The organism is Kribbella sp. CWNU-51, assembly GCF_054073265.1.
Genome location: NZ_JBSXMZ010000011.1, coordinates 87,107 through 141,608, shown reverse-complemented (window position 1 = coordinate 141,608; position 54,502 = coordinate 87,107). Strand labels below are relative to the sequence as shown.

Genomic DNA, 54,502 nt, shown 5'->3' with positions numbered 1-54,502 from the left:
GGGTCGAGCGCAGGCAGGAACGCGACCCACGGCTCCGTCGGAACCTCCGGCGCCTCGTCACCCGGCAGCACATAGCCGACCTGTCCGTCCAGGTCGACCGGGACCGCCTCGACCGCGGTCAGGGCCTTCTTCGTCTGACCGGCCGTCCAGCCGGCCCACCACTGCAGGTCCGCCGCCGTACCCGGGCCGAACGACGACAACCACGCCCGCGCCAGCGTCATCCGTGCCTCGTCCGCCGTCGGCCTGTCAACCAGCCTGTCCGGCAGCCAGTCCTCGGCCGGCGACCAGTGGTGCTGACCACTCAGCCACGTCCCCAGCGGGCGCCCACGCACGATCCGTCCCTCGGCCGACAGCTGGAACAACACCCGGCTCGTCACGTACGGCTGAGCGGCGTACGCCTTGCCCTCGGCCATGCTCAGCCGGGTCCGCAGCCGCGGCTCGTCCGCGGCCAGCTCCTGTGCGGTCGCCGATCCACGCAACGCCAGCGCGGTCGCCGTCGACTCCTCGACCGCCCGCAGCCACTTCCCGGACGCCTCCGGATCGCCCCCCACCCCGGCCTCGGTGAGGTGTTTCACCAGCAACTTCCGCTGCTTGACCGCGATGTCGTCCGTGCACGCCGCCTGCACGATCGGCGCGAACGGAGTCGGTACGACGAACACCGTCCGGCGCATGCCGAGCATCCGGATCAACACCCGGTCGTCGTAGAGCGCGCGCTCCGTGCCCGCGACGTCACTCCCCGGAACCCGCGCCGCCACACTCAGGTGGACCGTCGCCGGGTCGGTGGCGTGCAAAGCGACCAGCGCCGCGGCCGCCTCGACCGGATCCGCCGCCCGGCAGTCCGGCCCGAGCCGGTGCCGCCGCCCGAGCCGCGCCCGCCGCTCGTCCACCCCGATCCGAAACATCCGCAACCCCTCGCTCACCGAATACCTACCGACCCCAAGCCACGCGGCGTACTCCGCAGACACACGGTTTTACCATCACGTTCCGACACCGTTGTCCGCTCAGACTCCCCGCAGGGCGTGGGCGATGGACGACGACCGGCTAGGCTCCTGGGTATGTACTGGTTCCTGCTCTTCCTCGCGGTGCTGGCGGTGTGGCTTCTGGTCCTCGCCTTGCTGGCGAGGAAGGTATGGGGCCAGGCCAAGGCGCTGACGCGTGAGTTGGTCGCCGCCCAGTCCAAGCTGGACGCCGCACAGTCCGCGGCCGGGTCTGGACAGACCCGCCAGGATGAGCACGCTCCGGCGTAGTATCGGCCCACGTTCTCACGCTTGAGCCACGAGAAGAAGTTTGTGAAAGGGAGATCGACATGGCACCGCTCCTCGGTATGCCCCAAGGCGCAGAGTGGCTCGTCATCCTCGCGATCGTCGTGCTGCTGTTCGGTTCGGCCAAGCTGCCGGCCCTGGTGAAGCAGCTCGGCAAGTCGAAGAAGATCTGGGAGGAAGAGGTCGGCCCCAAGAAGAAGGAGCCGGAGCTCACCGAAGGCACCCAGCAGGTCCAGGCGCCGACCCAGCAGGCGGCCCCGCAGGCCCAGCCAGCCCAGCAGCCGAACCAGGTGAACGGTCAGGGCGACGGCCTGCCGCCCACCCACACGGCCAACTGAGCCGAGCACCCGCCGGTGTCAATGGTGAGGATCGGACGGCGTAAAGAGAAGAAAGAGCGCCGCCCGAAGGACGACGAGGGTCGGATGACCCTGCGCGAGCACATTGTCGAGCTTCGCAACCGGTTGCTCATCAGCGTGCTCGCGATCGTGGTGTGCACTGTGCTCGGCTGGATCTTCTACGACGAAGCGTTCAGGTTCCTGACCCAGCCCTTCCACACCAGCGTCGGCGACCTGGCCCGGGAGCAGGGCAAGGAGCCGATCCTCACGTTCCCCGGCGTCGGCGACGCGCTGACGTTCCGGATCAAGATCTCCGCGCTGTTCGGCCTGGTGCTCGCCAGTCCGGTCTGGCTGTACCAGCTCTGGGCGTTCGTCGCGCCGGGCTTGCACCGCAACGAGCGCAAGTGGGCCTACATCTTCTCCGGGATCGCGGCGCCACTGTTCGCCACCGGTATGGCGGTGGCCTACTGGACGCTGCCGAAGGGCATCGCGATCCTGATCAGCTTCACACCGCTGGACATCCAGAACCTGATCGAGCTGCCGACGTACCTGGACTTCGTCATCCGGACGATGCTGGTGTTCGGCGTCGCGTTCCTGATCCCGCTGGTCGTCGTGCTGCTGAACATGGTCGGCGTGGTGCCGGCCAAGGCGCTCAGCAAGTTCCGGCCGTACATCATCCTGGTGATCTTCGTGTTCGCCGCTGTCGCGACGCCGTCCGGTGACCCGTTCACGATGTGCCTGCTGGCGATCCCGATGTGCCTGCTGTTCTTCGCCGCCGAGGTGATCTCGCGCTTCAACGACAAGCGCCGCGCGAGGCACTCAGAGGAACTCCTGGCCGACTGATGAGTAGGCGTATCGCGCTGGTGGTGAATCCGACCGCCGGCAGGGGCCTTGGTGCCCGGGTCGCTCCGGTCGTTCGCGAACGGCTCGCCGCGGCCGGCCTGAGCGTCGACGTGTTCGCCACCAGTTGCGCCGAGGACGTGGGCCGGATCTCCGCTGAGGTGGTCGCGTCCGGCGCGGACGGGGTCGCGCTGATCGGTGGCGACGGCACGATCCACCTCGGCGCCCAGGTGCTGGCCAAGTCCGGGATGCCGTTCGGCGTGATCCCGGCCGGCACCGGGAACGACTTCGCCCGCGGGATCGGCGTACCGCTGAAGGATCCGGCCGCGGCGGCCGACCTGATCGTGGCCGGCAAGACCCGGACGATCGACCTCGCGGTGGCGAAGGACGAGTACATCACCACGGTCGTGGCCGGCGGCTTCGACTCCCTGGTGAACCGGCGAGCCAACGCGATGAGCTGGCCGAAGGGCAACTCGCGCTACACGGTCGCGACCCTGGCCGAGTTGCGCACGTTCAAGCCACTCGAGTACGTCGTGACCGTCGACGGCGAGGTGATCGAGACCAAGGCCATGCTGGTCGCGGTCGGCACCGGACCGACGTACGGCGGGGGACTGCAGATCTGCGCCGGCGCCGAGATCGACGACGGCCTGCTCGACGTCACGATCATCCAGCCGGTGTCGCGGTTCACACTGCTGCAGATGTTCCCGAAGCTGTCCAAGGGCACCCACGTCGGCCACCCGATGCTGCGGACCTTCCGCGGCCGCTCGGTCCGGCTCGAGTCGCCCGGCATCACGGCGTACGGCGACGGCGAGGTGCTCGGGCCGCTCCCGGTCGACATCACCATCGCCCCCGGCGCCCTCACCGTGTTCGCCTGAGACAGAACCTTCACACTCCGAATCTCCCTCACCTCTGGTCGTGCTGAGATTGCTCTGATAGGAAAGCTTCCTAACAGTTCATCTCTCGGACGCCCACCGGAGGAGATCGTGCCGAACCGCCCCACTCGCAGGACCACACTCCTGCTCGGACTGACCCTCGCGGCCGCCCCGGCGACCGCCCTCGCCGCCACCCGCTACGCGCCGCACGCCGACGCCGCGACCGGTGGTGTCACCGCGACCGGCCTCGACGATCCCGCGAAGAAGGAGATCGCGATGCAGATCGTCTGCAGCGCGGAGAACTCCTCGCTGGACTGGAAGGCGCAGTACAAGTACATCGAGGACATCGACGACGGCCGCGGCTACACAGCCGGCATCATCGGCTTCTGCTCCGGGACCGGAGACATGCTCGAGCTGGTCCAGTTGTACGCCGACCGCAAGTCGGGCAACGTGTTGCAGAAGTATCTGCCGGCCCTGCGCCGGGTGAACGGCAGTGACTCGCACTCCGGCCTGGACCCGAACTACACCAGGGACTGGAAGACCGCCGCCAAGGACACCGTCTTCCAGCAGTGCCAGAACGATGAGCGTGACCGCGTCTACTTCAACCCGGCGGTGTCGCAGGGGAAGTCCGACGGCCTACGCACTCTCGGCCAGTTCTGCTACTACGACGCGATCGTCATGCACGGGCCCGGCAGTGACGCCACCAGCTTCGGCGGAATCCGGAGTCGTGCCCTGAGGACGGCCAAGCCGCCGTCGCAGGGTGGAAACGAGACGACCTACCTCAACGCCTTCCTTGACGCGCGTGTCTGGGCTATGAAGCAGGAAGAGGCACACAGCGACACCAGTCGCGTCGACACCGCACAGCGCGTCTTCCTCCGCAACGGCAACTTCGACCTGAACACTCCGCTCGACTGGAAGGTCTACGGCGACCCGTACCACATCAGTTGATCCCTCCGGACCCGCAGCCGGACTCCCACCGACCACCAGGGGAGGGAGTTCGGCTGTGTCACGTCCGCGGCTGTTTCCCGTACGCGGCCAGGAAAATCCGTACGCCGGCCCGCACCAGGTGCTCGACCGATCCGAGTGAGGGTCAGCGCTCGGGTGCCGTCGTGGGCTCGGTGCGGTCGGTCCGGTGGTCGGCCTCGGCGCGTTGCCGGAGCATCGACAGGGAGGTAGCCAGCTCGGTCAGGACCTTGGCAGGCAGGACCGAGCCCAGCCAGATGTTGAGCTCTGCCTCGACAGTCGGTGCCGCTGCGGCGAGCAGCCGCTCGCCTTCCGGGGTCAGCTCGACCAGGGAGGAGCGGCGGTCGTGCGGGTTCGCCGTACGGCGGCAGCGGCCGGCGGACTCGAGTCGGTCGACGGCCTTGCTGGTCGCGCCGACCGTGATCGCGATGTCGTGCGCCAGGTCGTAGACCCGGGCGTTCCCGCGGGCCGCGATGACACGGAGGAACTCGAACTGGCCGAGCGGGAGACCGTGCTCGGCCTTCAGCCGGGCGTCGAGCACGTTGTAGAGCCGCGTTTCCAGCCGGACCAGGTCCGTGAACAACGACGTGAGATCAGTCACAGCCAGATCCTGACGATCACGGAATTGGATTCCTCGGAATGTAGTTAGGGGGAACTATATTCCTCGGAATCTATCAGGAGGCGGACGATGAGTCAGGACCAACGAGCCACCGCACGCGGCATGATCTCCAAGGGCGACCCGTCCCGGTCGCCGGCCCAGCAGCGGGATGACTTCGACGCGGTGTTCGGGGCTCTCCCGCTCGGTGACGACGTCACGCTCGAGCCGCGCTCGCTCGGCGGTGTCCCGGCGCTGGACGTGAAGGTCGCCGGGGCCGACGGGGACGGCGTGATCCTGTACCTGCACGGCGGGGGCTACGTGATCGGGTCGGCGCGGACCGGGGCCAATCTCGCCGCTCCGCTGGCCCGTCGCACCGGCCTGCAGGCGGTGTCGCTGGACTATCGCCTGGCGCCGGAGGCCGCCTTCCCGGCGGCGGTCGACGATGCGCTGGCGGCGTACAAGGAACTTCTCGAGGGCGGCCGCGAGATCTTCGTCGCGGGCGACTCCGCGGGCGGTGGGCTGGCGCTCGCCCTGGTACTGGCGGCACGCCAGGAGGGCCTGCCGTTGCCGGCCGCGGTCGTCGTGTTCTCGCCCTGGGCCGACCTGACGCTGTCCGGTGCGAGCATGGACACCCGGGGTGACTTCGACCCACTGTTCAGCCGTGCGCACATGGAGGCGTACGCCGACCACTACCTCGCCGGCCACGACCCGAAGGACGAGTTGGCGAGTCCGCTGCTCGCGGACCTGACCGGACTGCCGCCGCTGCTGATCCAGGTCGGTACGGCGGAGGTCCTGCTGGACGACTCGCTAGGGCTCGCGGCCCGCGCCGCGGAGCACGAGGTCGACGTCAGCCTGGACGTCGTAGCGGGCGCGCCGCACGTGTATCAGTACAACGTCGGCCTCATGGACGAGGCCGACGGCGCGCTCACCCGGGCCGCCGCATGGCTGACCCAGCGTGGCTTTGGGGGTGGCGTCGCATAGATTGGGGCCTGTGAGCGAGCGGAGCGAGGTCACCATCCAGCACAGCGCATCTCGTGTCTCATCCGCGCCCGGAGCGAAGCGAGGACGTGGATGAGCAATCCGTCCGAGAAGTACGCCGTGTTTCGCTCGGACCAGGAGCATCCCGCCGTGAAGGAGTTCCGGGCGCTCTATGACTTCGAACTGGACGAGTTCCAGCTCCGCGCCTGCGCCGCCCTCGAGGACGGTCACCAGGTGCTCGTGGCCGCGCCCACCGGCTCCGGGAAGACGCTGGTCGGCGAGTTCGCCGTCCACCTGGCACTGCAGCGCGGGCAGAAGTGCTTCTACACCACCCCGATCAAGGCTCTGAGCAACCAGAAGTACGCCGACCTGGTCAGCCGCTACGGCAGCGACAAGGTCGGCCTGCTCACCGGAGACAACTCGGTCAACTCCGAGGCCCCGATCGTCGTGATGACGACCGAGGTCCTGCGGAACATGCTGTACGCCGGTTCCAGCACCCTGCTCGGTCTCTCGTACGTCGTGATGGACGAAGTGCACTACCTGGCCGACCGCGCTCGTGGCGCGGTGTGGGAGGAGGTGCTGATCCACCTGCAGGAATCGGTCTCGGTGGTGTCGTTGTCGGCGACCGTGAGCAATGCCGAGGAGTTCGGCGACTGGCTGGAGACCGTCCGCGGCAACACCGTCGTCGTCCTGGAGGAGAAGCGGCCGGTGCCGCTGTTCCAGCACGTGATGGTGGGCAAGCGGCTGCACGACCTGTTCGCTGGTGAGGCGCCGACCGCAAGGGTCGGCGCACCCGCGAAGGCCAAGTCCGGCAACCCGGCGAAGGCCAACCAGGTCGACCTGAAGGACCTGGTCAACCCGCAGCTGGTCCGGATCGCCCGCGACGACAACCGGATCTTCCGCGACGACTCGCGCAAACCCCGCCGGCGCCGGGATCTCCCGAAGGGCCGCCCGCAGCGGTCCCATTTCACGCCGTACCGGTCCGATGTGGTCGAGGAGCTGGACGGCGGCGCGCTGCTGCCGGCGATCTACTTCATCTTCTCCCGCAAGGGCTGTGAGGACGCGATGATCCAGTGCCTGCGGTCGGGCCTGCGGCTGACCAAGCCGTCCGAGCGGGACGAGATCAAGCGGGTCCTGGCCGAGCGCACCGCGGACCTGCCGGACGAGGACCTCGGCGTGCTCGGTTACCACGACTTCGCCGAGGCGCTCAGCCGCGGCATCGCGGCCCACCACGCGGGCATGCTCGCCGCGTTCAAGGAGGTCGTCGAGGAGCTGTTCGCGCGCGGCCTGATCAAGGTCGTGTTCGCCACCGAGACGCTTGCCCTGGGCATCAACATGCCGGCGCGCACCGTCGTACTCGAGAAGCTGAGCAAGTGGAACGGCGAGGCGCACGTCGACATCACCCCGGGGGAGTACACCCAGCTGACCGGCCGGGCCGGACGCCGTGGCATCGACGTCGAGGGTCACGCGGTCGTGCTGTGGCAACCAGGCTTCGACCCACGCGCCGTCGCCGGTCTGGCGAGCACCCGTACGTATCCGCTCCGCTCGTCGTTCTCCCCGTCGTACAACATGGCCGTCAACCTGGTCCGCCAGGTCGGGCGGACCAGGGCCCGCGACATGCTGGAGCTGTCGTTCGCGCAGTTCCAGTCCGACCAGGCCGTGGTCGGGCTGGCCCGGCAGGTGCAGCGCAACACCGAGGCGCTCGAGGGCTACAAGGAGTCCATCGACTGCCACCTCGGCGACTTCCTCGAGTACGCCGAACTACGCCGGCGGATCGGTGAGCGGGAGGCGTCGGGCTCGAAGCGGCGCAAGCTCGATCGCCGGGTCGAGGCGCAGGAGTCGATCGAGAAGCTGCGGATCGGCGACGTCATCCGGATCCCGGCCGGCCGCAGTGCGGGCTGGGCGCTCGTCCTCGATCCGGGGATGCGCTCGGAGCGCGAAGGTCCGCGGCCGACCGTGCTGACGCTGGACCGGCAGGTCCGGAAGCTGTCGATGATCGACTTCCCGACGCCGGTCGAGGCGATCAGCAGCCTGCGGATCCCGAAGAAGTTCAACCCACGCAACCCGCAGCAGCGGCGTGAGCTCGCGCAGGTACTGCGGAACCACACGGACATGCTCGGCGAGGACGGGCCGCCGTCGCGCACCCGCGGCCGGGACGTGGTCAGTCACGCCGACGACCCGGAGTTGCAGGAGATGCGGGCACAGTTGCGCGCGCATCCGTGCCACGGCTGCTCGGATCGCGAGGACCACGCCCGCTGGGCCGAGCGGTACTTCCGGCTCGACCGGGAGAACCGCGAGGTGCAGCGCAAGATCGAGCAGCGGACGAACACCATCGCCCGCCAGTTCGACCGGGTCTGCCAGGTCCTCGACGCGCTGCACTATTTGGACGGCGACAAGACCACCGAGGCCGGCGACCGGCTGTCGCGGATCTACACCGAGCTCGACCTGGTCGCGGCTGAGTGCCTGCGGCAAGGAGTTTTCGACGACCTCACCGTGCCCGAGCTCGCGGCGTGTCTTGCCGCGCTGGTGTACGAGGCGCGGTCGAAGGACGAGCCGACGTCACCACGGTTGCCGCGTGGCGACGTACGCGTGGCGTTGGAGAAGATGGGTGGGATCTGGCGCGACCTGTCCGCGCTGGAGCGGGACATGCGGGTGGACTTCCTGCGGTCGATGGACCTCGGCTTCTGCTGGCCGGCGTTCCGGTGGGCGTCGGGTGCCTCGCTGGCCGAGGTGCTCTACGAGTCCGACCTGGCTGCCGGCGATTTCGTTCGTTGGGTGAAGCAACTGATCGACCTGACCGAGCAGGTTGCGGACGCGGCCGGACCGACCCCGTTGCGATCCACCGCGCGAGCCGTGGTCGACGAGATCCGTCGTGGTGTCATCTCGTACGCATCGATGATCGATTAGACCCCTGCGGTGAGAGACTCCTTCAGCAGTACCCCCCTGCCCTGAAGACCTGAAGGAGAACACGTCCGTGGAGTTGTCGCGCCGGAATCTCGGCAAGCTAGCCATCGCCACCGGCGCGGTCGCCGCCGTCGGCACCGGAGCAGGAACGGCCCTGAGTCGCTCCGCCGATGCCGCCGCGACCTGGAAGACCACCGGGACCGCTGTATCGGCCTTGGCCGGTTTCGACAGTCAGATGAAGACGTTCATGCAGGCGCGCGGCGTGACGGCCGGCCAGCTTGCGGTGACCTACAAGGGCCGCCTGGTGCTTGCCCGCGGCTACAGCACGTCGACCGCGCTGACCGTCAACCCGACCTCGCTGTTCCGGATCGCGAGCCTGACGAAGTCGTTCACCGCGGCCGCGATCGTGAAGCTCGTGCAGGACGGCAAGCTGAGCCTGTCGACGCCTGTCGGCAACATCATCTCGATCACGCCGCCGACCGGTCAGACCAAGGACACCCGCTGGTCCGCGGTCACGATCAAGCGGCTGCTGCAGCACCTCGGCGGCTGGGACCGCGATATCTCGGGCGACCCGGAGTGGGAGGATGCGGTGATCTCCCGGGCTCTGGGTGTCCCGATGGAACTGCACCCCGCCGACGTGATCAAGTACGAGGCCGGCCGGAAGCTCGACTACGCCCCGGGCACCAAGTACGCGTACTCCAACTTCGGGTACACGCTCGCCGGCCGGGTGATCGAGAAGGGGAGCGGCCTGAGCTACCCCGCCTATGTGCAGCAGAAGTTGCTCACCCCGTTGAAGATCACGCGGATGGCGCAGGGCTACTCGATCGCGAAGCACTCCGGTGAGGTGCCGTACGAGTCGCAGTACACCGGGAAGACCGTGCTGAACATGTCGGGTGCCACCGTGCCCGCGCCGTACGGGTCCTTCAGCATGCGCATCCAGGATGCCAACGGCGGCTGGATCGCGAGCGCTCCGGACCTGGTCCGGTGGGCGAAGATGTTCGACACGTCGTCGAGCGTGCTGAACACGGCGTCGCTGAACAGCATTTGGGCGAAGCCCGAGACCGGCCTGAACTCCGACGGTTCGTACTACGGCCTCGGCTGGCAGGTGCGCCCGACGACGGGCGGCACCGGGCGCAACACCTGGCACACCGGCAGCATGCCGGGGACCTTCACCATCATGGTCCGGACCTACAACGGGATGAGCTGGGCGGCGCTGTTCAACCGCCGCGACGACGCCAGCGGCAAGTCGTACGGCGACATCGACGCGGCGCTGTGGACCGCCGCCAACGGCGTGAAGAGCTGGCCGACGAACGACCAGTTCCCGAAGTACTTCGCTTAGAACATCAACGCGCGGAAGTGCGGCGTACTGATCTGGGCCTCGCCGGCCATCTCGGTCAGTACGCCGCGCACCGTGTCGATCGCCTCGTCGCCGAAGCGCCTGCGGAGCTTGCGTTCGTAGGCCTGGTGGAACTTCCGGGCCGCCTGGAGTGCTGCCTCACCTCGTGCGGTGAGCTGCAGCAGCCGGGCCCGGGCGTCGGTGGGGTCGGGCCGGCGCTCTACGTACCCCCGGCGCTCCATGTCGTCGACGATCTGGCTCGCGCCCTGCTTGGTGATCTCCAGCCGCTCGGCCAGTCCGCTGATCGTGGTCGGCCCGGCGCTCAGCGTGCGCAGCACGAACCCGTCCGACCGGCCCTGGTCGTCGTACCCCTGCTCGGCCGTCGCCTGGCGGAGTGAACGGACGAACTCCTGGTCCGCCAGCAGCAACAAGATCCCGAAATCCGGCTTGCCCGATCGCGTCATGCACGCCATGATAGTCAAGCTGGCTTGGTCAAGTCAGCTTGACTATCTGGAGTGGGGGAAACACATGCACGTCATTCGCGCGGCCGAGGCGCCGCGGTTCGAGTTGCACGGCGTCGAGTTCACCGGGCTGGCAGCACCTAGCCGTGGCTCCGCCGGTCTGTGCACCTGGAAGCTCACGGTCGATCCCGGGCACGGCGGCGGTGAGCCGCACACGCTCGACCGGGACGAGGTGTTCATGGTGCTGACCGGCACGGTGCAGATCACGGCCGACGGCGACAAGCTCGGTCCCGGCGACGCTGTCGTCGTACCCGCCGGCCAGCCGATCGCGCTCACCAACCTGGGCGAGGGCAAGGCCGAGCTGTACGTCGCCATCACCGCGGGCTTCACCGGCACGATGGCAGACGGCACGCAGATCCAGCCGCCCTGGGCTCAGTGACTCAGCAGCGGCGGATCGGCGCGGTGTAGGTCGTGTTGCTCGCTGTGGCGACGTAGTAGTCGGTGACGTACGAGCCGTCGCTCAGACGGTTCCAGACCGAGGTCGTGCCGACCTTGGTTCCGGGCAGCTGGCAGGTGATCCAGGCCAGTGACCCGGCAGGCAACAGGCCTGGGTAGGTTGCGAACGACGTACCCGGGCCGTGTCGCCGGCTCAGGCCGTTGATGGTGGTCTGGAAGGGGAAGGTGCAGCCGGGGAGGGGTGCGCTGTAGCCGGGCTTGCTCGGTGTCCTGGTGTAGTAGTCCGTGATGTAGGTGCCGTCGATCAGCTTGTTCCAGACGATGGTGGTGCCGATCTTCGGGCCGAAGGTCTGGCACACGATGCGGACCTTGGCGTTCGCGGGGATCGTCGTCCTGACCGGGTAGGCGGTCGAGGGGCCGCTGTAGCCGTGGATGGTCGTCCTGACGGTGTAGCTGTACGAGACGCTCGCGACCGGCGCGTCGAACCGGTCGTTGTCGATGTTGAGCGTCACACCGCCGTACGTCTCGGTGTGGTCGCCCCGGTACTGCTTGCCGCGCTGTCCGACCGCCCAAAAGGTGTTGGGGACAGTCGGCCAGCCGGTGAGCGAGCTGCTGAGGTCCCAGCGTGCGATCCACAGTGCATCCGGTCGCGCGTACGACGTGGAGTTGTAAGCGGCGGCCAGGTCCGGTGCACCCGAGTTCTGATGCCCGTAGACGCCGGACAGGTATCGCTGTAGGTGCAGTTCCTTGGTCCACGCGGACAGGTAGTGCAGTACGGCGGAACGGCAGACGGCGTTCGTGTTGTCGTAGTGCTCCATGTCGTTGTAGATCGCACTGCCCGGCAGGATGCCCAATGCCCTGGCCTTGGCGACCGCGTCGTCTGCGTCCCGCACCGCTTCTCGGTTGGAGGATGCCGTCGACATCTTGTATCTCCGGGTACCGCAGGGTGCCTGAAGACCCAGATAGATCGGGACCAGCCGCCACCCCATCGCCGTGACGGCTGTGACCCAGCCGGCGGTGAGCTGTGGCTGGGCACAGCTGCGGTTGACTCCGCCGATGTAGATGCCGACCGCCTTGTACGGCGATGCCTTCCATGCGGTCATCTGCGCGAGGGTGGGCGCCGTACACGTGTCGAACGCCAGCCCGGTGAACCGCGTCGCGGTAGTCCCGGCGTTGTAGGTGAGCGGTGTGGTCGGCTCGGCCAGAGCAGGCGTCGACGGACCTAGCACCAACGTGGCAACAGCAACTACGGCAACCTTGACCTTGAACATGGCGGCCACCCCCCTGTCTCAGTAGACCCTCAGTCACCCACCTCGGCAAGCCTGTGCCATCCAGCAGGCGTTAGGTTGAGTCCATTGCCGAGTTGGGAGGATCGCATGCCGGAGATCGTGGAAGTGGGGGAGCGGCCGTACGTCGCGCTGCGGGGCAAGGTCGCGATGGACGGGATCGCGGCGTTCGCGGACCGGATGCGCGAGGTCATCGACTGGCTCGCCGCGCACGAGATCGCGCCGAACGACGCGCCGTTCTTCAAGTACGACGTGGTCGACATGGAGGCCGGGCTGGTGATGGAGATCGGGTTCCCGGTCGACGACCTGCACCATGGCGAGGGTGAGATCGTCACCGGCGTACTCCCGGCCGGCCGCTACGCGAGCGTGAACTACCACGGCCACCCGGACGGCCTGCTCGACGCCACTCGCGATCTGCTCGCCTGGGCCTCCGCTGAGGGGCTGGAGTGGGACGCTGTCGGTGACAACTGGACCGCCCGCTTGGAGATCTACAAGTCCGACCCGCGCGAAGTCCCTGACATGGCCGATTGGGACACCGAACTCCAGTTCAAGCTGAAGGACTAGGTGCCGACAGTTCTCGCGGGGCTGAGCCGGCTCGACCCCGAGCGGATCCGGCACGTCGCGTCGCCATTGATCGAGCTGGGCTGCGCGTTGCATGTGCTGGCCGAGCCCCGGCATCACGGGCGGGTTGAGTGGGCGGCTGCGGTGCGGATGCCCGCCGTACTGCGGTCGGAGTTGTCGCAGTGGACGTGGACTGTGCGGGCTGTGCGGGCTCGGTTCTTTGCGACCACTGCTGCGACTGGAGTGCCTTCTTGGGAGGACGAGCTACGTGCTCTGCGTGCGCGTTCTCCAGCGGAGTTGGCTGCTGAGCTGGTGCGGCCGCTGCGGGGGCGTCCATTGAGCTCTCGGACCACTGATACGGACGCCGTACTGCATTGGGCTCGCAGCCGGGGCCGATCCGTCGCTGGTCTGGTTGAGGCGTTGCTGACTGATCCTGCTGAGCCGGTACGTCGGTTCGTTGATCTGCTGGATGCTTGTTGGGTCGAGTGGTTCGCTCCGGTGTGGGAGGAATCGCAGGAGGCGCTGGCGGCGCGGGGCCGGCAGGACCGGGATCTGGCGGTGCGGGACGGCGTGGGGGCGATGCTGCGGTCGCTCGACGGCTCGATCGACGTACGCGACGCGGACAGCGTGGTGGTGCAGAAGGTGCAGAGCAAGCGCGTCGATGTGGCTGCGCGATCCGTTTTGCTTGTCCCGAGCAACTACATTGCGCCGCATCTCTTCCTGGGTGAGATTCCCGGTGAACCGCTCACGATCATCTATCCCGTCGGCGGTCGTGGGATCGTCGTACCTACCGCTCATCAAGTCCGCGCCCGGTTGGAAGCGCTCGCCGCCCCCGACCGCCTGCAGGTCTGCCGGGCCGTCGCCAGCGAACCCCGCACTGCCGGCGAGATCGCCGCCTTGTGGGGCCTCCACCCCACCCAAGTCACCCGCCATCTCCGAGCCCTCACCCGAGCCGGCCTGGTAACCGCCGAACGCCAAGGCCGCTTCGTCGCCTACCGCCTGGACGAAACCGCCCTCACCACCCTCGGCACCGACCTCCTCACCCTCATCATGCGGTGATCCCCCTCCCGTGAGACCCGGTGGCCCCTGGATCCGGGAGCCGGGCGTGGCGTCGGCCCGTGTGGTGATCCGGTCCCAGGTCAATTTCAGGGGAGAACCTCGCAGCTGCACCCTTCTACCCACCGCATTCCGGGGGTGAAGGGACCAGATCAGGGGTGAACCCCGCACCTGGCCCCCGGGCCGGCTTCGGGGTGGTGGTCGCTCCCGAGTTCCCGCAACCTGGTCGGAGCCTGGAGTGGCGGCGGAGCAGCGGTGTTGTGTTGGATGCAATGGTGATGGACGACCTGCACCTCTGCGCGGCCGCATACCGTAATGTCGAGGATGCGGTCGAGCACTTCGCTCGATACGGCGACGGCGCGCTCTCGAGTCGGCGCTCTGGCACTCTTCTTGTCGCTTCTGCGACCAACTTCGTCGGAGCGTTCCACAACGCAGCATTGCGCGTGGCACCCGACACCGACCCTCGTCGGGTCCTGGACGAGGCGCGTGCCTTCGGTAGGGCGCAGGGTCGGGACATCGTGCTGTGGGCAGGCATCCATCGCGACCATGACTTAGCCACGCAAGCCTGTGCCGAGGGGCTTCAGCTTCAATCGACCGCACTCGGCATGGTGCTGCACACACCGCCACCGGCACCCGCCGTACCGCCTGATACCGAGCTGGTTCAGGTCAGCGACCGCGACGGCGTGGACGAGTTCGCCGCGGTGCATCGCAGTGTGTTCCGTGATGGCGGCCGGGATGTCGGGGCGGTCGACCACTTCGCGTCGCCGGGCGGGTTGTTGGCGCCGAACGTGGCGGCCGTTGTCGCCCGGGTGCACGGCACACCGGTGTCCTGCGCGATGGTCATCCACCGCGGGCCTGCCGCCGGGGTCTACTGGGTGGCGACCACGGCCGCGGCACGCAATCAGGGGCTCGGGACGCTCGTGACCGGCGCTGTCGTACGAATGGGCTTCGAGTACGGGCCGACGTCGTCGTGCTCCAGGCCACCGAGCTTGGTGCTCCGGTCTACCGACGGATGGGCTTCGTCTCCTTCACCGACTATCAACGGTTCCTCGTGCCCTTGGCATGACATCGGAGACTGTCGGAGGTGCGTGTTAGCTTGCGGCAACTGGGTGCTCGAGGAGGAGAAGTCATGGCAACTTTCGGCCGGTCTGATGACTTGAAGGCAGCGGAGTTCGTCGGTGTCGATCTGAGTGGTGCCCGGTTTGTCGAGAGTGATCTGTCCGGGGTGGTGATGCGCGGGGTCGAGGTGGCGCGGACGGATATCGATGCGCCGTGGCTCGGCGAGGGTGAGTTCCTCCGGATCAATGGTGTCGACGTGATCTCGTTCGTCGAGGCTGAGCTGAACCGGCGCTTTCCCGGTCGCGCGGACCGACAGGCCGGGGATCCGGATGGTCTGCGTGCGGCCTGGAGTTCGCTCCAGTCCACCTGGGCGGTGACGCTCGAGCGTGCCGCGGGGATGCCGGCCGGGACGGTTGACGTGTCGGTGGACGGGGAGTGGTCGTTCGCGCAGACGCTGCGGCACCTGGTGCATGCGACGGACATGTGGCTGGGCAAGGCGGTTCTGGAGATCGAGCAGCCGTTCCATCCCATCGGTCAACCGGACAGAGACATCGAGGACGACGGCGCGGACGGGTCGGAGTCCACAACGGACAGACCGTCGTACGGCGAGGTGCTCGAGGTCCGGGCGGGGCGGGTCGCGATGGCGAGCGACTTCATTGCCACGGTCACGCCGGAGGTGCTGGCCGAGACGCGCCGGAATCCGCACGCCCCCGACCACGCCGAGACAGTCCTCTCGTGCCTGCACGTGATCCTCGAGGAGGAGTGGGAGCACCACCGCTTCGCCGTCCGCGACCTCGACGCGATCGAAGCGAAGTCCGACGCCTGATTCAGTCGGCCGCGGGGACCCAGCACAGGCAGAACGGGTGGCCGGCCGGGTCGGCGTAGACCTAGATACCGCGGGGCGCCGTGCGATCGTCGGTGGCCTTCAGCAGGCGAGCACCGACGGCGGGCTGGCGGATTGACGGGATCTGTCAGTCCGACGGCCGAATCAGGTGGGTGGGCGTTGGGTGAGGGGGTGACTGGATCTCTCCCGCCGGCCGTGCGCCGGTTGATTGCGGCAACGTTGGTCAACACGCTGGGGAACGGTGTGTACGCGGCTGTCGGCGCGCTCTACCTGACCAGGGCCGCCGGGCTCTCGGTCGGGCAGGTCGGCGTCGGTCTCACAGTGGCCGGGTTGGTCGGGCTGGTGACCAGCGCCCCGCTCGGTGTCGTCGCCGATCGGCTCGGGCCTAACCGCGCGTACGTCGGCTTCCTCATCCTCCAGGCGATCACGATGAGTGCGCTGACGCAGGTCCATTCGTTCCTTCCGTACGTCGTGGTCGCGGGCGTCACCGCGATCGCGGACTCCGGCCAGCGGGGCGCGAAGGGCGCGCTGATCGCCGGCCTGTCCCCGGCCGACCAGCGGGTGCGGACCCGGGCGATCCTGCGCGTGACGACCAACATCGGGATGGGCGCGGGGATGGCGCTGGCCGGGATCGTGCTCGCGGTCGACCGGCGGGAGGTGTACGTCGTCGCCCTGCTGGCGAACGCGGTGACGTACCTGGCCACCGCCGCGCTGGTCCGGTTCGGCCTGCCGGCGGTGGAAAGGGTGCCCTCGGCAACTGGTCCGGCCGCGTCGACCGCCTTGAAGGACCGTCCGTTCCTGGTCTTCGTCGCGTTGGACGGCGTACTCAGCATGCACAACGCGATGGTGCAGATCGCGATCCCGCTGTGGGTGGCGACCGCGACGGACGCGCCACGGTGGTTGATCTCGGTGCTGCTGGTGATCAACTCCGTCGCCGTGGTCCTGCTCCAGATCCGGGTCGCCCGCGGAACCGAAAGCCTTCCCGGCGCCGCCCGCGCCGGGCGCCGGGCCGGCCTTCTGCTGGCCGCCGCCTGTGTGGTCCTGGCCCTCACCGACATCACGTCCGGAGCGATCACCGTCGGCCTGCTGATCGCAGCCGCTCTGGTGCACGTTCTCGGCGAGATGCTGCAGTCCGCCGGGGGTTGGGGGATCAGCTTCGAGCTGGCCCCGCCCGGCGCCCAGGGCCAGTACCAAGGCGCCTACGCGATGGGTCACCAAGTCGGCGATCTCATGGCCCCGCTCATTCTCACGACCATCGCCGTCACCTGGGGCTGGCCCGGATGGTTGCTCACAGCCACCATCTTTCTCACCGCCGGCACGCTTCTCCCGATCGCTGTCCGACGGCACCCGCACTGGTCCGAACCGACCGACGCCCGGGATCAGGTAGCTGCCGCGTGAGCGACGATTACACGCTGCGGAGGGAGGTGGTGGTTTTGCCGGTGCGTTGGCGAAGGAGGGTGCGGAGGGTGTTGGCCTGCTCGTAGCCGACTTTGCGGGAGATCGTCTCCAGGGACAGGTCGGTGGTGCGCAGCAGGTGGATGGCGCGTTCGATTCTGAGGTCCTGGACGAAGCGGATGGGGGATGTGCCCATGGTCCGTTGGACGGTGCGCTGAAGGGTTCGCTCGCTGACCCCCAGACTCCGGGCGGCTTCGGGGATGCTGATCGCCTCGCCGAGGCGGTCGCGGGCCCAGCGTTCGAACGCGGCGACGACGGGGTCGTTCTGGGCCAGTTCGCTGGGCATGATGTACGGCGCCTGTGAGGGGCGTTCGTCGACGACGAGGTAGTGAGCCACGAGGTCGGCGACGGCGGGACTGCCGGCGCGAACGAGCGCGAGCGCCAGGTCGAGATGGCCGAACGCGGCTCCGGCGGTGGTGATCGTGTCCTCGTGGACCACCATGCTGCCCTGCTCGAGCTGAATCTGGGGATAGCGGGCGCGGAACGCCGGTGCCAGCCACCAGGTGGTCGTCGCGCGCAGCCCGTCGAGGACACCGGCTTCGGCCAGCAGGAACGTGCCGGCGCAGGCCGAGGCGACCGCCGCGCCGCGGGCGTGCGTCTTGGCGATCAGCTCCCGTGTAGGCAGGGACCGTTCGCCGGCAACCAACTCGACCAGTGCTTCAGGCCGGCGTTCGTTGATGGCGGGTACGACGAGCAGGTCCGCCGAGTCGGCCCGGGTGACGGGCTCGCAGTCGACGAGGTGCCCGGCCGAAGTACGGACTTGCGGGTCGAAGCCGATCGTCGTGACGTGCCAGCGCGGGGGTTCAGCCAGTTGCTCAGCCATGGCGTTCGCGGTGTCCAGCACGTCGAGGATCGACGCCAACCCGGAGTCGAACACGCCCGCACTGACCAGAACCGCGATCTCCACGTCGGAAACTCTATCAATCGTGTCGTTTCCGCCACTGACCGGGCAGGGGGTCAGCGACGTACGTTGTGCGAGGCGCCAGGAAAACCCAGCAGTTGGACAACCAGAAAGAGAGTGGACATGAGCTCCACGCGCAACGATGCGGGCGTCGGCGATGGCGAGCTGCACCTCGAGAACGACGTCATTCCGGTCTCCGACGTCGATCGATCCAAGCAGTTCTACGAACGCTTGGGATGGCGGCTCGACGACGACGTCGCCCCGCTGGACGGCCTGCGGATCGTCCAGTTCACCCCACCGGGCTCCCCCTGCTCGATCACGTTCGGCACTGGACTCACCGCGGCCGCGCCCGGCTCGGCGCAGGCGGTGCTGGTCGTCTCCGACATCGAAGCGACCCACAAGGATCTCGTCAGCCGTGGCATCGACGTTGTCGATGTCTGGCACGGCCCACCGTTCCCGGTCGAGGCACGGCAGCCCGGCCCTGACCCGGAGCGCACCAGCTACGGCTCGTTCTGCTCGTTCACCGATCCGGACGGCAACACGTGGCTGGTCCAGGAGATCACGACGCGACTGCCCGGTCGGGTCTGACCTCCGGTTTGGGGAGGTCGCGGAGGTCGCGGGCGGCGGTGAAGCCGGCTCGGTTGGCGCCGATGGTGCTGGCGGACGGACCGTAGCCGACCAGGTGGATGCGGGGGTCGAGGACGGTGGCGGTGCCGTTCATCCGGATGCCGCCGGAGGTCTCGCGGAGGTGGAGGGGAGCGAGGTGGGCCAGGTCGGCGCGGAAGCCGGTGGCCCAGAGGATCGCGTCGACGTGCTCCGAACGCCCGTCGGCCCACTCGACGCCGTCGAGCGTGATGCGGGCGAACATCGGGAGCCGGGTGTAGACGCCGCGCTCCAACGCCGCCTGCTCCTGCTCGCGGAGGTGCAGGCCCGTCACGCTCACCACGCTCCTCGGTGGCAGGCCCGCCCGGACGCGTTCCTCGACCTTCGCGACCACCTTGCGGCCGTACTCGGGGTTGAAATCCTCACCGGTCCGCCACTCCGGCGGCTGTCGCGTCACCCAGGTGATCGTCGCGACCTCGGAGATCTCCGCGAGCAATTGGACCGCCGACGCACCACCGCCGACGACAAGCACGTGCTGTCCGGCGAATTCCGCGGCCCCGTTGTAGTCGGCCGTGTGTAGCTGCCGCCCACGGAAGGTCTCGATCCCCGGATACCAGGGAATGAACGGCCGGTTCCATGTCCCTGTCGCGTTCACCAGAGCCGCCGTACGGTAGCTGCCGGCAGATGTCCGCACCTCGAACCCACCCTCCACGGCATGCACGCTCGACACCGTCACTGGCCGCACCACAGGCAACTCGAACCGCTTCTCGTAGTCCGCGAAGTACGACGGCACGAAAACGTTCGCCCGCTCCGGCCCAGCGATCGACGGCACCGGCACGCCCGGCAGGTTCGCGATCCCGTGCACGTCGTGCATGGTCAGCGAGTCCCACCGATGCTGCCATGCCCCACCCGGCTCCGGGTTGCGATCCAGTACGACGACCTCGTCGTACGGCGTGAAGCCCAGCCGCACCAAGTGGTACGCAGCCGACAAGCCGGCCTGGCCGGCGCCGATCACCACTACCTCGAGCACATCAGAGGTCAACGTCCGGATCGGCGGCGGTCTTCCCGGCTAGCGTGATGCCATGGATCTCACCGCGGCGTACGGGTTCCGGATGGACTGGATCGTCAGCTTCGTCGCCGTCGCCCGCCACGGCGGGTTCTCGGCCGCGGCCAAGGCGACCTTCCGCTCCCAGTCGCGCATCAGCGAACACATCGCCGAGCTGGAGAAGGCCCTCGACGTGCGGCTCTTCGACCGCACCACCCACCCGGCCAGACTTACTCCGGAAGGACGTGCACTCGTCCCGCATGCCGAGGAGATCCTCAATCGCCTCAACGATCTGGCGTCTGCCGGGGGAGAGGTCCGCTTCGGCACCTACCCGAGCGCCGCGGCCTGGCTCTTCCCGCAAGTGGTACGACGCCTGCCCGCCGAGATCAGGCTGCATCTGGTCGAGGGGCCGAGCATCGACCTCGAAGGCGCCCTCGGGCGGGGTGACGTCGACCTCGCGATCCGGCCGGTCCATCCGCTGGTGGCGTCGGAGTCGCTGCACCACGAGATCCTCTGGACCGAGCCGCTGGTCGCCGTGTTCCAGGACGGCCACCCGCTGGCCGCGGCGCCGGAGGTCAGCCTCGGGGAGTTGGCCGAGTTGCCGCTGATCTCGATCGGAGAGACCTCCGGCGTACGCCAGTTCGAGTCACACCTTGCGTTCGCCTCCGCTGGACTCAACCCGGAGAGTGTCTTCCGCACCAACCAGCCGCAAACCCTGCTCTCGCTGGTCCGTCACGGCCTGGGCACGGGCGTCACCAACGCACTCGCGGTCACCACCGCCAACCTCACCGGCGTACGCCTGGTCCCGATCAGCGACTCAGGAGTGGAGCGGCAGGTGGCGCTCTTCGTCCACCGCGACCGGCCTCGCACCCCGGCGCTGGACCAGGTGATCACCGCGGTCCGCGCCGTACCGCCGCCGACCTGGCCCTAGCGGTCTAGCGGATGAACTGGTCGACGTAGTCCGCTCCGAGCCCGTTCGACCCGTAGTGGTCGCGGCAGAGCTGGATCTTGGTGAACGTGTCCTCGTATCCGGTCTGGTTGCCCTCGTCGTCGACATAGATCATCGCGCCGGAGATGTTGAAGAACGTGATCATCTCGGTGCAGTCCTCGGGCACCCGCAGCGTGTGGATCTCGCCCGGCGGTTCGTACACGAACGATCCCGTCTCCGCGACCCACCCGTGTTCGTCGTACTGCCACTTGCCCTTGATCACATAGCCGAAGACCGCGCTCGGGTGCCGGTGCCGGGACACGATGCCGGACCGGGTGACCTTGAGCAGGTTGCACCACTGACCGGTGACCGTGTTCAGCATCAACGGCCGGAACCACACGTCCGGCGCCTGCGGCACCCACAGCCGCTCGTCCTCGGGCACCGCCGGTACGGCGATCTCCGCGGGCACACCTGCTGAAACCGGGATCATCGACTGCTCCTTCACATGCTCTGGTATCCGCCGTCGACGGGTACGACGGTGCCGGTGACGAACCCCGCGTCCGGCCCGGCGAGGAACGCGATCACACCGGCGACCTCGGCGGGCGTGCCCCAGCGGGCCATCGGCGTCCGGGAAAGGATCCGGTCGGAGGCGACCGGATCGGCTTGCAGCGCGGCGGTCAGGTCGGTGGCGATCCAGCCGGGCGCGACCGCGTTCACCCGGATGCCGTCCGCGGCCCACGCGACCGCGAGCGACTTGGTCAGCTGGACGATCCCACCCTTGCTGGCGCTGTACGCCGGGACGAGCGGACCACCGAAGTAGCTCAGCATCGACGCGACGTTGACGACACAGCCCCGGCTCGCGGAGAGCAGGTCGTGCGCCGCCTCGGCCGCTCGCATCGCGCCGGTCAGGTTGATCTCGACGACCTCGCGGAACACCTCCGGCCGGTGCTCGTCACCTCGCCGGATGATGCCGGCCGCGTTCACCAGGACGTCGAGATCGTCGAGCGACTCGATCAGGTCCTCGAGGGCGTGCGGCTCGCGCAGATCGAGCTCGCGAACGTCGGCGACTCTCCCCAGTTCCGGCGGGGCCGCCGAGCTGCCCAGGCCGGCGGCGATCACGGTCGCGCCGTCGGCGCCGAACCGCAGCGCGGTGGCCGCGCCGATCCCACTCGTGCCTCCGACGACGAGCGCAGTACGGGCTGACATGTCCGGCATCCTGCACGGCGCCGGCACCTCGGGCAAGGAAGACCCGGACGGCGGATGGGAGCTATCCGCCGTCCGGGTCTGGTCCCTGCTGTCAGTCGCCGCTGAGGTCGATGCGGCGGTGGTAGCGCTGCCCGGCCTTGCCGCCGACCAGCGCGGCCAGCAGCGTGACCACGACGGCCGCCGCGAGGGCGACCAGTCCGCCCGTGGTCAGCGTGTGGATCGCGATCGGCAGTGACGGCAGATCCACCCGGTTCAGGACGTCGTACTGCGAGCCGGCCAGCGCGGCGATGCCCGCGACGACGACCGTCACGAGTACGCCGATCAGCCAGACGCCGAAGCCCTGCCGGGCACCGTCGAACCTGGCCAGCCGGCCGGCGACGTACCCGCCGTTGTAGTAGGCGATCGCCAGGATCACGACCAAGACCGCGCCGGACACGACGCCGATCGTGCCCGCGTCGGCCTTGGCCGCGGTCCAGTCGATCGGGGTCGCGTAGTCCACGCCGGCCGCGATGGCGCCGACGATGCCGGTCAGCAGGGCGATCAGTCCGATCGCGACCAGCCAGCCGAAGAACGCGGAACCGCCTTTGAACCCCCGGTACGCCGGGTCCACTTCAGTGGCGGCCGAAGTCCGGATGTCCGCTCGGTGCGACGGCTGGGTCTCTTGCTCGTGCTCAGCGCGGCGCAGCGTGCGGGTCTCGTCGAGCTGCTGTGTTTCCGTGTCGTCACGGTAGTGCTGGATCATCGTCAGTTCTCCTCACCGGCAGGCCCCGTGCACGTATCCGGTACCCGCGAAACCGCTGGCCATGCGTGGTGAGGTGGTAGCTGACCGCTAGTCGAGCAAACGATCGATCTTGTCGTGGTACCGCTTGCCGGCCTTCCCACCGAGGATCGCGAACATCAGCGTCAGCAGGACCAGCGTCGCCGCCGCGATGATCCCGCCCATGGTGAGTGTGTCGTTGGTCAGCGCCACGTCCGGCCGGTTGATGTCGGCGATGAAGTCGTACTGGTTGTTCAGTAGCGCGCCTCCGCCGGCCGCCAGGACAGAGACCAGCAGCGCGATCATCCAGACGCCGAAGCCCTGTCGTCCGCCGTCGAAGCGAGCGAGTCGGCCGGCGACGTACCCGCCGGTGTAGAAGGCCAGGCACAGCATGAAGATGGCGACAGCCGCAGCGGTGATGGTCGCCGCGCCGGGGTCTGCCTTGGCGTCGCTGCTGGTGTAGTCCAGGATCTGCGCGGTGCCGAGGGCCGCCGCGGAGACCGCGGCCAGCAGCAGCACCGACATGGCGATCGCGATCAGCCACCCGAAGAACGCCGCACCGAACTTGAAGCCGCGGTAGGACAGCAGTTCGGGGTCGACGTCAGGCTCAACGGCTGCCGCCGGGAGTGTCCCCGTCGTCGTCGATGGTGAGTCCACGGGAATCGAAATGGTGCTCATCGCCCGATTGGCGGCCGCCCGTACCTCCTCGTAGCGCTGCGTGCTGGTCGTTTCTGGGTCGGGCGATGTGATCGTGGCAGTCTCGCCGTACTGCTGAGCCATGTCCGCTGTTCTCCTCACTGGTCAGCCTCGCGCGGTCTCTACCCTCTGGCAGCGCGTCTGACACAGGCGGAGGGCGGATTTTAACCGGCCCCTGGCGTGTGCTCACTCACCGTCGCTGGATAGCGGCGCGGAGTGAAGACCAGGGGTCCGGCCGGGCGGGGCACGGTGCGGGTCTGCGACGAGCCGACCAGCAGCAGGCAGCGCATGTCAACCGCCTGCGGGTCGAGCTCAGCCAGGGTTGTGACGGTGATCGCCTCTTGGGGACCGCCCACGTCGCGGCCGATGACGACCGGAGTGTCCGCGGAACGGTGTTCGAGCAGCAGGTCACGGGTCGCGGCCACCTGCCAGGTGCGGGACTTCGAGGCGGGGTTGTAGATCGCGATCGCGAGGTCCGCTCGAGCTGCCGCCGTCAGCCGCTGGGCGATAACTTCCCAGGGCTTGAGCCGATCCGACAGCGACAGCACGCAGTAGTCGTGCCCGAGCGGTGCTCCGACCCGGCTGGCGACGGCCTGCGCCGCGGTCATGCCGGGCAGCACGCGTACGGCGATATCGGCGTACTCGGGCGCCGACGCGACCTCCGTGACCGCACTGGCCATCGCGAACACCCCGGGGTCTCCGGACGAGACCACGACCACGGTGGAGCCCTTGCGCGCCAGGTCCAGGGCGAACGCGGCCCGCTCGGACTCGACCCGGTTGTCCGACCCGTGCTTGCGCTGACGGGCGCGGTCGGGCAGGCGGTCGACGTACGGGCCGTAGCCGATCAGGTCGTCGGCCGCCGCGATCGCGGCGCGCACCTCGGGGGTCATCCACTCCGGCCCGGCCGGTCCGAGGCCGACCACGGTGACCGAACCGTCCGTGGCGGTTTTGGGCGCCGGGGGAGCGAAGGTGTTGTTGATCGGGCTCGGGAGCAGGGCGAGGGAGAAGTACGGCACGTCGTCCGGGTCCACCTCGTTGAGGGGAGCCGTGCGCTGCGCGTCGGTCGTCGCGCGTTCGACGTACCAGGCCTCGTCGGCGCGTCCGGCCAGCTCGAACGCCTCGCGGACGTTGTGGAACGTCCGGCCGAGCTTCATCACCGCTGCCGCGTCGGTGCTGCGGAGGCGGTCGGCGAGGACGTCGGGCGGCAGGGTCCCGGGCAGGACGGTGAGGATCTCGTCCCGCTCGCACAACGGCCGTCCGAGTACGGCGGCCGCCGCGCTCACCGAGGTCACGCCGGGGACGACCTCACACGGGTAGCGGTCGGCCAGCCGCTTGTGCATGTGCATGTAGGAGCCGTAGAAGAGTGGATCGCCCTCGGCCAGTACGACGACGTCGCGGCCGGCGTCGAGATGCGCGGCGAGCCGCGCGGCACAGTCGGCGTAGAAGTCGTCCATCGCGCCTCGGTAGCCGCCGGGATGATCAGTGGTCTCGGTCGTCAGCGGGTAGACCAGGTGCTCCTCGAGTTGGCCTTCCCTCAGGTACGGCGCTGCGACACTTCGCGCGATGCTCCGGCCGTGACGCGCACTGTGAAACGCGATCACATCGGCGGCACCGATCAGCCGGGCCGCCTTCACCGTCACGAGCTCAGGATCGCCCGGTCCCAACCCGACACCCCACAACCGTCCCGTGCGCTCGCCCATCACTCTTCCTCGCTTGCGATCGCGTTGACGGCCGCAGCGGTGATCGCACTCCCACCGCGACGTCCGCGCACCACCAGGTACTCCAGGCCGAGCCCGTTCGCCACCAGCGCGTCCTTGGACTCCGCCGCGCCGATGAACCCGACCGGGATCCCGAGGATCACGGCCGGCCGCGGCGCGCCGTCCTTCAGCAGCTCGAGCAGGCGGAACAGGGTCGTCGGAGCGTTGCCAATAGCAACAACCGAGCCGCTGAGGTGCTCATGCCAGAGATCGACTGCCGCGGCGCTCCGGGTGGTCTGCAACTCGTGCGCCAGCTCGACGGTCCTCGGATCCTGCAGTGTGCAGATCACCTGGTTGTCCGCGGGCAGCCGGCGCCGGGTGATGCCGGCCGCCACCATCTGCGCGTCACACAGGATCGGCGCGCCACCCTGCAGCGCAGCCCGCGCGTTCTTGACGACATTGGGCGACCAGGCGAGGTCCGCGACCAGATCGGTCATCCCACACGCATGGATCATCCGTACGGCGACCTGCGCCACGTCGGCCGGAAGCTCGCCAAGTGCCGCCTCACGCCGGATCGTCGCGAACGACCGCCGGTAGATCTCCGCGCCGTCCCGCACGTACTCGAACCCGCTCACATCCGCTCCCCGTCCACCAGATACCCATTGCCCACAGCAACCACATCCACAAAGTCCCCGGCCGGCTTCCCGCACCGCCGCTCACACCCCGACCAATGCACCCGCCGCCCGTCCCGCTCCATCCCCGGCACCACCCGCCAGGCGTCCCCCCGAACATCCGCCAAGGCTTTCCCACACCCCGGCCGCCCCGCACACGCCGTCACACCCTCCCAGACCGAGTCTGCGGTGGTAACCAACCCGACCCGCTCCAGCTCTTCGGTCGACACCACAGGCACCACAACCGACCGCCATGGCGTGAGCCGGATCTCGTCAGCAACCTCGGTGAGCACACCAGCCTGTTCCTGGGTGAGGCTTCCCAGTGGGACGGTCACCACGAGTGCAGACCCGTGCCGACCGGCCGCGACCGTGGTGCTCTTCGTCGGGAGGTCCTCGGTCGCTTGCAGCTCGAGCCGGCTGAGGATGCGGTTCTCGCCGTCGTCCAGCTCGGCGATCCGCCACTCCTGCGCGTCACGCTCGGCCAGGAACGCCTCGGCAGCTGCAACCATCAAGCCGGCCGCATCACCCCACCGCACCCGGACACCGCGGGTGCCGACGCTCAGGAGGGCCTCGCGGTCATCTATCGCTCGGACAGAGACGTCAGCCCGCACGCCGGCCAGGTCACCGCGACCGTCGTCCAGGGCGAAGAGGAAGCGGCCTGGCAGCTCGGCCAGCGCGGGGCGGGCGCAGAGCTCTCGGTCGACCGCGGCCGCCACCGGGAGTACGTCGTACCGGGACTCCTGGTCCAGACCGGAGAGTGGGGACGCGAGGATGTTGCGGACTCGCTCATGCGTGAGCGACGGCAGCAGTCCGGCCGCGAAGAGCCGGTCCGACAGTTCGCGCGGCCCGTCGGGTCTCAGCGCGCGGATCTGCACGTTCCCGCGCGAGGTCAGCTCCAGTCGCCCGTCACCCAGCTCTCGAGTGGCCGACCGCAGCACCTCGAGCTGCTGAACGCTGAGCACCCCACCCGGCACCCGCACCCGCGCGAGACCGCCGTCGGCTGCCTGATGTACCGCCAGCACACCCGGGCACCGATCGGTCTGAGTCCTCGCCACAACCGCGATGCTACGTGCCCGGCACCTCCTGTGTTCTGGACCACAGCAGCACGCCGACCGTGAGCACCGCGCCCACCCCGCCGCACACCATCGCCACCGACACCGACGACGCGTCGACCACCAGTCCGCCCAGCAACGCTCCCGCCGTAGTGCGACCCACCACAGGCATCAGCAGCGTCGCCGTCGCGATCAGAGCAGCGCAGCCGGCGAAGGCGAGGGTGAGGTTGCGGGCGGCCGCAGTACCGGCCACGAGGTTCCCCACAGGTACGCCGAGCACCGAGCCGAGCGGGACCGCGGAGAAGATGACTGCGGTCGCGCGTGCGGTCCACTGCTCAGGGACCAGCCGCCCGGCCAGGCCGGCGCCGATCGACCAGAAGCCGCCGATGGTCAGGCCGACCAGGAAGCGGGCGAACAGTTCGAGCGTGTAGACCGGAGCGGCCGCGGCGAGGAAGCCGGCCGCTGGCGCCGGGGCGAATGATCCGCAGCGGATCATCTTTCAGTAGATAATCCGCGCTATGCTCGGATCATGGCGAAGACACCACCGCGGACGGTTCCCGACCTCACCGGCTACCTCACGCATGCCGGTCACGTCCTCGAGACCCGGCTGTCCGCGGCGCTGGCGGAGGTCGGGCTGACGGTGCGGATGCAGTGCGTCCTGCGGCACGCGCTCGAGGAGGAGCGCACCCAGATCCAGCTCGCCGAACTCGCCTACATGGACAAGACGACCATGGTCGTCACCGTCGACGCCCTCGAAAAGGCCGGCTACGCCGAACGCAAGCCCTCCGCCACCGACCGCCGCGCCCGCATCATCGCCGTCACCGAGGCCGGCGCCAAGGTCGCCGCCGAAGGCCAGCAAATAGTCGACCGAGTCCACGCCGAGGCCCTAGCTGCCCTCACCGCCCCCCAACGCAAACCCTTCGTCGACGCCCTCGTCACCCTCGTAGACGGCCACCTCTCCACCCCCGTAGAGGCGCAGCCCGTACGCAGACCCCGCCAACGCGCCAGCTAACTGCTACGCCGCCGTGTGTCGTCCGCCGGGCGCCTACCGCTCCCGGACGGCGTAGGTCAGGTGCGTCACCCTCGGGGAGGGCTCCGCGCGGATCGGTTCCAGGGCCACGCGGCCCGCGTCCACGCCCTCGAACAGGCGGATTCCGGAGCCGAACAACACGGGCGACAGCGCGATCGAGAACTCGTCGATCAGGACGGCGTTCACGTACTCCAGGATCGTCGCGCCGCCGCCCGCGATGCGGACGTCGCGGTCGCCGGCGGCCTCGCGGGCCTGGTCGAGCGCGGCCTCGATGCCGTCGTTGACGAAGTGGAAGGTGGTCCCGCCCGGCCGCTCCCAGGGGTCACGCTTCTCGTGCGTCACAACGAAGACCGGCGTGTGGAACGGCGCCTCCTCCGGCCACATCTGCTCGCCGGCGTCGAACATGCGCTTGCCCATCACGCTCGCGCCGGTGCGCTCGAACGTCTCCCGCGCGATGTCGTTGTCGCGCCCTTCCTCGCCGCCCTCGCCGAGCTTCAGGTTCTCCCGGAAGAACCGCAGCGGGAAGATCCACTGCTGCAGTTCCATCCACTGCTTCCCCATCAATTCTCCGAGAGACCCAGGTGCGATGAAGCCGTCCAGCGACATCGTCACGCTGAAGAACACCTTCCCGGCCATCAGCCCTCCACCCCCTTCCGCAGGAGGTCGACATAGGCAGCCAGGTTGCTCAGGGTCTGCCCGCCACCCTCGATCGCGTGGTACTTCTCGACCGCCTCGTCGCGCAGTTCCTTGGTGCGGAACACCGTGCGCATCTCGATCCGGGTCGCCGCGCCGTCCGGCGCGAAGGTCAGGACCGACTCGAAGGCGTCCGGGTCGTCGCGGGACTCACCGTGCAGCAGCTCGATCCGCTCCGGCGGGGCGATCCGCAGCCAGCGGATCCACTCGGAGTAGTCGGTCCCGTCCGGCCCGTGCAGTACGAAATCCCACTCCCCGCCCTCGCGGAACTCGAAGGACCGCGTGGTGGTGGTGAACCCCTCCGGACCCCACCACTGCGACAGGTGCCGGACCTCGGTGAACGCCTCGAACACCAGCTCCCGGGGGGCGTCGATGACCCGGGAGATCACGATCTCCCGGTCGGCCGTCGCCGGCTCCGTCCGCGCTTGTTGCCTTGCCGCTGCCATCGGTCAGTCCTCCTGCCGTGTCTGCTTGAGATCCTGCACGTAGGTGTCCAGCCGGTCGAAACTCTCGTTCCAGAACCGCTCGAATCCGCCGACCCACTCGTGGACCGGCCGCAGTCCGCGGGCGTCCAGGCCGTAGAGACGCTGCTTGCCTGCCTTGCGGTCCCGCACCAGACCGACCTCCCGGAGCACCCGCAGGTGCTTGGACGCCCGCGGCTGGCTCATCCCCAGCTCCTGGGCCAGGTCGGTCACCGGCCGCTCACCTGCCCGCAGCAGCACCAGAATGTCCCGGCGCTGCGGCTCGGCGATCGCGTTGAACGCGTCCGACGTCGTCGCTGCTCGTGCCATGCCCACCATCATATGCCCATATCGGCATGCGTCAAGGCGACCTGAATCAGGCGGGTCTTCTCGGACCCTTGTCAGCTGTGACCGGGGCCTTTCGGTGGCTGATGTCGATGGGATCTGGTGGCGCGCCGTCAGTCAGGAGGTCTGTCAGTAGACGGCCGAGGCGGGGTGGGTAGATCGTCTCGGCCGCTTCGCTCAGCTCCCGCGCCTGCCACCATCGGAAGCCCACGACGCTCAGGGCTTCACCCTCAGTGAATTGCGCCGGCACCGGGTCGAAGTGCTTCACCGAGTGCATCAGCCACTCTTCGTGGACCTCGACGACCCGGCCGTCGTACTCGTACAGGTGATCGCGTTGCCAGACCGGGAGTCCCGGCGGGAGGTCGACCAAGCCGGTCTCTTCGTAGGCCTCGCGAACCGCTGCAGCCTGCAATGTCTCGCCAGGCTCGACGCCGCCGCCGACGGGGTGCCAGCACTCGGCTTGTGTCTGAGGGTCCTTGGCGTGGATGAGCAGTAGGCGGTCGTCCTCGTCCAGCAGCACAAGCTTCACCGCAAGTCGTGCCACGGCCCGAACACTAGCCGGGCCAAGGCGCTCGGATCTCGTCTATCCGATCATTTCCCGGCCCTGCCGCTCCTGGAACAGCCGCCCACCGAGTCGTGGTGTGTGGCTGCGCACCGATTCCGCGAGTCGTGGACTGTGGTTGTGAAGTGCCGGGTGTCGGCAGCCGTATTCCACGACTCGACGAAGGATCAGTGGGTTTCCCAGGTGGGCTGATGGGGGTTGTCGTTGTGGACGATGACGTGGGCGTGGTCGGTTGGGTGGACTGTGTCCGCGTAGAACTGTTGGGAGTGGATGTAGCGGCTGCGGTAGCGGCGTTCTACCTCGGTGGCGGATCTGGATGGGGTCTGGTCTGGTCTCGGCTCCGGGCGCGATCCAGGGTCCGCTCGAGGGTGGCGGACACGAAGATGCGCAGGTCCCAGCGGTCGATCAGTTCTGGGCGCAGGAGGAACACGCCGTCGAAGAGCAGCACGGCGTCGGCGGGTGCTGTCACGAGTGGCTCGGACAGTGCGGTGTCCGTCACCTTGTCGTACACCGCCCGTTGGAACCTTCGGTCTCCGCCCGGGCCTAGCGGATCGAGCAGCAGCCGGTGCAGCGCGTCGAAGTCGAAGCTGTCGTGATAGCAGCCTTCGGGAGAGTCCTCGCCGCGCCGATAGCGTTGTGATCGGGGCGTCAGAAAGTCTTCGATCGTCGCGCGGATGACGTCGCGGCCCTGCGCGCGCAGGACGACGGCGAGCTCGTCGGCCAGCGTGGTCTTGCCGACGGCGGGGGATCCGTCGATGGCGACCCGCGTCGGGTGGGAGGCCGGGACGGATTCGACCGCCTCGGCCAGGCGGCCGAGCAGCTCGCCGCGGGTGCCGTTCTCCATGCCCTGCCGCCGATCCCTGCGTCGTGAAATGTTGCGTCGAGCTCACCCTCTGACGATCCGGGCGTTGATCCGATAGAAGATCGTCTAGTACAGGACTATCTGTTATGGTCGTTCTTGTCAGATCAGTACGACAAGGAGACAACCGATGTCGGTAGATGTTCTGGGTTCTTCGAGCACGAGTGGCAGGGCTGCGCCGGGGCGCGTGAAGTCGCTGGTCGTGCTGTGCGTGATGCAGTTGATGATCATCTTGGACGGGACCGTGGTGACGGTCGCGTTGCCAACGATTCAAGGGGATCTGGGGTTCTCACAGGCGGGGCTGGCCTGGGTGATGAACTCGTACTTGATCGCCTTCGCGGGACTGCTTCTGCTGGCCGGGCGGATCGGGGATCTGATCGGCAGCAAGCGGGTGTTCGTGGCCGGGCTCGGGCTGTTCACCGCGGCCTCGCTGCTGTGTGGACTGGCCGGCAGTTCGGAGGTGCTGATTGGCGGGCGGTTCCTGCAGGGTGTCGGTGGTGCGCTGGCCTCAGCGGTGATCCTGGGCATGATCGTCAACCTGTACCCGGGTCCGGGTGAGCAGGCGCGGGCGATGGGGGTCTATAGCTTCACGTCCGCGAGCGGCGCGTCGATCGGACTGATCTTCGGCGGGGTGATCACGCAGACCGTCGGCTGGCACTGGGCGTTTCTGATCAACGTGCCGATCGGACTGACCGCGCTGGCGTTTGCGTCGCGATTCCTCACCCAGGAGAAGGGCCTCGGCCTCGGCAAGGGCGCTGACGTGCTGGGCGCCGTACTGGTCACCGCAGGTCTGTCCCTGGGCGTCTACACGATCGTCCAGACCGCCGAGGCGCACGCGACGCTCCTGCGCACGCTGATCCTCGCAGCGGTCTCGCTCCTCCTGCTGGCGGCGTTCGTACTGCGTCAGGCCCGCATCGCGAACCCACTGCTGTCCCTGCACATCTTCCGCAAGCGTCAGTTGACCGTGGCAAACGTCATCGTCGTGCTGCTGTTCGCAGCCGGCTTCGGCTTTCAGTTCACGACTGCGCTCTACGTGCAGCGAGTCCTCGGCTATGACTCGCTCACAACCGGATTGGCCTTCCTGCCCGCGCCGATCATGAACGCCGTGATGTCCCTGTCCATCGCACCCCGTCTGACCGTCCGCTTCGGTCCGCGCACCATGCTCAGAGCAGGCCTGGCCGCCTTCCTCGTGGCGCTGCTCTGGATCAGCCAGGCACCAGTGGACGGTTCGTACGTCGTCAACGTCGCTCCCGTACTCGCGGTGATGGGCGCGGGGATCGGACTGGCCATCCCGGCCGCGATCATGCTGGCCATGTCCGGTGCGGACGCCAAGGACGCCGGACTCGCCTCAGGCCTGAACAACACCGCACAGCAGGCCGGTGCGGCCGTCGGGACCGCCGTACTGGCGACACTGGCCGCTTCCACGACGACGAACCGGCTGGCTGACGGTGCAAGCGACGTGCTGGCGCTGCGGGACGGCTACAGCGTCGCCTGGATCACAGCGGCCGCGTTCGTCCTGGCAGCCCTGCTACTCGCTACTGTTGTCGGCCGTGAGTAAGACGAGGGATCCTGACCGGCTGGTTCTGTTCACCGATGCGGTCGTCGCGATCGCGATCACGCTGCTGATTCTGCCGCTGGTGGACGTGGTCACCGAGGCCAAGAGCCACGGGGTCGACGCGGTCGGCGTGATCACCGAGAACAAGGCGCAGATCTACTCGTTCCTGCTGAGCTTCGTGGTGATCTCGAGCTTCTGGCTCGGCCACCACCGGGTGTTCGAGCACGTCAAGGCCTACACCCCGGCCATCATGCGGCTGAACCTCCTGTGGCTGCTCACGATCGTGGTGCTGCCGTTCCCGACCCAGATCGTCGGCGTCTACGACAGCGACCAGTTCACCGCCGGCCTCTACACCGGCACCATCCTCCTGCTCAGCATCTGCCAGTCCGGGCTCACCTGGATGGTCCGCGGGCATCAGGAGCTCGAGGACCCGGACAACCCGGTCAGCAGCCGGGAGCTCGCCGGCTCCCTGGTGATGACCGGGTTGACCCTGGTCGCCTTCCTCCTGGCGGCCTTCGTGCCCGGAGTGCACTTCTATGCGTTGCTCCTGCTACTCCTGTCGCCGATCGCGCTGCGCGTCTGGGCTCGGCGGCCGCAGCCTGACCGGGGCGGTGGGGCGGGGTAGCAAGGACAGCGTCAGCTGAGTCCCGCCCAGAAGGCGCAGTGGTGTTCGGTGCTGAGGTTGACCGGCTGGACGCCGCCCTGGTCCGTCGGAGCCAGTGACAGGCCGTTGATGGTCTGACTGCTGGTCGGCGACCAGTGCGGCCGGTCCGGTCCGTTCGGGTTGCCGGTCCGGGCGAACGCCGTCCAGTAGTCGATCATCTGGTTCGACAGCCGTTGCTGCGTCTCCGGCATCGGGAAGTCATAGCCACCAAGCCGGAACAGATATGGCAGTTCCATGGCGTGCGCGGCGCCCAACCCAGGTTGGGCGATCGGCGAGTGCTTGTCCGCGAACTCGTACGCGTACACAGGCTCCTTGCGAGCGGCCTGCTGGTCGGTGGTGACCTGCGTGCACGACCAGATCCGATCCGTGGTCACCGCGCCCCACGCTGCCGCCGGCGACTCGTACCGGTCGAGTGGGTACTGCCGCAGGACCTTCGGAGTCTGCTGGGCGCCCACCATGTTGGTCACCAGTTGCGGGTAGTCCTTGATGTCCCCGAACGCGGCCGTCCATCCGTTCGCCTCGTCGTGGTTGTTGCCGGAGATGATCGGGACGCGGTGGAACAGGCCGGCCTTCATGGCCGTTGCAGGACTCAGTGGCACCGCGGCGGTGCCGCCGTACCCGACCTGGGTGAAGTTGAGTGTGTCGTCGACCAGTACGTCGGACTTCACCGCGCGGAGGCAGTCGAGCATGGACTGGCCGGGCTTGCAGGCCAGCTTGGCCTTGTTGCCGTCGGCCCATTCCTTGCCGTTCGCCTGGACCCGGCTGACCGGGATCCAGGGGGAGTCCGCGGCCTGACCCGGGTACTGGCTGTTGTCGGCCCAGTTGAAGGCACAGGAACCGCTCTGCATGATCGCCTTCGCGAACAGCCCGGCGGAGGTCGGTGAGGTCAGCTGTGCGCAAACACTCATGCCGCCGGCGGACTCACCGGCCACGGTGACGTTGCGCGGGTCGCCACCGAAGGCCCGGGCGTTGCGTTGCACCCAGCGCAGGGCTGCCTGCTGGTCCTGGATGCCGTAGGTGCCGGAGCCAGGCAGGCCCGGGTAGCCGAAGAACCCGAAGATGCCGAGGCGGTAGTTGACCGTCACCACGACCACATCGCCCCGGGCGGCGAACTTGGACGCCTCATAGCTGTTGCCGGCGCCGGTGAAGAACCCGCCACCGGGAATCCACACCACGACGCCCCGCGGCTTCGGCGACGAGGCTGCCGGCGTAGTGACGTTCAGATACAGGCAGTCCTCGGCCGTGGCGCCGTCCGGTGCCTCGGAGTTGGGCTGCTGCGGACAAGGATTGCCGAGCGCCGACTCCCGCACGCCGTCCCACGGCCTCACCGGCTGCGGTGCCTTCCACCGCAACGCGCCCACCGGGGGAGCGGCGTACGGAATCCCGTCGAAGACCCGCGCGTCCCCGACCGCCTTGCTCGCCACCAGCCCGGCATCAGTTCGTACGACGTCCTGTTGCGCGGCCGTACTCGGCTCCGCGGAACCCATCAAGAGCCCGGCCGGGGCGACAGCCGCGGCCAGCATCACCAAGAGTTTCTTTGTCATGCCGGAAGCGTCGCCGTGATCACGCCTCCTCCGCTTCGGCCCGAAGGCCAACCCACCTACACCTTTGGTCTACGTCGCAACAGATACGTGTCCATGATCCAGCCCTTACGTTCGCGCGCCTCGGCGCGGACCTTCTCGATCTCGGCGGCGACCTCGCGGAGTGGGCCGGAGATGAGGATCTCGTCGGGGGTGCCGAGGTAGGCGCCCCAGTAGATGTCGGCGTCCTGGTCGAGGTGCTCGGTGAACGCGGTCTGCGCGTCGAGCATCACGACCACATCGTCCACGTCGTCCGGCCACGCCTTCGCGAGCCGCCGGCCGGTGGTGATCTGGATCGGGCGGCCGACCTGGTTCAGGCCGACCCGGTGCCGGGCGGCCAGCGTCGAGACGCTGCTGATCCCCGGGATCACCTCGACCTCGAAGGCCAGTTCGCCTCGCGCCAGGATGTCGTCCAGGATCGCCAGCGTGCTGTCGTACAGCGATGGGTCACCCCAGACCAGGAACGCGCCGACCTGATCCTCGCCGAGCTCCGACGCGATCAGTTCCGCACATACGTCGGCCCGGCGGCGACGCCAGTCGTCGACGGCTTCGACGTACGCGCTGGTGGTCCGATCCCGCTCCGGGTCCCGGCCGACGACCACGCGATGGTCCTGGGCGTACCGCCGCAAGATCTCCGACCGCAGGTCGACCAGCTCCTGCTTGACCTCACCCTTGTCCAGCACGAAGAACACGTCGACCCGTTTCAGCGCCGACACGGCCTGCATCGTCACCTGCTCGGGATCACCTGCCCCGACGCCGATCACCACGATCTCCCGCATGGGCGCAGCCTATGACACCTCAGACGGACACCAGCAGCGCGGCGGCGATGACGGATCCGACCACAGCACCGCCGTAGCACAGGATCACGATCGGTACGGCGTGCCGCTTCAGCTGCAGGCCGTCGTACAGGGTGTAGCGGAAGCGGTGAGCCCAGTGGAACAGGGCCAGCGCGCACACGCCGAACAGCACCAGTCGGGTCAACGGATTCCGCAGTACGGCGAACAGGTGCGCATGCGTCGGCGGTGTCAGCCAGTCGAGCGGGAACGCGATGCCGAACAGGAACAGCAGCACCGGGATCATCAGCGCGGCGACCATGCCGCCGGAGCTGAACAGCATCCAGAGGAACGGCTCGGGGGAGCGGCGGTTCATCGGAGCACCACCCAGGCGACGATCGCCGACAGCACCACCCAGGCGAGGTAGTGCGCGGCAACGATCTGCCGGGCCGGCAGCCGGCCCCCACGCACCTTGACGACCATCGCCCTGGGCGCCAGGGCGAACCACGTCACCACGTGCAGCAGCACGAAGAGCATGGCGAGCACGTTGATCGCGACCACCCACCAGTGTCCGCTCCGCTCCAGGAACCGCTGGTACGACGCGTCGCCGTCACTCACCGCGTTGACCAGTAGCAGCAGATACACCACGGACCATGCGATGAAGACACTGCTCAGCTCGCGCAGAACGAAGAGCAGATACGAGCGGCGCTCCAGCCACCAGAACAGGTGGACCGGCCGCTGATAGACGCTCATCGCCGGCGCCGCGGCATCAGCAGGTCCTTGATCGCCTGGGTCGCCGCTGTCAGTTTGTACCGCTGGATCGCGCCCGCCGGATCCACGCCCTTCGGACACACCGCACTGCACTCACCGACGAAGGTGCAGGCCCAGATGCCCTCCGGTGACGTCAGTACGGCGCTCCGCTCGTCGGCACCCTCGTCCCGCGAGTCGAGGTTGTACCGCTGGGCGAGCGCGATCGCCGCCGGCCCGAGGAAGTCCTGGTCGAGGCTGTAGACCGGGCAGGCCGAGTAGCACAGCATGCAGTTGATGCACATGCTGTACTGCTGGTACTCGTCCAGCTCCTCCGGCGTCTGCAGATACTCGCCCTGCTCGACCGGGCTCTGCACGTCCCGGATCACCCACGGCTTGACGGTCGGGAGCTTGTCCATGAAGTCGCCGATGTCGACCACGAGATCGCGGATCACCGGGAAGTTGTTCAGCGGCTCGACCCGGATCGGACCGGGTGCGTAGTCGGTGAGGAACGTCGCACAACTGAGCTGGGGCTCGCCGTTGACCGTCATGCCGCAGCTGCCGCAGATGCCCATCCGGCACGACCACCGGAACGACAGCGTCCCGTCCAGGTGGTCCTTGACGTAGGCGAGCCCGTCGAGGATCGCCCAGTGCTCGCGCAGCGGCACCTGGTAGGACTGCATCACCGGTTCGGTGTCTTCCCCCGGCCGGTAGCGCGCGACCTTGAGGGTGATCTCGTCTGCCATCACTATCTCCCGTACACCCGTTCTCCCGGTGGCCACCGTGTGATGGTCACCGGGAGATACGTGACCCGGCGGGTCCCGTCCGGTTGGCGCCGTACCAGCGAGTGCGCCAGGAACTGTTCGTCGTCGCGGGCCGGGAAGTCGGTGCGCTGGTGGGCACCGCGCGACTCCTCCCGGCGCGCTGCGCAAGCGATGATGCTCTGGGCAACATCGAGCATGAAGCCGAGCTCGAGCAGTGCGACCAGCTCGGTGTTGAAGTTCTTGCTGTGGTCATCTATCGCCGCATGCTCGTAGCGCAGCTGCAGCTCCTCCAGCCGGTGCGCCGCCTTGGCCAGCGAGTCGCCGTCCCGGTAGATGCCGGCCCCGTTCTCCATCGTGGTCTGCATCTCGGTTCGGATGTCCGCGATCCGCTCGTGGCCCTCCGCGTGCCGGGCCAGCTCCTCGGTGAGCCTGCGCTCCTCGTCGCGGCCCTGCGCCTCGACAGCCTTGGGTACGGCGTTGCGGTAGCGGCCGGCGAACACCGCGGCGGCCCGGCCGGCCCGATTGCCGAACACCAGACACTCCGGCAGCGAGTTCGACCCCAGTCGATTGGCGCCGTTGATGCTGACGCAGGCGACCTCGCCGGCGGCGTACAGACCCTCGAGTGACGTCGCGCCCCGGATGTCGGTGTGGATCCCGCCCATCATGTAGTGCACCACCGGACGCACCGGGACCAGCGAGGTCACCGGGTCGATGTTCTGGTACTTCGAGCACAGCTCGCGGACGAACGGCAGCTTGGCGTCGATCAGCTTCGCGCCTAGGTGCCGCAGGTCCAGATTCACCACCGGCCCGTACGGCGTGTCGATCGTGCGGCCCTTCTCCTGTTCGTGCACGAACGCCTGCGACAACCGGTCGCGCGGTCCGAGCTCCATGCTGCGCAACACCGGGGTCGGGGACGGCGTACCGAGGTCGTAGTCCTGCAGGTAGCGATAGCCGTCCTTGTTGAGCAGCCAGCCGCCTTCGGCCCGCGCCGCCTCGGTGATGAGGATGCCGGTGAACGGCAGGCCGGTCGGGTGGTACTGGACGAACTCCATGTCCTTCAGCGCCGCGCCGGCCCGGTAGGCGAGGGCCATCCCGTCGCCGGTCTTGATGTTCGCGTTGGTGGTGAACGGGTAGACGCGTCCGCAGCCGCCGGTGCACACGATCACCGTGCTCGCGGTGATGGTCTCGATCCGCCCGGTCGCCAGTTCGATCGCGACGACGCCGTACGCGCGGCCGTCGTCGACCAGGATCTTCGTGACGTACCACTCGTCGTACCGGACGATGTCGGAGTACGAGAGCGCGGTCTGGAACAGCGTGTGCAGCAGGTGGAACCCGGTCCGGTCGGCCGCGAACCAGGTCCGCCTCTTCTTCATGCCGCCGAACGCCCGGACAGCGATCCGGCCGTCCGGCTGACGGCTCCACGGGCAACCCCAGTGCTCCAGCCGGAGCAGTTCGCGGGGCGCCTCGGCGACGAACGCCTCGACCGCGTCCTGGTCACACAGCCAGTCGCTGCCGGACACCGTGTCGTAGGCGTGTTCGTCGAGGCTGTCGTCGTCGGCGGCAACGGCCGCGGCGCCGCCCTCGGCCGACACCGTGTGGCTGCGCATCGGATAGACCTTCGACACGACCGCCACCCGCAGCGCCGGATTGGTCTCGGCCACCGCAATGGCCGCACGAAGCCCCGCGCCGCCGCCCCCGATAACGACCACGTCATGAAACGTGCTCATCCACGTCCTCGCTTCGCTCCGGGCGCGGATGAGACACGAGATGCACCGTGCTGATTGATGAACTCGCTGCGCTCGTTCATGGGCCTACCCCAGTCAGGCCTCATGGTCGCCGCTGTGCTCGTCCAGCAGGATCTTGCCGTCGTGGCGCACGGTGCGGATCCGGACACTGCCGTCATGGAACTCGTGCCGAATCCGCCGGCACCCACAGGCGTAGCTCACGTCGTCGAACCGGAAGCCCTCGAAGTCGTCCTCCTGGCTCCGGTCCGCATCCCCCACCCGCCCGCAGGGCGCCTGCTCCGCCGTCAGATGCGTTTTCGTCCCTGTCATTCGCCAACCCCCTGAGCGCTCGAGGCGTTTGTGACTCACATCACACCTCGATAGTGCGCCAAGGTCCGGGCGGCGGCAATGGCTTACTGCTTGGCTTCGCGCCACTCGCGTTCGAAGGGCAGGCGCCAGGCGCGCGGGGCGATCAGTTGGTGGATCGCGTTCGGGCCCCAGGTGCCGGGCGCGTAGGGCTTGACCGGAGGCGGGTCGTCCAGCAGGATCGCGGACCGGTCCCACAGCGATTCGATGCCCTCGGCGGTGGTGAACAGGGTGTGGTCGCCGCGCATCGCGTCCAGGATCAGCCGCTCGTACGCCTCCAGTACGTCGCCCGCGCTCCCGGTCTCCTGGGTCGAGAACTGCATCGACAGTTTCTCCAGCCGCATGCCCGGCCCGGGCCGCTTGCCGTAGAACGACAGCGACACCCGGGACGAGTCGGCCAGGTCGAAGGTCAGGTGGTCCGGACCCTCCGAGCCGACCCCGGAACCGGACGGGAACATCGTCTTCGGCGCCTCCTTGAAGGCGATCGAGATGATCCGCATGCCCTCGGCCATCCGCTTGCCGGTGCGCAGGTAGAACGGCACCTCGGCCCAGCGCCAGTTGTCGATCTCGACCTTCAGCGCGATGAACGTCTCGGTGTCGGAGTCCGGCGCGACCCCGTCCTCGTTGCGGTAGCCGGAGTACTGGCCGCGGACCACATCGGTGGGCTGGATCGGCAGCATCGACCGGAAGACCTTGTTCTTCTCCTCCGAGATCGCCCGCGGCTCGAGGGCGGTCGGCGGCTCCATCGCGACGAAGGACATCACCTGCATCAGGTGGGTGACGACCATGTCCTTGAACGCGCCGGTCGGCTCGTAGAACGTGGCCCGCTGGTCCAGCCCGAGTTCCTCCGGGATGTCGATCTGCACGTGGTCGATGAAGTTGCGGTTCCAGATCGGCTCGAACAACCCGTTGGCGAACCGGAACGCGAGGATGTTCAGCGCGGCTTCCTTGCCGAGGAAGTGGTCGATCCGGAAGATCTGCGACTCGTCGAAGGTCTCGTGCACGAAGTCGTTCAGCTTGATCGCGCTGTCCAGGTCGTCGCCGAACGGCTTCTCCATCACCACCCGGGCCCGATCGACCAGGTCCGCGTCGCGCAGCATCACGATCACCGCCTGCGCGGCCTTCGGGGGCACCGACAGGTAGTGCAGCCGGCAGGCGTCCGGCCCGAGCTTCTCCTCCGCCGCCTTGACGGCCGCGGCCAGCGCCTCCGGCCCGGCCGCGACCGGCACGTACTCGAGCCGGTCGGCGAACTGCGCCCACTCCTCGTCGGACATCTTGTGCGTGCCGAACCGCTCGACCGCCTCCCGCGCCCGGGCCCGGAACTCGTCGCAGGTGAGCTCCTCGGTCGCCGTACCGATGATCCGTACGTCGGGCGCGAACTTGGACTGCTGCAGATACGCCAGCCCCGGCAGCAACTTGCGCTTGGCGAGGTCGCCGGTGGCGCCGAACAGCACGATCACGTGCGGCGCGAGCGGCTCTTGATCCCGTCGCGACGGCCGCGACCCGGGCGCCGGGTACGCGATGGTCTGGGTACGGTCAGGCATTCAATCCTCCCGAGGACACCACCGGAGCCAACACACTTCGCAGTGTAGGTGGCCCCGGTGACGCTCAGACGTCAGGCGGATTGCCAGAGTCCCAGGATGTTTCCCTCCGGGTCCTCGAAGTACGCGGCGAAGCCCATGTCGCCGACCGGGAGCTTCTCGCCGACCTGCTTGCCGCCGAGGCTCTCGACGGTCTTCAGCGCCGCATCGAGGTCGTCCACGTCGATGGTGAGCATCGGCCCGCGGAGCGCCTCGGTGCGCTCGAACATGCCGCCGTTGATGAAGCCGGGCTCGGACGGCATCGACTGCTCGTCCACCGGTCCGGTCGACGCCATCGTGTAGTTCATCTCCGGCATCTCCATCAGGTTCCAGCCGAACGCCTCCCGGTAGAACGCCCGGGCCCGGTCGCCGTCGCTGTACGGAACCTCGAAATGCACCACTCGCCCTGCCATCGCACACCCTCCCTGGTGATCAGTTCGTTTCGACGCTAGACCCGCTCCGGCGTCGCTTCCAGACCTCGACGATTACCGTGGAGGTGTCTGTTTCCGGCGCGCCTGTTCGTCGGTGGGGTAAAGGCAGTGTCTGGAGGAGGACCGTGAAGTACCTGCTGATGATCTGTGGTGACGAGTCGCACGCGAACGACGGCTGCGGCGGCTGGTCGGAGGAGATGGAGCGCCGCGGCGTGGTCGAGGGTGGGGCCGGACTGCGGCCGCCGACCGAGGCGACGACGGTCCGGGTGCGCGACGACGAGCTGCTGCTCACCGACGGGCCGTTCGCCGAGACCAAGGAGCAGATCGGCGGTTTCGTGCTGATCAACTGCGCCGACCTGGACGAGGCGATCGAGATCGCCGCCAAGCACCCGGCGGCCGGCTACGGCACGATCGAGATCCGTCCGGTGTTCGAGCCGCCGCCAGGAGTCGTGTGACGTTCGAGGAGGTCTACCGGCAGGAGTGGGGCCAGGTGGTCGCCACCCTGATCCGCGTGACCGGGAACTGGGAGCTGGCCGAGGAGTGCGCCCAGGAGGCGTTCGCCGCGGCCCTGGAGCGGTGGCCGCGGGACGGCGTACCGGACAAGCCCGGGGCCTGGCTGACCACCACCGCACGCAACCGTGCGATCGACTGGCTGCGTCGTGAGGCTGTCGGCGCCGCCAAGCTCCAGGAGGTGGCCGCGATGACGTCTGAGCCCGACCCGCGGTACGACGTACCGGACGACCGGCTGCGCCTCATGTTCACCTGCTGCCATCCGGCGCTGGCGATGGAGGCCCGGGTGGCGCTCACGCTGCGGACGCTGGCCGGACTGAGTACGGCGGAGATCGCGCGGGCGTTCCTGGTCCCGGGGACCACCATGTCGAAGCGGCTGACCAGGGCCAAGCAGAAGATCCAGCACGCCGGGATCCCGTACCGCGTCCCGCCGGCACACCTCCTGCCGGAGCGGACACCCGCCGTACTGGCTGTGCTTTATCTGCTGTTCAACGAGGGCTATTCAGATGTCGTGCGCACCAGTCTGAGCGGTGAGGCGATCAGACTGGCCAGACTGCTCGTGCAGCTCATGCCGGACGAGCCTGAGGCCGCCGGACTGCTCGCACTCATGCTGCTGCATGACGCGCGACGCGACACCCGCCTGACCGCGGACGGCGTACTGGTGACCCTGGAGGACCAGGACCGCACTCGCTGGGACCACGCCGTGATCACCGAGGCCGAGAGCTTGCTGGACAGCACTCTCCGGCGCGGCGCACCCGGGCCTTATCAAGTGCAAGCAGCCATAGCGGCTTGTCACGCGACAGCTCGTACGGCGGAGGACACGGACTGGCCGCAGATCGCCGGACTGTACGGACGGCTCAAGCAGACTCCGGTGATCGCGCTCAACCGCGCGGTCGCGATCGGCATGGCGGACGGACCGGCCATGGGACTGCGACTGGTGGAGGACCTGGCTGCTGGACCGCTCGCCGGCTACCACCTGCTGCCCGCGACCCGCGCCGACTTCCTCCGCCGTCTCGGCCGCTTCCCGGAGGCGGCCACGGCGTACCAGGAGGCCCTCGGTCTGGCCGCGACCGATGCGGAACGCCGGTATCTGCAGAAAAGGTTGCGGCAGGTGTCTGTCGGCGCCTGATTCGTTCGTCGGTGGAGTATGACGGATATCAGAGTGGCCGTGGCGGGGGAGCGGGCCGATCTCGCCAACGTGCTGGCCGGGTTGGCGGACGACGACTGGGACAAGGCGACGCTGTGCGCGGGCTGGCGGGTCCGCGAGCTCGTTGCTCACATCACCATGCCCTATCGGCTGTCCACACCACGTTTCCTGCTGGGGTTGGCCAAAGCTCGAGGCAACTTCGATCGGTTCGCCGATCGCCAGGCTCGCCGCGACGGTCGTGAGCTCTCGGCCGCTGAGCTGCTGGATTGTCTGCGGCAGAACATCGACCACCCCTGGAAGCCGCCGGGTGGCGGCTACCAGGGTGCGTTGTCGCACGACGTGATCCACGGCCTCGACGTGACTGTTGCCCTCGGCATCGATAGGCAGGTGCCCGCGGACCGGATGCGCCTCATCCTCGACGACATGAACCCACGGCAGCTCAAGTACTTCGGCGTCGACCTCACCGGCGTCCGGCTCAAAGCCACCAACCTCGATTGGACCTACGGCACCGGCGAACCACTCACCGGCACCGCCCAGGACCTCCTTCTGGTCCTCTGCGCCCGCACCCTTCCGCCCAACCACCTGTCCGGCCCCGCCGCCGACCGCTTCACCGCTGGAGTGACCCGATGATCATCAGCCTCCCGATCGAGGACCGTCCGCGCTCGTACGCCTTCTACCAGGAGGCTTTCGGCTTCAAGCCAGTCGGTGAGCTTGCGGACGACGGCATACCGGAGCCCTTGCAGTTCGCCTTGACCGACGACGTGCGGCTCATGCTGATCCCGACCGGCGGCTTCGGCTGGGTGCTCGGCGACCAGCCGGCGGCACCGGCCGGCACCAGCGAGTGCATCCTCAGCGTCCACGCCGACAGCGAGTCCGCCGTCGACGCCCTCGCCGCCAAGGCGGTGGCTGCCGGTGCCGAACTGGTCACGGCGCCGATCCGCAAACCCTGGGCCTACTTCGCCACCTTCACCGACCCCGACGGCCACCTCTGGATGGTTGAAACCGCCTAGACCGGTCGGCCCCGCGGATCGGCCGGCTGGAGGCCGCCCACAGCCGATCGCCGGAATCGTCTTGCCCGCAGTGCGTCGATCCGTCGACTGAGCCAGGACTGCCGACCGGTCCGCGCCGCGCGGACGAGACGATGGTGCTCTGCTTGGCGGAGCAGGTCGTCCTGCCGGGCTTCGGCCATCGCCTTGCCGAGGTAGGGATGCATGATGAGTTCCTCCGTATCCGAGAGGAGCGACAACCGCTCCTCCGACGAGCGTCAAACAGACGGAGGGACTCTCGAATCGGCGTCCGGCGCCCATCTCGGCGACTGATCCACCTACGTTCCGCGCCGTGCTACCCATTCCGGTGGCGGGTGTTTACGGTGAGCCTGAACCGGTCCCACACTGGGCTCATGGGTTTGCTCGAGCGCGACAGCGCTCTCGAGGCGTTGACGCAGTACGCAGCACAAGCCCGTGCCGGCGACGGGCGAGTAGTTCTCATCTCGGGCGAGGCCGGCGCCGGTAAGTCCGCCTTGCTGGAACAGCTGCAACGAGAGCTCGTCGATGTCTGCTGGGTCGGCGGCACGTGCGACGGCCTGTTCACGCCCCGGCCACTCGGCCCGTTGTTCGAGATCGCCGAGCAGCTGGGGGGTGAACTGCTAGACGCGTGCCGCAGCGATACGGGGCGCGACGAGCTGTTCACTGTGCTGTTACGCCGCCTGTCGGCCCCAGGTCCGCCGGTCGTGGTCTCGATCGAGGATCTGCACTGGGCCGACGAATCCACGCTTGACCTCGTCCGGTTCCTCGGCCGCCGGATTCGTACGACGCGGTCGCTGCTGCTCGTCACCTTCCGTGATGATGCGCTCGGGTCGGACGAGGCGCTGCGCATCGCCCTGGGCGGACTGGCCGGCGAACGAGCGATGCGTCGGGTGACCGTTCCCGCGCTGTCGGCGGACGCGGTCGCGGTCCTTGCCGCCGGTAGCGGACTCGCGGCCGACGACGTGTACCGGCTGAGTGGCGGGAACGCGTTCTTCGTCCATGAGATCGTGCGGTCCGCAAGCGAGCTGCCCGCTTCCGCGCGCGATGCCGTGCTCGCTCGCGTCGCGCGGCTGAGCGGTTCGGCGCGAGCTGTGCTCGACATCGCGGCCGTCGCCGGCCTCCACGTCGATCTGGGCCTACTCGAGTCGTTGGGCACGGCAGTTCGCGATCTCGACGAGCTCGTCGAGGCCGGCGCGCTGGTCAGCGATTCGGGATCGCTGCGGTTCCGCCACGAGATCAACCGGCGTGCTGTGGCGAGCGAGATACCCGTGCATCGCAAGGCTGCGATCCACGCCCAGCTCCTCGCGGCGTTGCAGCGCTCCGGCGGCACCGACGAGGCGGTGCTGGCCTGTCACGCCGACGGTGCCGGAGACCAGGCTGCGGTCCTGCGCTATGCACCGGTCGCCGGGCGGCGGGCAGCCGATCTCGGCGCACACCGCGAGGCCGTCGAGCACTTCGAGGCCGCAGTGCGCTTCGCCGGCCAGGTCACGCCGCGAACGGCTGCCGACCTGTATTCCCGGCTCGCGACCGAGGCGTCGGTGATCGAACGCTGGCAGCTGGCTCTCGACGCCGGCCAGCGAGCGCTGGAGCTCTGGACCGAGGTGGCCGATCCGCTCCGTTTGAGCGATGCGATGCGTTCGCTGTCCTCGACGATGTGGCGCCTCTGCCGGGGTCGGGAGTCGATGGAGCTTGCCGTCGCGGCCGTCGACGTCGTCCGCGACGGCGGCGCGACCCCGGAGCTGGCCCGCGCCTACGCACAGCTGGCGCAGCTGCGGAGTCACCACGGCGAGGTCGAGGCTGCGTCGTTCCTACTGCGCCGCGCGGGCGACTTGGGCGACGCGCTCGACCTCCCGGATGTGCGTAGCGACGTCGCGAACACCCGAGCCATCGTCGCGTGGACTTCCGGTGAAGAGTGGATGCCCCTGCTGCGCCGCGCGCTGGATATCGCCCTGGACACAGGAGCTCACGAGCAGACGGCGCGTGCCTACGCGAACCTGTGTACTGCGCTGTGCGACTTCGGCCGGCTCGCGGAAGCCGAGTCGTATTACGCCCGGGGCGCGGCCTTGTGCGACGAGACCGGCATGACCCGGTTCGGGATCTGTCTGCGCGCCACCTGGGGCGAGATTCTGCTGGGTGTGGGCCGGTGGGACGAGGCGGTCGACGTGTGCCGGCAGGTTCTCGCGAGCGGCGCTTCGCGGTTCAACCGGCTCTCCGCCGCGACCGTGATCGGCCGGATCCATGCCCGGCGGGGCGACGGCGATCCGTGGCCCTACCTGGACGAAGCGGTGACCAGCGCCGACGCGACGGAGCGCCCGGACCTCATCGCGCTGACTCGATCCGCACGGGCGGAGGCGCACTGGCTGGCCGGGAATCTCGACAGTGCGCTGCATGACGTCACCGTCGGGAGTCTCCACATCGAGCGGACCCACGAATGGCTCCAGGGCCAGATCGCGACCTGGCAGACGCGTCTCGGTGTCGCCGTGACGCCGTCGCCGACCAGGCTCCCGGAGCCGCACGCCCGGTCGGTGAGCGGGGACTTCGATCGTGCGGCCGAACTCTGGGACGGTATCGGCAGTCCGTTCGACGCCGCGCTCGCCCTGCTCGACTCCGGTTCGGAGCCGGGGATGCGGGAGGCATTGCGCCGCTTCGACACCGTCGGCGCGGACGCGGCCGCGCGGCTGACGCGCCGGCGGATGCGCCGGCTCGGCCTGCGCGCGATCCCTTCCGGTGCGCATCCATCGACCCGCTCCGACGCGGCCGGCATGACCCGCCGCGAGCGCGAGGTGATGACGTTGGTCGCGGCCGGGCAGTCGAACGCGACCATCTCCGCGCAACTGGTGATCTCACCACGGACCGTCGAGCACCACGTGGCCGCGATCCTCGCCAAGCTCGGAGTCGCATCGCGAACGCTCGTTGCAGCCGAAGCTCGCCGCCGTGGCCTGCTGGAGGCACCCGACCGGCCGGGCGCAGCAACAAACTAGGTCGCTACGCGCGGAACCTGGGTGCTCACTACGGATCACCTGAACGACCTCGCCGGCATAGGTTCGCTGCGAAATGACCAAGCGACCGAAAGAGTGTGAATCATGCCGCTGTACATGGACATCCACAACTTCACCGACGGCGTCTCGGCAGAAGACGTCGCCAAGGCGCACGCCGCCGACCTGCAGACCGAAGCCGGCTACGAGGTGCGGTATCTGCGGTACTGGGTGAACGAACGGCACGGCAAGGTGTTCTGCCTCGTCGAAGCCCCGTCCGCAGAGGCGGCGTCGACGGTACATCGCGAAGCGCACGGTCTCGTCGCCGACGAGATCTTCCAGGTTCAGGAAGGCGTCTGACGATGGCCGGACTTGCTTTTCACCGAACCGGAACCGGACCGCCGCTGGTGCTGTTGCACGGCATTGGGTGTTCGCACCGAGTGTGGTCTCCGGTCGTCGCCGCACTTGCCGAGCACTTCGACGTCATCGCCGTCGATCTTCCTGGCTTCGGGGACTCGCCGCCGCTGGCAGCGGGGGTGGAACCACATCCGGCCGCGCTGGCGGATGCGGTCGCCACCTTTCTCGACGGTCTGGGCGTCGTTGCGCCCATTGTCGCCGGGAACTCGCTCGGCGGGTGGGTCGCCCTTGAGTTGGCCGACGTCAGACCGACCGCCTCACTCGTGCTGATCTCGCCTGCGGGCCTCTGGCCGGGGAGTACGCCGCTGTACAACCAGCTCAGCCTGCGGGGTACGAGGTGGCTCGCACGGACCTGGGTCAAGCCGCTGTCGCGGTTGGTGAACCACAGGTTCGGACGTGCGCTCGTGCTGGGCCAGATCGTTGGCCGGCCGTCCCAGATCAGCCCTGACCTGGCCCGCGCGATGGTGTGGGACATGGCGACGAGTCCCGGCTTCGACGCGACCCTCGACGCCACCCGCGATCGGCACTACCTGGCCGAGCCGGGGTTGGAGGTGCCGATCACGGTTGCCTTCGGCTCGCGGGATCTCCTGCTGAGGCGGCGGTCGCGCCACCTCGAGCAACTCCCGCCCGGCGTTCGATTCGAGACGCTGGCCGGCGGCGGCCACGTGCCGATGAGCGACGACCCGCACGCCGTCGCCGCCCTGATGACGGCTCAGCGGCGCCGGAGAGCGGCGGATTCGATCGCCGGCGGGGTGGCGTCGTAGTTGTCGGCCGGGTCCAGTTCGGTGCCGGGTGCAACGATCTCGTCGATCCGGTCGAGGATGTCGCCGGACAGCTCGATCTCCGCGGCAGGCAGCAGGCTGTCGAGTTGCTCCTGCGTCCGCGGACCGATCAGCACCGACGTCACCGCTGGATGCGCCCGGACGAACGCCGTGGCCAGTGCGGCAACGGCAGCCCGGCCTCGTCGGCGAGCGCGGTCAGCTTCGCCACCGCGGCGGCCTTCGCCTGACCGGTCGGGGTGGAAGGGTCGTAGTGGGACGGCCGGGTCGACGCTCGGTGCGACGACGCCTGGTTCGCCCGGCCGGACAGCCAGCCGCTGTTGAGCGGGCTGAACGTGAGTACGCCGAGGTCGTACCGCTGGGCCACCGGGAACACGGACGCCTCCGGCCGGCGGGTCAGGATCGAGTACATGGTCTGCTCGGTCAGGAACCGGTGCGTACCGCGCCGCTCCGCGGTCCACTGCGCCTCGACGATCGTCTCCGCAGGGAACATCGACGAACCGAACGCCCGGATCTTCCCGGCCTGCACCAGATCGGACAGAGCCGACAATGTCTCGGCGGGATCGGTGTCGTGGTCCGGGCGGTGCAGTTGGTACAGATCGAGGTGGTCGGTGCCGAGCCGGCGCAGACTGTTCTCGACCGAACGCATGATCCAGCGGCGGGAGGCGCCGCGCTGATTCGGGTCCTCACCCATCGGCAGGCCGAACTTGCTGGCCAGTACGACGTCGTCGCGCCGGCCGCGGATCGCCGTACCGACGATCTCCTCGGACTCACCGGCCGAGTAGACGTCGGCCGTATCGATCAGGTTGATGCCGGCGTCGAGGGCGCGATGGATGATCCGGACCGAGTCCTCATGGTCCTGATTGCCCATCGCGCCGAACATCATCGCGCCGAGGGCGACGTCGCTGACCGAGATACCGGTCGCGCCGAGAATTCTGCGGTGCACGGGGTGGTGCCTTTCTCGAGATTGCTGGTACCTCTCGATCAGAGCACCGCGGGACCCCGGATCGTGAGCACGTTGCTGGCACCGGCTTGCGCGATCCTGCCGACTTGGTTCACTGGAGGAGTGGACCTGCTCGACGAACTCCGGACGCTCATCCTTCGGCACGCGGCCGGGCAGCGTGGGCACAGCGTGCCCCTGATCGACGGGGTACAGGTCAGCCGGCGCGACGAACCCAACGGGCCGACCGCCGGAATGGCCAAGCCGTCGGTTGCGATCGTCGTATCCGGCGTCAAGCAGACCCTGCTCAACGGTGTCCCGTACGAATACCGCGCCGGGCAGTTCCTCGTCACGTCACTGGACCTTCCGGTCATCGGCCAGGCGCTGAAGGCGAGCCCGGACGAGCCGTTCGCCGTGGTCAGCCTGCGGCTCGACCCGCTGGAGATCGCGCCTCTGCTGCTCGAGACGCCGCCCCGGCCCCCGCAGTACGGCGGTCTGGTGGTGAGTGACGCGACACCCGAGTTGCTCGAACCCGTCGTACGGCTGTTGCGCATCGCTGACCGTCCGGACGACGTACGGGTGCTGGCGCCGGGGATCCGGCAGGAGATCCTGTGGCGCCTGCTGATCGGTGAGCAGGGTGCTCTGGTCCGCCAGATCGGTCTGGCCGACGGCATGCTGGCTCACATCTCGCAGGCGATCCGCTGGATCCGCCGGCATTACAGCGAACCGATTCTCGTCGCCGAGCTGGCCGACCTGGCCGGCATGAGTCAGTCGACCTTCCACCGCCACTTCCGCGCGGCGACCTCGATGACCCCGATCCAGTTCCAGAAGCAGATCCGCCTCCAGGAGGCCAAAGTCCTGTTGCGCACCCAGGCCGGCACCGCGGCCGACGTCGGCTTCCGCGTCGGTTACACCAGCGCGGCGCACTTCACCCGCGAGTACCACAAGGCCTTCGGCCGAACCCCAGGCGAAGATCGAACAAGTTTCAGCGCTAGTTGACTCCTGTTGCCAGGTCGGTCTGGATCTCGGTGGCGGTGAGTGCGCGGTTGTAGACGCGGATGTCGTCGAGCAGTCCGCGCCAGCGTTCGCCGCCACAGCTGCTACAGGCCGACTGGCCGAACACCAGGGCCTGGGTGTTGGGCACCGGTGCCGTGGTCTCGTTGGCGGTGCGGATAGCCGTCCCATTCAGGTACAGGGTGTAGGTATTGGCCGCGTCGTTGAACACGGCGGCGAGGTGCGACCACTGGTTCAGCGGAATCGTCGGAGTGGTGCTGACGTACTCGCGGCAACCGCCGTTGCTGAAGCCGCTGGCGATCTTGTTGCCCGTGGTCTGCAGCCAGTAGCCGCAGCCGCCGGTGACCTCCTTGATCAGGATCGTCTCGTAGTTGCTCAGCGCCGTCGGGTTGACCCAGGCCTCCAGGGTGTAGCTGGAGTTCAGGCTGATCGATGCCGAATGCGGCACGGTCACGTTGCCCGACGACCCGTTGAACGACAGGGCAGCGCCGTACTTGCCGGCCGTGGTCCAGGTGGCGCCGGCGCCCGACAACGTGCCGTTGTTTCCGCTGCCCGACGAGTCGTGCACGCTCGTCCCGGAGCCTTCGTTGAATCCCCACGCACCCACCAGTCCGGTCGGCAACGGCGTCGCGGTGAACGTCGCCGTGTAGCTCTGCGCAGTCGCCGGCACCGTGATGGTGTGCTGCTGCCCGCCGCCGTCGGACCAGGACCCGAACGTGTACGACGTGCCGCCCGCGATCTGGTTACGTGCCTCGATCGTGTGGTTGTACCCGACCAGCGTGTCGTAGACGAACGGCGTCGTCTTGGCGATCCCGTCGAGATAGAGCTGGCGGCCGCTCGGCACGGTGTCGAACGTCAGATTGACCTTCTGCGGGTAGACGATGACCGACTGCGTCGAGGTCAGGCCGGTCGAGTCGCGGACGGTCAGCTGGATGCGGTACCGCGTGTTGCCGCTGAAGTCGTGGCCCGTCGACGGGATGACGAAACTGCCGCTCTTCACCCCGGTGATCGGCGTACCGGGGTGGACGTGGCCGTCGTGCAGGAAGTCGATGTTCCAGGTGAACGCACTGGCGGGGAGCGGACCGTCATCGGGATCGATGCCGTCACCGCTGTACGTGATGACGTCGCCGGCCACGAACTGCGCGCCGTCGGTAGGCGCCAGGATGGTTGCCGTCGGGACGCTGCCCGCGCTGATGGTGATCGGTGTCGAGATGGAGTTGTTCACCCCGTCGGAGACGGTCAGCCGAGCTTGATAGGCGCCGGCCGTGACGTAGGTGTGCACCGGGTTGGCCGCGGTGGAGGTGGCGCCGTCACCGAAGGTCCAGGAGTACGTCAGCGGCTGGCCCTCGGGGTCGGACGAGCCGGCACTCGAGAACGTGACGTCCAGCGGTGCCGGCCCGGAGGCCGGAGCGGCCGTGGCGGTCACGACCGGCGCCTGGTTGGACTGGACGTACTTGATCCGGCGGATCTTGCTCACGCCGAACATTCCGCTCTCGTCGGAGTAGCCGAGATCCGCGTAGTACAGCGCACCGTCGGGTCCCTCGGCCAGGTAGACGATGTCGCCGTACGGCCCGTCCACGGAGCCGTCCGGCGGCTCGAAGTTGAAGCTGCCGGTGACGGCACCGCTCGCGTCGAGGGTGACGCCACGGATCCAGTTCTGGGCGTAGTCGGCATAGAAGTACGCGCCGCGGTACGCCGGTGGGAACACGGTGCCGTGATAGACGAAGCCGCCGGTGACTGCCGCGTCGCGGCCCGAGTGCGGATACCAGATCAACGGGCTGGTGCACGGGGCCGCACAAGGGCCTTCGGTGCTGGGCCAGCCGTAGTCGGCTCCGCGGACACCGAGCTCGACCTCCTCCTTCGACGTCGACGTGTCGTTGCCGCCGACATCGCCGATGAAGTACCGGCCGGTCGGTGCGTCGTAGTACGCCCGGAACGGGTTGCGCAGACCGCGCGCCCAGATCGTGTCGACGTTCGGGCCGGCGCCGTCGTAGAAGGGGTTGTCGGTCGGCGCCGTACCGTCGGGGTTGATCCGGTGGACCTTGCCGCGCGGGCTGGTGAGCAGCGGCGCGGCCGAGGGAACGAAATGCTCACCGGTGGTGAACAGCAGCTTCCCGTCGTTGGCGAAGTTCAGCGAGCCGCCGTGGTGCTCGGCGTTCGCGTTCTGCGGATCCTCGTACAGCACGAACTCGCTGCCGGCGACGGTGCCGTCCAGCGTCGCGTTCGCGGTGAAGCGCGAGACGCGGTCGTGGTTGGGCGTGCCCAGTGTGTAGAACACGTAGTAGTAGTGGTTCGTTGCGAATCCGGGGTCGAGCACGAGGTCGTAGATGCCTTGCTGTACGCCGGCCGAGCCGATGTTCGTGATCTGCAGGAACAGCGTCGGGCTCGGCTGCGTGTACGGCGGAGGCAGGACCTTGATCCGGCCTTGCAACTCGGCCACCAGCATGCGGCCGTCCGGCAGGAACTCGAACGTGGTCGGCAGGTCGAAACCGGTCGCCAGGACCTCGTTCTGGAAGTAGTTGGTGTTGGTGACATTGACGTTGACCAGTGCCGCCGTCATCGCGTTGCCGGCGGCGTCGCGGGCCCGGGCGGACAGCGTGTGGGCGCCGTTGGGGACAGTGCGACTGTCCCACGTCAGCGCGTACGGCGCTGTGGTGTCCTCGGGACCGTTGGCACTCCCGTCGACCAGGAACTGCACTGCCACGACTCCCACGTTGTCGGCGGCGTCCGCGCCGACCACGACGATGTCGTTGACGGTGGCATTGTTCGCGGGTGCGGTGATCGCGACCGTCGGGGGAGTGGTGTCGGCTGGAGTCGAGTCAGCCTTGAACGCCACCATGTGCATGGCCCAGGCGGTGCTGTTCTGGGTCGCGGTGGCGCTGTAGGGGCCGGCGGTGGTGACCAGTCTGTCCTCGGTCCGGTTGCCGAAGTTGCTGCGCCGGGTGGTGAAGCCGGTTCCTCCGGCAGTCACGGTGCCCAGGGACGCGCCGGCTCCGAAGATCAGGTCGTTGGCGTTGGTCGTGGTCGCCGTACCGCTGTTCATCCCGCTCGCGGTGCCGACGGCTGCGGCGGCGACGTCCAGCGGGTTCGTCTTGTCGAGGCCGGAGTACTCGTGGATGTAGAGGTCGCCGAACGACGTGATCGCGGTGCCGAAGGTCGCGCGCACCGTGTTGGTGCCGGCGGCAACGTTCTTCGCGTAGAACACCTGCGAGCTCCAGGCGTTGCCGTTCCACCTCGTCACCGGCGCGGCAGCGGCGTACGCGTTGCCCAGGGTGTCGGTCACCGTGACCGCGGAACTGTTGCTCCACACCACGTAAACGACGATCAGGTTGCCGCCCACGTTGTTGTTGGTGAACTTGAGGCTGTCCAACGTGCCGGTGGTGATCTCCTTGCCCCGGCTCTGCACATGCACCGGCGTAGCCGCCTGTGCCGGTGCCGTCACCGCGACCAACCCCACCGCAGCCAGCGCACCCGCCAGCACAACAGCCGTAGCCCGGCCGAACCGACGCCCCCGCACATGGCGAAGCCCCATCGCCCCCACCCCCCTGCGTTCGGTGCACGCGGCCCCCCGGGTGCCCCGCTGTGAGTGTCCGCCCATTCCGACACTCACGGCAAGGCCACCCGGCAGTGGGGGCCGCGTTGCTACCAACCGCAACCAGAGGGGATGTCGCGGTGATCAGGCACCACCCGCCCGGGTCAGCCGCTCGCGAGAGCCTTGGCCTTTCCGGCCTCGAACTCAGCGTCCGAGATCACACCCTTTTCCTTCAGGTCCGCGAGCCGGCTGATCTCATCGGCAGCGCTGGTCGAGGACCCCGCCACGCCCTTGATGTACTCACGGGTGGCCGCGTCCTGGGCCTGAGCGTCCCGGTAGGCGCGATCGTGCATCTTCCCGCCACGTGCGATCAGGTAGATGAACACACCGAGGTAGGGAAGGATCACGACGAAGATCGTCCACAACGCCTTTCCCCAGCCGGACAGGTCGGAGCTGCGGAAGATGTCGGTGAAGACGATGATCAGCAGCCAGAACCAGATGATCCACAGGAAGAACCAGAGAAGTGACAGGAACACGTCACCATTTCCGAAGTCAAGCGCGATCATTTCGTCGCCCCCCGTCCGTGAAGTGCCGCACCCGGGCACCGGCGGAGCCCGATTGGTGCGTGGTTCTCAGTTGTCATGAGAATCCCTCTGTAGGTGGGATGTTTACGGGACGATGTTCACAGCCGTCGGCGTCCCCGGCATCCCCTGCGGTGGGTGAGATCGAGAGGACGAACGCGATGAACCCGCTGCCAGATAGGCACTCAGCGTCACCGTCGAGTCAAGATCTGTGACCACTGAGCCGGACGCCTGTGGGCTGCGGACCAACGGTGCGGGGCGAAATCACCTAGGGGAGGGGATGACGGCGCAACGGGGCGATGTGACGGTGGCCGTAGGTGGCCGGGCGGCCACAACCTGAACAGGGGGCACCACCATGGCAGATCGCAACTACACGCTGTTCGTCGCCGCGTACGACGACGAAGCCTCCGCGCAAGCGGACTTCACGACCATCAAGGGGCTGGACGACACCGTCGTCATGGCCGCGGTGGTCCTCTCCCGTGACTCCTCGGGCCAGGTCGAGGTCAAGGAACACGGCGGCGGCTACGTCGCCGCCGGTACCACCCTGGGCGCGGTCGGAGGGCTCGTGGTCGGATTGTTCGCCCCGCCCCTGTTGCTTGCCGGTGTGGTCGGCGCCGGGATCGGGG

The 54,502-nt window shown here is 68.3% G+C and carries 59 protein-coding genes and 1 pseudogene (1 of these 60 only partly in view); 28 read left to right on the top strand and 32 right to left on the bottom strand.

The genetic code is table 11. The features are described 5' to 3' along the window. Nucleotides 1-902, bottom strand: the 5' portion of a protein-coding gene (locus ACXC9Q_RS16320; RefSeq protein ID WP_457057349.1) for a winged helix DNA-binding domain-containing protein. The gene continues 289 nt to the left of window position 1, outside the view; only the first 902 of its 1,191 coding nucleotides appear in the window; its start codon is at nt 900-902; its stop codon lies off the left edge, out of view. Nucleotides 903-1,055: 153 nt separating this feature from the next. Between ACXC9Q_RS16320 and ACXC9Q_RS16315 the strand changes: the two genes are divergently transcribed. The 5 genes from ACXC9Q_RS16315 to ACXC9Q_RS16295 all read left to right on the top strand — a co-directional run bounded on the left by ACXC9Q_RS16315 (nt 1,056) and on the right by ACXC9Q_RS16295 (nt 4,257). Next, the gene (locus ACXC9Q_RS16315) at nt 1,056-1,247 is read left to right on the top strand and encodes a hypothetical protein (RefSeq protein WP_457057348.1); all 192 of its coding nucleotides are present in this window, start codon (nt 1,056-1,058) and stop codon (nt 1,245-1,247) included. Nucleotides 1,248-1,306: 59 nt separating this feature from the next. Beyond that, the gene (locus ACXC9Q_RS16310; RefSeq protein ID WP_328519027.1) at nt 1,307-1,600 is read left to right on the top strand and encodes a twin-arginine translocase TatA/TatE family subunit; all 294 of its coding nucleotides are present in this window, start codon (nt 1,307-1,309) and stop codon (nt 1,598-1,600) included. An 84-nt stretch (nt 1,601-1,684) separates the two neighbouring features. Beyond that, on the top strand, nt 1,685-2,440 hold the full coding sequence (gene tatC / locus ACXC9Q_RS16305; RefSeq protein ID WP_457057347.1) for a twin-arginine translocase subunit TatC: 756 nt from the start codon (nt 1,685-1,687) through the stop codon (nt 2,438-2,440). Beyond that, on the top strand, nt 2,440-3,312 hold the full coding sequence (locus ACXC9Q_RS16300) for a diacylglycerol/lipid kinase family protein (protein ID WP_457057346.1): 873 nt from the start codon (nt 2,440-2,442) through the stop codon (nt 3,310-3,312). Before tatC ends, ACXC9Q_RS16300 begins: the two co-directional genes overlap by 1 nt. A gap of 108 nt (nt 3,313-3,420) precedes the next feature. Continuing rightward, nucleotides 3,421-4,257, top strand: coding sequence for a chitosanase (locus tag ACXC9Q_RS16295; protein WP_457057345.1), 837 nt, complete (start codon nt 3,421-3,423; stop codon nt 4,255-4,257). A 142-nt stretch (nt 4,258-4,399) separates the two neighbouring features. On the opposite strand, the gene ACXC9Q_RS16290 is transcribed toward ACXC9Q_RS16295, so the two are convergent. Continuing rightward, on the bottom strand, nt 4,400-4,873 hold the full coding sequence (locus tag ACXC9Q_RS16290) for a MarR family winged helix-turn-helix transcriptional regulator (RefSeq protein WP_457057344.1): 474 nt from the start codon (nt 4,871-4,873) through the stop codon (nt 4,400-4,402). Between the two features lie 87 nt (nt 4,874-4,960). On the opposite strand from ACXC9Q_RS16290, the gene ACXC9Q_RS16285 reads away from it, so the two are divergent. The 3 genes from ACXC9Q_RS16285 to ACXC9Q_RS16275 all read left to right on the top strand — a co-directional run bounded on the left by ACXC9Q_RS16285 (nt 4,961) and on the right by ACXC9Q_RS16275 (nt 10,091). After that, complete coding sequence (locus ACXC9Q_RS16285) at nt 4,961-5,851, top strand: alpha/beta hydrolase (protein WP_457057343.1); 891 nt, start codon at nt 4,961-4,963, stop codon at nt 5,849-5,851. A gap of 90 nt (nt 5,852-5,941) precedes the next feature. Then, nucleotides 5,942-8,755 (top strand): DEAD/DEAH box helicase, encoded by a 2,814-nt coding sequence (locus ACXC9Q_RS16280; protein WP_457057342.1) that lies wholly within the window; start codon nt 5,942-5,944, stop codon nt 8,753-8,755. 67 nt (nt 8,756-8,822) lie between these two features. Beyond that, nucleotides 8,823-10,091 carry a serine hydrolase domain-containing protein gene (locus ACXC9Q_RS16275; RefSeq protein WP_457057341.1) on the top strand — a complete coding sequence of 423 codons (1,269 nt, stop codon included), beginning with the start codon at nt 8,823-8,825 and terminating at the stop codon, nt 10,089-10,091. Here the strand turns inward: ACXC9Q_RS16275 and ACXC9Q_RS16270 are convergent. Further along, entirely contained in the window at nt 10,088-10,552 is a 465-nt protein-coding gene (locus ACXC9Q_RS16270; RefSeq protein ID WP_457057340.1) for a MarR family winged helix-turn-helix transcriptional regulator, read from the bottom strand. The two genes, ACXC9Q_RS16275 and ACXC9Q_RS16270, sit on opposite strands and share 4 nt — an antisense overlap. Before the next feature lie 64 nt (nt 10,553-10,616). On the opposite strand from ACXC9Q_RS16270, the gene ACXC9Q_RS16265 reads away from it, so the two are divergent. Then, nucleotides 10,617-10,988: a cupin domain-containing protein gene (locus ACXC9Q_RS16265; protein ID WP_457057339.1), complete on the top strand. Its 372-nt coding sequence runs from the start codon at nt 10,617-10,619 to the stop codon at nt 10,986-10,988. A 1-nt stretch (nt 10,989) separates the two neighbouring features. Here ACXC9Q_RS16265 and ACXC9Q_RS16260 read toward each other — a convergent pair whose 3' ends face one another. Then, complete coding sequence (locus ACXC9Q_RS16260) at nt 10,990-12,276, bottom strand: glycoside hydrolase domain-containing protein (protein WP_457057338.1); 1,287 nt, start codon at nt 12,274-12,276, stop codon at nt 10,990-10,992. A gap of 105 nt (nt 12,277-12,381) precedes the next feature. Between ACXC9Q_RS16260 and ACXC9Q_RS16255 the strand changes: the two genes are divergently transcribed. From ACXC9Q_RS16255 to ACXC9Q_RS16235, 5 genes are all read left to right on the top strand, one after another. Next, a complete protein-coding gene (locus tag ACXC9Q_RS16255) occupies nt 12,382-12,855 on the top strand; it encodes a GyrI-like domain-containing protein (protein ID WP_328519040.1) in 474 nt (157 codons plus the stop codon). After that, the gene (locus ACXC9Q_RS16250) at nt 12,856-13,911 is read left to right on the top strand and encodes a DUF5937 family protein (RefSeq protein WP_457057337.1); all 1,056 of its coding nucleotides are present in this window, start codon (nt 12,856-12,858) and stop codon (nt 13,909-13,911) included. Nucleotides 13,912-14,186: 275 nt separating this feature from the next. Continuing rightward, on the top strand, nt 14,187-15,068 hold the full coding sequence (locus tag ACXC9Q_RS16245; protein ID WP_457057336.1) for a hypothetical protein: 882 nt from the start codon (nt 14,187-14,189) through the stop codon (nt 15,066-15,068). After that, nucleotides 15,038-15,793: a DinB family protein gene (locus ACXC9Q_RS16240; protein WP_457057335.1), complete on the top strand. Its 756-nt coding sequence runs from the start codon at nt 15,038-15,040 to the stop codon at nt 15,791-15,793. Before ACXC9Q_RS16245 ends, ACXC9Q_RS16240 begins: the two co-directional genes overlap by 31 nt. 189 nt (nt 15,794-15,982) lie before the next feature. Continuing rightward, complete coding sequence (locus tag ACXC9Q_RS16235) at nt 15,983-17,209, top strand: MFS transporter (protein ID WP_457057334.1); 1,227 nt, start codon at nt 15,983-15,985, stop codon at nt 17,207-17,209. 7 nt (nt 17,210-17,216) lie between these two features. Here ACXC9Q_RS16235 and ACXC9Q_RS16230 read toward each other — a convergent pair whose 3' ends face one another. Continuing rightward, nucleotides 17,217-18,173 carry a GlxA family transcriptional regulator gene (locus ACXC9Q_RS16230; protein ID WP_457057333.1) on the bottom strand — a complete coding sequence of 319 codons (957 nt, stop codon included), beginning with the start codon at nt 18,171-18,173 and terminating at the stop codon, nt 17,217-17,219. A gap of 117 nt (nt 18,174-18,290) precedes the next feature. Here ACXC9Q_RS16230 and ACXC9Q_RS16225 point away from each other — a divergent pair, with 117 nt between their 5' ends. Continuing rightward, a complete protein-coding gene (locus tag ACXC9Q_RS16225; protein ID WP_457057332.1) occupies nt 18,291-18,755 on the top strand; it encodes a VOC family protein in 465 nt (154 codons plus the stop codon). Here ACXC9Q_RS16225 and ACXC9Q_RS16220 read toward each other — a convergent pair. Beyond that, complete coding sequence (locus ACXC9Q_RS16220; RefSeq protein ID WP_457057331.1) at nt 18,727-19,812, bottom strand: FAD-dependent oxidoreductase; 1,086 nt, start codon at nt 19,810-19,812, stop codon at nt 18,727-18,729. The two genes, ACXC9Q_RS16225 and ACXC9Q_RS16220, sit on opposite strands and share 29 nt — an antisense overlap. 40 nt (nt 19,813-19,852) lie before the next feature. Here ACXC9Q_RS16220 and ACXC9Q_RS16215 point away from each other — a divergent pair, with 40 nt between their 5' ends. Then, entirely contained in the window at nt 19,853-20,746 is an 894-nt protein-coding gene (locus tag ACXC9Q_RS16215; RefSeq protein ID WP_457057330.1) for a LysR family transcriptional regulator, read from the top strand. 4 nt (nt 20,747-20,750) lie between these two features. Here ACXC9Q_RS16215 and ACXC9Q_RS16210 read toward each other — a convergent pair whose 3' ends face one another. The 8 genes from ACXC9Q_RS16210 to ACXC9Q_RS16175 all read right to left on the bottom strand — a co-directional run bounded on the left by ACXC9Q_RS16210 (nt 20,751) and on the right by ACXC9Q_RS16175 (nt 27,318). Then, nucleotides 20,751-21,233 (bottom strand): 2,4'-dihydroxyacetophenone dioxygenase family protein, encoded by a 483-nt coding sequence (locus ACXC9Q_RS16210; protein WP_328519049.1) that lies wholly within the window; start codon nt 21,231-21,233, stop codon nt 20,751-20,753. A gap of 11 nt (nt 21,234-21,244) precedes the next feature. After that, complete coding sequence (locus tag ACXC9Q_RS16205) at nt 21,245-21,949, bottom strand: SDR family NAD(P)-dependent oxidoreductase (protein ID WP_457057329.1); 705 nt, start codon at nt 21,947-21,949, stop codon at nt 21,245-21,247. 91 nt (nt 21,950-22,040) lie between these two features. Further along, the gene (locus ACXC9Q_RS16200) at nt 22,041-22,691 is read right to left on the bottom strand and encodes a hypothetical protein (protein WP_457057328.1); all 651 of its coding nucleotides are present in this window, start codon (nt 22,689-22,691) and stop codon (nt 22,041-22,043) included. A gap of 87 nt (nt 22,692-22,778) precedes the next feature. Continuing rightward, nucleotides 22,779-23,486, bottom strand: coding sequence for a hypothetical protein (locus ACXC9Q_RS16195; protein WP_457057327.1), 708 nt, complete (start codon nt 23,484-23,486; stop codon nt 22,779-22,781). An 80-nt stretch (nt 23,487-23,566) separates the two neighbouring features. Further along, nucleotides 23,567-25,102: a precorrin-2 C(20)-methyltransferase gene (locus ACXC9Q_RS16190; RefSeq protein ID WP_457057326.1), complete on the bottom strand. Its 1,536-nt coding sequence runs from the start codon at nt 25,100-25,102 to the stop codon at nt 23,567-23,569. Next, complete coding sequence (locus ACXC9Q_RS16185) at nt 25,102-25,734, bottom strand: precorrin-8X methylmutase (protein ID WP_457057325.1); 633 nt, start codon at nt 25,732-25,734, stop codon at nt 25,102-25,104. The genes ACXC9Q_RS16190 and ACXC9Q_RS16185 overlap by 1 nt, the downstream gene beginning before the upstream one ends. Beyond that, nucleotides 25,731-26,825: a precorrin-3B synthase gene (locus ACXC9Q_RS16180; RefSeq protein WP_457057324.1), complete on the bottom strand. Its 1,095-nt coding sequence runs from the start codon at nt 26,823-26,825 to the stop codon at nt 25,731-25,733. The genes ACXC9Q_RS16185 and ACXC9Q_RS16180 overlap by 4 nt, the downstream gene beginning before the upstream one ends. A 10-nt stretch (nt 26,826-26,835) precedes the next feature. Further along, nucleotides 26,836-27,318 (bottom strand): hypothetical protein, encoded by a 483-nt coding sequence (locus tag ACXC9Q_RS16175; RefSeq protein ID WP_457057323.1) that lies wholly within the window; start codon nt 27,316-27,318, stop codon nt 26,836-26,838. Nucleotides 27,319-27,351: 33 nt separating this feature from the next. On the opposite strand from ACXC9Q_RS16175, the gene ACXC9Q_RS16170 reads away from it, so the two are divergent. Beyond that, nucleotides 27,352-27,834, top strand: a complete 483-nt coding sequence (locus ACXC9Q_RS16170) for a MarR family winged helix-turn-helix transcriptional regulator (RefSeq protein ID WP_457057322.1) — start codon at nt 27,352-27,354, stop codon at nt 27,832-27,834. Nucleotides 27,835-27,867: 33 nt separating this feature from the next. Here ACXC9Q_RS16170 and ACXC9Q_RS16165 read toward each other — a convergent pair whose 3' ends face one another. The 5 genes from ACXC9Q_RS16165 to ACXC9Q_RS16145 form a co-directional block, all read right to left on the bottom strand. Continuing rightward, a complete protein-coding gene (locus ACXC9Q_RS16165; RefSeq protein WP_457057321.1) occupies nt 27,868-28,488 on the bottom strand; it encodes a dihydrofolate reductase family protein in 621 nt (206 codons plus the stop codon). After that, nucleotides 28,488-28,991, bottom strand: coding sequence for an SRPBCC family protein (locus ACXC9Q_RS16160; protein WP_457057320.1), 504 nt, complete (start codon nt 28,989-28,991; stop codon nt 28,488-28,490). Before ACXC9Q_RS16160 ends, ACXC9Q_RS16165 begins: the two co-directional genes overlap by 1 nt. A 3-nt stretch (nt 28,992-28,994) precedes the next feature. After that, nucleotides 28,995-29,336 (bottom strand): ArsR/SmtB family transcription factor, encoded by a 342-nt coding sequence (locus tag ACXC9Q_RS16155; RefSeq protein WP_457057319.1) that lies wholly within the window; start codon nt 29,334-29,336, stop codon nt 28,995-28,997. Between the two features lie 46 nt (nt 29,337-29,382). Continuing rightward, entirely contained in the window at nt 29,383-29,895 is a 513-nt protein-coding gene (locus ACXC9Q_RS16150) for an NUDIX hydrolase (RefSeq protein WP_457057318.1), read from the bottom strand. Between the two features lie 313 nt (nt 29,896-30,208). Then, nucleotides 30,209-30,757: a cytidylate kinase family protein gene (locus ACXC9Q_RS16145; RefSeq protein ID WP_457057317.1), complete on the bottom strand. Its 549-nt coding sequence runs from the start codon at nt 30,755-30,757 to the stop codon at nt 30,209-30,211. Between the two features lie 145 nt (nt 30,758-30,902). On the opposite strand from ACXC9Q_RS16145, the gene ACXC9Q_RS16140 reads away from it, so the two are divergent. Then, nucleotides 30,903-32,330 (top strand): MFS transporter, encoded by a 1,428-nt coding sequence (locus ACXC9Q_RS16140; protein WP_457057316.1) that lies wholly within the window; start codon nt 30,903-30,905, stop codon nt 32,328-32,330. Continuing rightward, complete coding sequence (locus ACXC9Q_RS16135; RefSeq protein WP_457057315.1) at nt 32,323-32,952, top strand: TMEM175 family protein; 630 nt, start codon at nt 32,323-32,325, stop codon at nt 32,950-32,952. The genes ACXC9Q_RS16140 and ACXC9Q_RS16135 overlap by 8 nt, the downstream gene beginning before the upstream one ends. Nucleotides 32,953-32,963: 11 nt before the next feature. Here ACXC9Q_RS16135 and ACXC9Q_RS16130 read toward each other — a convergent pair whose 3' ends face one another. The 9 genes from ACXC9Q_RS16130 to ACXC9Q_RS16090 form a co-directional block, all read right to left on the bottom strand. Continuing rightward, a complete protein-coding gene (locus ACXC9Q_RS16130) occupies nt 32,964-34,535 on the bottom strand; it encodes a carboxylesterase/lipase family protein (protein ID WP_457057314.1) in 1,572 nt (523 codons plus the stop codon). A 56-nt stretch (nt 34,536-34,591) separates the two neighbouring features. Beyond that, nucleotides 34,592-35,350 (bottom strand): precorrin-6A synthase (deacetylating), encoded by a 759-nt coding sequence (gene cobF / locus ACXC9Q_RS16125; RefSeq protein WP_405068261.1) that lies wholly within the window; start codon nt 35,348-35,350, stop codon nt 34,592-34,594. A 19-nt stretch (nt 35,351-35,369) separates the two neighbouring features. After that, nucleotides 35,370-35,720 (bottom strand): fumarate reductase subunit FrdD, encoded by a 351-nt coding sequence (frdD, locus tag ACXC9Q_RS16120; RefSeq protein WP_457057313.1) that lies wholly within the window; start codon nt 35,718-35,720, stop codon nt 35,370-35,372. Beyond that, complete coding sequence (locus ACXC9Q_RS16115) at nt 35,717-36,097, bottom strand: fumarate reductase subunit C (RefSeq protein ID WP_457057312.1); 381 nt, start codon at nt 36,095-36,097, stop codon at nt 35,717-35,719. Before ACXC9Q_RS16115 ends, frdD begins: the two co-directional genes overlap by 4 nt. Continuing rightward, on the bottom strand, nt 36,094-36,837 hold the full coding sequence (locus tag ACXC9Q_RS16110; protein WP_457057311.1) for a succinate dehydrogenase/fumarate reductase iron-sulfur subunit: 744 nt from the start codon (nt 36,835-36,837) through the stop codon (nt 36,094-36,096). The genes ACXC9Q_RS16115 and ACXC9Q_RS16110 overlap by 4 nt, the downstream gene beginning before the upstream one ends. Before the next feature lie 2 nt (nt 36,838-36,839). Beyond that, nucleotides 36,840-38,582: a fumarate reductase (quinol) flavoprotein subunit gene (gene frdA / locus ACXC9Q_RS16105; protein WP_457057310.1), complete on the bottom strand. Its 1,743-nt coding sequence runs from the start codon at nt 38,580-38,582 to the stop codon at nt 36,840-36,842. 93 nt (nt 38,583-38,675) lie between these two features. Next, a complete protein-coding gene (locus ACXC9Q_RS16100; protein ID WP_328519072.1) occupies nt 38,676-38,909 on the bottom strand; it encodes a hypothetical protein in 234 nt (77 codons plus the stop codon). 83 nt (nt 38,910-38,992) lie between these two features. Next, the gene (gene zwf / locus ACXC9Q_RS16095; protein ID WP_457057309.1) at nt 38,993-40,489 is read right to left on the bottom strand and encodes a glucose-6-phosphate dehydrogenase; all 1,497 of its coding nucleotides are present in this window, start codon (nt 40,487-40,489) and stop codon (nt 38,993-38,995) included. Nucleotides 40,490-40,560: 71 nt separating this feature from the next. Next, complete coding sequence (locus ACXC9Q_RS16090) at nt 40,561-40,938, bottom strand: VOC family protein (RefSeq protein WP_457057308.1); 378 nt, start codon at nt 40,936-40,938, stop codon at nt 40,561-40,563. Between the two features lie 143 nt (nt 40,939-41,081). Here ACXC9Q_RS16090 and ACXC9Q_RS16085 point away from each other — a divergent pair, with 143 nt between their 5' ends. From ACXC9Q_RS16085 to ACXC9Q_RS16070, 4 genes are read left to right on the top strand one after another with little or no spacing between them, the layout of a single operon-like run. Next, nucleotides 41,082-41,411: a YciI family protein gene (locus tag ACXC9Q_RS16085; protein WP_329480240.1), complete on the top strand. Its 330-nt coding sequence runs from the start codon at nt 41,082-41,084 to the stop codon at nt 41,409-41,411. Continuing rightward, entirely contained in the window at nt 41,408-42,595 is a 1,188-nt protein-coding gene (locus ACXC9Q_RS16080) for an RNA polymerase sigma factor (RefSeq protein ID WP_457057307.1), read from the top strand. Before ACXC9Q_RS16085 ends, ACXC9Q_RS16080 begins: the two co-directional genes overlap by 4 nt. An 18-nt stretch (nt 42,596-42,613) precedes the next feature. Continuing rightward, on the top strand, nt 42,614-43,243 hold the full coding sequence (locus ACXC9Q_RS16075) for a maleylpyruvate isomerase family mycothiol-dependent enzyme (RefSeq protein ID WP_457057306.1): 630 nt from the start codon (nt 42,614-42,616) through the stop codon (nt 43,241-43,243). Further along, a complete protein-coding gene (locus ACXC9Q_RS16070; protein WP_457057305.1) occupies nt 43,240-43,623 on the top strand; it encodes a VOC family protein in 384 nt (127 codons plus the stop codon). Before ACXC9Q_RS16075 ends, ACXC9Q_RS16070 begins: the two co-directional genes overlap by 4 nt. Here ACXC9Q_RS16070 and ACXC9Q_RS16065 read toward each other — a convergent pair. Beyond that, nucleotides 43,620-43,826: a hypothetical protein gene (locus ACXC9Q_RS16065; RefSeq protein ID WP_457057304.1), complete on the bottom strand. Its 207-nt coding sequence runs from the start codon at nt 43,824-43,826 to the stop codon at nt 43,620-43,622. The genes ACXC9Q_RS16070 and ACXC9Q_RS16065 overlap by 4 nt on opposite strands. Before the next feature lie 186 nt (nt 43,827-44,012). Between ACXC9Q_RS16065 and ACXC9Q_RS16060 the strand changes: the two genes are divergently transcribed. The 3 genes from ACXC9Q_RS16060 to ACXC9Q_RS16050 all read left to right on the top strand — a co-directional run bounded on the left by ACXC9Q_RS16060 (nt 44,013) and on the right by ACXC9Q_RS16050 (nt 47,794). Further along, on the top strand, nt 44,013-46,619 hold the full coding sequence (locus ACXC9Q_RS16060) for an ATP-binding protein (RefSeq protein WP_457057303.1): 2,607 nt from the start codon (nt 44,013-44,015) through the stop codon (nt 46,617-46,619). 102 nt (nt 46,620-46,721) lie between these two features. Then, entirely contained in the window at nt 46,722-46,973 is a 252-nt protein-coding gene (locus tag ACXC9Q_RS16055) for a DUF4242 domain-containing protein (RefSeq protein ID WP_405068251.1), read from the top strand. Nucleotides 46,974-46,975: 2 nt separating this feature from the next. Continuing rightward, entirely contained in the window at nt 46,976-47,794 is an 819-nt protein-coding gene (locus ACXC9Q_RS16050) for an alpha/beta fold hydrolase (protein WP_457057302.1), read from the top strand. On the opposite strand, the pseudogene ACXC9Q_RS16045 reads toward ACXC9Q_RS16050, so the two are convergent. Then, nucleotides 47,743-48,680, bottom strand: a pseudogene (locus ACXC9Q_RS16045) (aldo/keto reductase). The gene ACXC9Q_RS16050 and the pseudogene ACXC9Q_RS16045 sit on opposite strands and share 52 nt — an antisense overlap. 138 nt (nt 48,681-48,818) lie before the next feature. Here ACXC9Q_RS16045 and ACXC9Q_RS16040 point away from each other — a divergent pair. After that, a complete protein-coding gene (locus ACXC9Q_RS16040) occupies nt 48,819-49,748 on the top strand; it encodes an AraC family transcriptional regulator N-terminal domain-containing protein (protein ID WP_457057301.1) in 930 nt (309 codons plus the stop codon). Here ACXC9Q_RS16040 and ACXC9Q_RS16035 read toward each other — a convergent pair. Both ACXC9Q_RS16035 and ACXC9Q_RS16030 read right to left on the bottom strand, forming a co-directional pair. After that, nucleotides 49,741-53,295, bottom strand: coding sequence for a PQQ-dependent sugar dehydrogenase (locus tag ACXC9Q_RS16035; protein ID WP_457057300.1), 3,555 nt, complete (start codon nt 53,293-53,295; stop codon nt 49,741-49,743). The two genes, ACXC9Q_RS16040 and ACXC9Q_RS16035, sit on opposite strands and share 8 nt — an antisense overlap. 164 nt (nt 53,296-53,459) lie before the next feature. After that, entirely contained in the window at nt 53,460-53,861 is a 402-nt protein-coding gene (locus tag ACXC9Q_RS16030) for an SHOCT domain-containing protein (protein ID WP_457057299.1), read from the bottom strand. Between the two features lie 370 nt (nt 53,862-54,231). Here ACXC9Q_RS16030 and ACXC9Q_RS16025 point away from each other — a divergent pair. Beyond that, on the top strand, nt 54,232-54,502 hold a 271-nt coding region (locus tag ACXC9Q_RS16025; protein WP_457057298.1), incomplete at its 3' end, for a hypothetical protein.

Excerpts from the sequence above, each read along its gene's own strand:
- ACXC9Q_RS16240 (WP_457057335.1), top strand. The coding sequence starts at position 15,038 with ATGGCAACTTTCGGCCGGTCTGATGACTTGAAGGCAGCGGAGTTCGTC.
- ACXC9Q_RS16075 (WP_457057306.1), top strand. The coding sequence starts at position 42,614 with ATGACGGATATCAGAGTGGCCGTGGCGGGGGAGCGGGCCGATCTCGCC.
- ACXC9Q_RS16035 (WP_457057300.1), bottom strand. The coding sequence starts at position 53,295 with ATGGGGCTTCGCCATGTGCGGGGGCGTCGGTTCGGCCGGGCTACGGCT.
- ACXC9Q_RS16155 (WP_457057319.1), bottom strand. The coding sequence starts at position 29,336 with ATGGCACGAGCAGCGACGACGTCGGACGCGTTCAACGCGATCGCCGAG.
- ACXC9Q_RS16285 (WP_457057343.1), top strand. The coding sequence starts at position 4,961 with ATGAGTCAGGACCAACGAGCCACCGCACGCGGCATGATCTCCAAGGGC.
- ACXC9Q_RS16165 (WP_457057321.1), bottom strand. The coding sequence starts at position 28,488 with ATGGCCGGGAAGGTGTTCTTCAGCGTGACGATGTCGCTGGACGGCTTC.
- ACXC9Q_RS16210 (WP_328519049.1), bottom strand. The coding sequence starts at position 21,233 with ATGATCCCGGTTTCAGCAGGTGTGCCCGCGGAGATCGCCGTACCGGCG.
- ACXC9Q_RS16170 (WP_457057322.1), top strand. The coding sequence starts at position 27,352 with ATGGCGAAGACACCACCGCGGACGGTTCCCGACCTCACCGGCTACCTC.
- ACXC9Q_RS16245 (WP_457057336.1), top strand. The coding sequence starts at position 14,187 with ATGGACGACCTGCACCTCTGCGCGGCCGCATACCGTAATGTCGAGGAT.
- ACXC9Q_RS16225 (WP_457057332.1), top strand. The coding sequence starts at position 18,291 with ATGAGCTCCACGCGCAACGATGCGGGCGTCGGCGATGGCGAGCTGCAC.
- ACXC9Q_RS16280 (WP_457057342.1), top strand. The coding sequence starts at position 5,942 with ATGAGCAATCCGTCCGAGAAGTACGCCGTGTTTCGCTCGGACCAGGAG.
- ACXC9Q_RS16300 (WP_457057346.1), top strand. The coding sequence starts at position 2,440 with ATGAGTAGGCGTATCGCGCTGGTGGTGAATCCGACCGCCGGCAGGGGC.
- ACXC9Q_RS16175 (WP_457057323.1), bottom strand. The coding sequence starts at position 27,318 with ATGATCCGCTGCGGATCATTCGCCCCGGCGCCAGCGGCCGGCTTCCTC.
- ACXC9Q_RS16070 (WP_457057305.1), top strand. The coding sequence starts at position 43,240 with ATGATCATCAGCCTCCCGATCGAGGACCGTCCGCGCTCGTACGCCTTC.
- ACXC9Q_RS16160 (WP_457057320.1), bottom strand. The coding sequence starts at position 28,991 with ATGGCAGCGGCAAGGCAACAAGCGCGGACGGAGCCGGCGACGGCCGAC.
- ACXC9Q_RS16255 (WP_328519040.1), top strand. The coding sequence starts at position 12,382 with ATGCCGGAGATCGTGGAAGTGGGGGAGCGGCCGTACGTCGCGCTGCGG.
- ACXC9Q_RS16115 (WP_457057312.1), bottom strand. The coding sequence starts at position 36,097 with ATGAGCGTCTATCAGCGGCCGGTCCACCTGTTCTGGTGGCTGGAGCGC.
- ACXC9Q_RS16215 (WP_457057330.1), top strand. The coding sequence starts at position 19,853 with ATGGATCTCACCGCGGCGTACGGGTTCCGGATGGACTGGATCGTCAGC.
- ACXC9Q_RS16190 (WP_457057326.1), bottom strand. The coding sequence starts at position 25,102 with ATGGGCGAGCGCACGGGACGGTTGTGGGGTGTCGGGTTGGGACCGGGC.
- ACXC9Q_RS16090 (WP_457057308.1), bottom strand. The coding sequence starts at position 40,938 with ATGGCAGGGCGAGTGGTGCATTTCGAGGTTCCGTACAGCGACGGCGAC.
- ACXC9Q_RS16270 (WP_457057340.1), bottom strand. The coding sequence starts at position 10,552 with ATGACGCGATCGGGCAAGCCGGATTTCGGGATCTTGTTGCTGCTGGCG.
- frdA (WP_457057310.1), bottom strand. The coding sequence starts at position 38,582 with ATGAGCACGTTTCATGACGTGGTCGTTATCGGGGGCGGCGGCGCGGGG.
- cobF (WP_405068261.1), bottom strand. The coding sequence starts at position 35,350 with ATGCGGGAGATCGTGGTGATCGGCGTCGGGGCAGGTGATCCCGAGCAG.
- ACXC9Q_RS16310 (WP_328519027.1), top strand. The coding sequence starts at position 1,307 with ATGGCACCGCTCCTCGGTATGCCCCAAGGCGCAGAGTGGCTCGTCATC.
- tatC (WP_457057347.1), top strand. The coding sequence starts at position 1,685 with ATGACCCTGCGCGAGCACATTGTCGAGCTTCGCAACCGGTTGCTCATC.
- ACXC9Q_RS16140 (WP_457057316.1), top strand. The coding sequence starts at position 30,903 with ATGTCGGTAGATGTTCTGGGTTCTTCGAGCACGAGTGGCAGGGCTGCG.
- ACXC9Q_RS16030 (WP_457057299.1), bottom strand. The coding sequence starts at position 53,861 with ATGATCGCGCTTGACTTCGGAAATGGTGACGTGTTCCTGTCACTTCTC.
- ACXC9Q_RS16100 (WP_328519072.1), bottom strand. The coding sequence starts at position 38,909 with ATGACAGGGACGAAAACGCATCTGACGGCGGAGCAGGCGCCCTGCGGG.
- ACXC9Q_RS16055 (WP_405068251.1), top strand. The coding sequence starts at position 46,722 with ATGCCGCTGTACATGGACATCCACAACTTCACCGACGGCGTCTCGGCA.
- ACXC9Q_RS16315 (WP_457057348.1), top strand. The coding sequence starts at position 1,056 with ATGTACTGGTTCCTGCTCTTCCTCGCGGTGCTGGCGGTGTGGCTTCTG.
- ACXC9Q_RS16145 (WP_457057317.1), bottom strand. The coding sequence starts at position 30,757 with ATGGAGAACGGCACCCGCGGCGAGCTGCTCGGCCGCCTGGCCGAGGCG.
- ACXC9Q_RS16260 (WP_457057338.1), bottom strand. The coding sequence starts at position 12,276 with ATGTTCAAGGTCAAGGTTGCCGTAGTTGCTGTTGCCACGTTGGTGCTA.
- zwf (WP_457057309.1), bottom strand. The coding sequence starts at position 40,489 with ATGCCTGACCGTACCCAGACCATCGCGTACCCGGCGCCCGGGTCGCGG.
- ACXC9Q_RS16060 (WP_457057303.1), top strand. The coding sequence starts at position 44,013 with ATGGGTTTGCTCGAGCGCGACAGCGCTCTCGAGGCGTTGACGCAGTAC.
- ACXC9Q_RS16200 (WP_457057328.1), bottom strand. The coding sequence starts at position 22,691 with ATGATCCAGCACTACCGTGACGACACGGAAACACAGCAGCTCGACGAG.
- ACXC9Q_RS16065 (WP_457057304.1), bottom strand. The coding sequence starts at position 43,826 with ATGCATCCCTACCTCGGCAAGGCGATGGCCGAAGCCCGGCAGGACGAC.
- frdD (WP_457057313.1), bottom strand. The coding sequence starts at position 35,720 with ATGAACCGCCGCTCCCCCGAGCCGTTCCTCTGGATGCTGTTCAGCTCC.
- ACXC9Q_RS16265 (WP_457057339.1), top strand. The coding sequence starts at position 10,617 with ATGCACGTCATTCGCGCGGCCGAGGCGCCGCGGTTCGAGTTGCACGGC.
- ACXC9Q_RS16050 (WP_457057302.1), top strand. The coding sequence starts at position 46,976 with ATGGCCGGACTTGCTTTTCACCGAACCGGAACCGGACCGCCGCTGGTG.
- ACXC9Q_RS16110 (WP_457057311.1), bottom strand. The coding sequence starts at position 36,837 with ATGGCAGACGAGATCACCCTCAAGGTCGCGCGCTACCGGCCGGGGGAA.
- ACXC9Q_RS16195 (WP_457057327.1), bottom strand. The coding sequence starts at position 23,486 with ATGGCTCAGCAGTACGGCGAGACTGCCACGATCACATCGCCCGACCCA.
- ACXC9Q_RS16130 (WP_457057314.1), bottom strand. The coding sequence starts at position 34,535 with ATGACAAAGAAACTCTTGGTGATGCTGGCCGCGGCTGTCGCCCCGGCC.
- ACXC9Q_RS16205 (WP_457057329.1), bottom strand. The coding sequence starts at position 21,949 with ATGTCAGCCCGTACTGCGCTCGTCGTCGGAGGCACGAGTGGGATCGGC.